The organism is Synechococcus sp. R55.4, from assembly GCF_047461935.1.
Taxonomy (GTDB): domain Bacteria; phylum Cyanobacteriota; class Cyanobacteriia; order Thermostichales; family Thermostichaceae; genus Thermostichus.
The window spans coordinates 1-55,553 of the sequence record NZ_JANSIF010000007.1 but is presented as its reverse complement, the minus strand read 5'-3'; the positions used below and the strand labels follow the sequence as shown (position 1 = coordinate 55,553).

Genomic DNA, 55,553 nt, shown 5'->3' with positions numbered 1-55,553 from the left:
TTGATGCTAAGCTCATCCTAGGCCTTTAAGGTCAATTTTTCTGGGTTTCTGTTGATCTTGGCCGGGAGCCTTCTTCGGAATTGGAGTTGGGAATGACGGAAAACTACGGTGCAGAGCAGATCCAAGTTTTGGAAGGCTTGGAGGCTGTGCGCAAACGCCCTGGCATGTATATTGGCTCCACCGGGCCGAAGGGGTTGCACCATTTGGTGTACGAGGTGGTGGACAACTCCGTTGATGAGGCCCTGGCCGGCTATTGCGACGATATTCAGATCAGCCTGCATCCCGACGGCTCGGTAGCCGTCTTGGACAATGGCCGTGGCATTCCGGTGGACATCCACCCCAAAACCGGTCAGTCGGCCCTGGTTACGGTGCTGACGGTGTTGCATGCGGGGGGCAAGTTTGGCGGTGGCGGCTACAAGGTCTCCGGCGGGCTGCACGGCGTGGGCGTATCGGTGGTGAATGCCCTCTCCGAATGGGTGGAGGTGACGGTTTGGCGAGAGGGCAAGGTTTACTTTCAACGGTTCGAGCGCGGGGCGGTGGTGGGATCCCTGAAATCCGAACCCCAGCCCAAGGGATCCAATCGACGGGGTACAGAGGTGCGCTTCAAGCCGGATGGGCTGATCTTTCCCGAGCGAGAGTTCGACTATGCCCTGCTGGCGGCCCGCTTTCGCGAATTGGCCTACCTCAATGCCGGCTTGAAAATTACCTTTAGCGATCTGCGGCGGGATCCGCCCCACTGCGAAACCTATCAATATGCAGGCGGCATCAGGGAATATGTAGCCTTTATCAACCACGAAAAAACGCCCATCCACTCCGACATCATCTACATCCAAGGGGAGCGGGATGGTGTGGAGGTGGAAGTGGCGCTGCAGTGGTGCTCGGATGTGTACACCGACAATTTGATCGGCTTTGCCAACAACATCCGCACCAACGAAGGGGGTACCCACCTGGAGGGCTTGAAAACCTCTCTTACCCTCACCATCAACAGTCAAGCCCGCAAGCTCAACAAGCTGAAAGACTCCGACAGCAACCTGGCCGGAGAAAATGTGCGCGAGGGGTTGACGGCCATCGTCTCGGTCAAGGTGCCCAACCCCGAGTTTGAGGGGCAAACCAAAACCAAGTTGGGCAACACCGAGGTGCGGGGCATTGTGCAAACCCTCGTCTCCGAGGCGCTCACGGAGTACTTGGAATTCAACCCCAACGTGGCCAGGGGGATCGTCGATAAGGCCATCCAGTCCTTCAATGCTGCCGAGGCAGCCCGGCGGGCCAGGGAATTGGTGCGGCGCAAATCTGCCCTGGAATCTTCCACGCTGCCGGGGAAGTTGGCCGATTGCAGTTGCCGCGACCCGGCGGAATCTGAGGTGTATTTGGTGGAAGGCGACTCTGCAGGCGGCAGCGCCAAACAGGGTCGGGATCGGCAGTTTCAGGCGGTGTTGCCCCTGCGCGGCAAGATCCTCAACATTGAAAAGGCGGATCCCGCCAAGATCTACAAAAACGCCGAAATTCAGGCGATGATTACAGCGCTGGGTTTGGGAGTTAAAGGCGATGAATTTGATCCCAGCCAACTGCGCTACCACCGCATCATCCTCATGACCGATGCTGACGTGGACGGCAGCCACATTCGCACCCTGTTGCTGACCTTTTTCTACCGCTATCAAAAGGCGCTTCTGGAACAGGGCTATGTCTATATCGCCTGTCCGCCGCTCTACAAAATCGAGTGGGGTCGCAACAATGTTCGCTACTGCTACAGCGACGCCGAGAAAGACCAGATCCTGCGGGGGCTGCCTGCCAACACCAAGTACACCATCCAACGGTTCAAGGGTCTGGGGGAAATGATGCCCGAACAACTTTGGGAGACCACCATGAACCCGGCAACGCGCACCCTCAAACAAATCACCATCGAAGATGCGGTGGAGGCGGATCGCATTTTCACCATCTTGATGGGAGATGCCGTTGGTCCCCGACGGGAGTTTATTGAGGCCCACAGTGCCCATTTGGATCTGGCGGCTCTCGATATTTAGCGACTCTCGATATTGGGTGGAGAGAACTCTGTCCCGCCTCTTCGGGGCCCACGGCAGGGGGAAAGTGCTCCGCACCGCTGGCGCGAACGTAACGGTGTTGCAGACGAGGCCGCGAGCAGCCAAAAGCTCCCGGACGGGGCAAGATCCCAGTTGCAGCCCAGACCCTGTGGCAAAGTGAGGGAAGAGCGTTCCAGATCCTGCTATGCCTGCATTGCTTACGGCTCTTCTCGCTGCGCTGGGGGGCTATCTCCTGGGATCCATTCCAACCGGCTACTGGGTAGGTCGTTGGTGGGGAGGCATCGATATTCGCCAACAGGGATCCGGCTCTACCGGAGCAACCAATGTGTTGCGGACGTTGGGCAAGGGGCCCGCCCTGCTGGTGTTGCTGGTGGATGCTGCCAAGGGGGCAGCAGCAGTGGCTCTGGGATCGGCCTTGGGATCCGCGTGGTGGGTGGTTTTGGCGGCATTGTTCGCGGTGATCGGCCATAGCCGTTCCTGCTGGCTGGGCTTCAGGGGGGGCAAATCGGTGGCCACCAGCCTGGGGATCTTGTTGGCTATGGCTTGGCCAGTAGCCCTGACAACTTTCGGCGTCTGGCTGCTGGGGCTCGCCCTCACCCGCATCGTTTCCTTCAGCTCCCTGCTGGCGGCAGTGGCGGCTCCGGTGGTGATGTGGGCAACAGCTCAACCTTTGCCCTATTTGTTGTTTGCGTTGGCGGGCGGGGTGTATGTGATCGGTGCTCATCGGCGCAACATCGAGCGCCTACTGGCCGGGTCGGAGCCGCGCATTGGCCAAAAATGGACGCAATCTCCCTAATTTTCAAGGCACTGTGAAGCAGCTGTATTACTCCGCAACGCTATGCAACCGACCACAGTGGTTTTTGTCTACGGATCCCTGCTGCGGGGCGGCCAATACCACAGCTTGCTGCAGGGGGCAGAATTTTTGGGGACAGACAGCCTCAACCACATTGATCTTTACAGTCTCGGCCCCTACCCGATGGCAGTTCGTGGCCGAAACCGGCTCTACGGCGAGTGCTACCGCATCCCCTTGAGTCTATTGCCCCGATTGGACGAGCTGGAAGACCACCCGCGGGTGTACGAACGGCAGTGGGTGCAACTGGATAGCGGCACCTTTGCTTGGGTTTATCTGGGTCGGCCTGAGCAGGTGCAGGGGTGTTCCCTCATCCCCAGTGGCCGCTGGCTGGCTAGAGATCAAAGTGGAGCTTGACGCCCTCAACATACTGGGGCAGCACCAAAGACTCTATCCCACTGTTGTGCTCCGCACCGCTGTCGCGAACGCGAACGGCTGCCGACGGATCCCATTCTTGGGAATCAGACTCTTTGGCGGAGAGAGCACCGGCATCCACAGGGCTGGAAACGCGCTCCAGGTAGTAGATGCGATCCCCGCGTCGCCAAATGTCTGGCTCAGGCAGGTAGAAGAGCCGACCCGGTCGAGATGAGCCGCTCCTCAGCCGCTGCGGGCGCACCAACAACAAGGGCAGGCATAGATCGGCTTTGATTCGATAGGCAAACTGATCCCGCAGCCGTTCAAGGGTGGGATCCTCCAGTCCCATCTGGGCCAGGAAGGGATTGGGCAGCGCTGGTGCTGAAAAAGCGCTCCGCACCGCTGTCGGGAACGACTCTTGAGCCGTCAAGACATCAGCTCTATTGCTCCGCACTGCCTCCGGCAGGGTTGAGGCCGCATTCGCAGAAGCGTCACGTAGCGATAAAGGGAGAGGCAGGCCCAGGTCTGCCAACGTGGGTAGGGTGATCGAGCGCAGCTCAGCCCGGTTGGCCTCCAGATAGCCGGCCCAGCGCTGCAGTTGGGGGAAGGAAGGCTGCAAGGTGCGGATCCCTTCTGAGATGGGCATATCCGGCAGCAACACCGTCCAGATGGTGGCCGAAACCGAGAGTTTCACCATCAACTCGGCAATGGCCCAGTTCACCTGCGGATCCAGAGTCAGGATCAACAGAGTTTCCGCATGGTCGATATCGGCCTTCAACAAAGCAGACTCGTTCAGTACAGCTTCCTGCAGGGATCCGGGGATGGCTTCTGGCTTGCCGACTTCCTGGCTTGGGGCAGACTTGTGGGTGCCGTTGCCGTCAGAGGAATGAAGTTGTGGGGGCAAGCCATCTGCTGGACGACGCTTCGGCGTTCCTGACAGGGATGTGGAGGACTTACGGGATGGCGGGATGGAGTCCTTACCGTCTGTTGGGTGGGGAGCTTTGTAGCTGCCGTGCCCATTTTTGGAAGACCCAGAAACCAACGGGATCACCTCGACCGTCTGGTTGAGCGAGCGCATCAACTGGGCCAATTGGTTGGTGAGGGGATGATCGCCGATGATTATGGTGGAACTGCCCTGATCCAGACCCAGCCAACGGGCCACCCAAGCCGCGGTCAGCCCCTGTACCGTCACCGTCACCGAGATGGTCAAAAACACCAGCGCCTTGAGGGCATCCCCCCCAGTAATGCCCCGTTCTGTCAGCAGAATGGCAAACAAGGAGGCCACCGAAGCCGCCACAATGCCCCGAGGAGCCAGCCAAGCCACAAACAGCTTCTGCCGCCAATTCAGGTCGCTGCGCCAGGTACACAGCCACACACTCAAGGGACGGATGACCAGCATCAAACACAGCACTGTGGCCAGGGATCCCCAGCCCAGGGCAAACACCGCCTTGAGGGAGAGCGTGGCGGTAAGCAAAATAAAGATCACCGAGATGGCCAACACCACCAACTGGCCGTGAAACTGCCGCACACCCCGCTCGGCAATGGCCGCCTTCTGCCGCACCACCAGGCCCGCCATCACCACTGCCATCAGCCCCGCCTCCGATCGCAGCGACTGGGCCAAGGCAAACACCCCCAGCGCCCCTGCCAGCACCACCGAGTTGCGCAACTCCTCGGTTAAAAACTGCCGCGACCAGAGCAGGAAGGATCCCATCAGCCAGCCCCCCAGCGCTCCCACCGCCGACCCGATGGCCAGACGGCTGGACAACTGTTCCAAGGCCATGAGAAAACTGGGATGGCCGGAGAGCACCACCTGCAGCACCACCACTGCCAGAATGGCCCCGATGGGATCGATCAGCACCCCTTCTCCCTCCAGGAGCGTGCTGACTGCCGGATCGACCCGTACCCGCTTCAAGATGGGGTTGATCACCGTCGGCCCTGTTACCACCACCAGGGATCCAAATAAAAAGGCCAGCCGCCAGGGAAACTCTCCCAGATAGTGAGCTGCTGCCGCTCCCCCCACTAGGGTCAGCAGGGATCCCAACAAAACCAAATTGCGCAGGCTATCGGATACCTGATTGAGACGTTGCAGCCGCAGGTTCAGTCCCCCCTCAAACAAGATCAGAGCCACCGCCAACGACACCAGCGCTTCCAGCCCGGATCCCATGACTTGGGGATGAACCCAGCCCAAACCATCTGGCCCCAGCAACAGGCCAAACAGCAGCAGGAATACAATGCTGGGCACTTTGACAAAATTGGCCAGCACCTGAGCAGCGATCCCAGCCACCAGGGCTAGCGTAAACAGGATCGTCAGCTCAAATGAATCTTGCATATTGAGGCTTAACCGAACGCAATAGCGGGACGGAGCCCTTACCTTTCCAGCTACTGAACGCTAACAATCTCGTCGCTGCCATCGTTAACGTCGTTGTTGCTCCGCAACGCTAACGCCAATACAAACTGCTGAAAAGTCTCCAATCGTCAAGGGGGCTCTACCCATCACGTCAGCAGTTCATGAGCCCAAACACGCAGAGCTAACTCATGTGTGTCGGCCCCATGAAGTTGCAGAAGCTACACTCAGCCTGCTTCTCGCTACAGTACACACGACTTACCTCAACGTATCACAGAGCGGGCTTGACGACCACTCTGGCGTTGGGCAGCTCTGTTGGGAATTGAAAGCAAATCGACATGCTGCCAAAAATCTCCCCTTCTAGGCTTTCTCGCCTTCCGGGTGGCTGAGACCCGTCTCTAAGGGCTTAACGCGACGGATGGGCAGATTGGCAATGAGAGCAGTCGTTCCCCCTTCCGTAGCCAAATGAAACTGCATCCCCTCTGAATCTAGCTCCACATAGCGCGACACCACCCCCAAAATCTCTAGGCGCATCGATTCCAGTGCCGCTGGGGTGAGATCAGCGCGGTCATGGGCCAAGATCAGCTTTAACCGTTGCTTGGCTTGATGGCGGCTGTTGCCGGAGTGCCGAGAAAAAAGCTGATCCAAAAAATCGAGGAGCATAGGTTTTGCCGGCCTTGTTACTCAGTTGTGAAAGTTGTGAACAGGTCAAAATTGCCATTCCAATCTGGATAAAGTGGGGAAAAACGACAAAACAGTTGTCAGAGCACCTTTTGGTTTAAAAACCGTTTGGCCCGCTCCCAAAAAGACTCGCTCAAGCTGGCCAGCTTGGGAAACTCCACCGCTTCCCCTTCTAGCCGTCGGGCAATGCGCTGGATGGCCTGAGCAGCCAGAGTTGGATTGGCGGAGAGAACCAGGGGCTCCCCTTTGTTGGTGGAGACGATCACCTCGCGGTCTTCTGGAATAATACCCACCAACGGGATGGCCAGCACCTCCACCACATCTTCCACCGACATCATCTGGCCGGCTGCCACCATGTCCGGGCGCAGGCGGTTGACAATGAGCTGAGTCGATGAAATCTGGGCGGCTTCCAACAAGCCCACCACGCGATCTGCATCCCGCACCGCTGCCACTTCTGGGGTGGTGATGATGATGGCCTCGTTGGCCCCGGCAATGGCATTGCGAAACCCTTGTTCGATCCCTGCCGGACAATCGATCAGCACGTAGTCATGGCTGCTGGCCAGCTTCTCGATCAACTGGCGCATCTGATCCGGATGCACCGACGTTTTGTTGCGGGTTTGGGCTGCCGGCAACAGCGAGAGATGGGGGGTGCGCTTGTCTTTCACCAAAGCCTGCTCGAGGCGGCACTCCCCGGCAATCACCTCTAGGGCCGTGTACACCACCCGATTCTCCAGCCCCAGCAGCAAGTCCAGGTTGCGCAGGCCAAAGTCTGCATCCACCACCACCACCGAGCGACCCAAGCGCGCCAAGGCAGTGCCCAGGTTGGCCGTCACGGTGGTTTTGCCGACTCCACCTTTACCAGAGGTCATGACGATGACTCGGCTCATACTCCTCTCCGCAGAAAATCTTGAAGGCTGGCGATGCAGATGACATCTTCCTGTAGGTAAACCACTTCAGGGGTGTTGGGCAGGGATCCGCCTTCTGGCGGACGGGCCACCTGATTGGCAATGCGCAACTGAGTGGGCTCCAACTGCAATGCCAAGATTACAGCCCCCTTGTCGCCGTTGGCCCCCGCGTGAACCAAGCCGCGCAAGCGTCCCCAAACCCAAACATCTCCTCCGGCAACGATCTCGCCGCCGGGGTTGAGATCCCCCAACAGGAATACGGATCCTCTGTGACGCACGGACATGCCAGAGCGCACTGTCGAACGTAGGTACAGAGGTGTGGTGTCTGGGGGAGCAGGGTGAACTGCCTCCAAAAGGGAAGATTGCTCCACAGAATACCCCAACGTCGCTGCTGCAATCGCTGTCGAGCGGGATCGAGTTTGAACGCGCCACAGTTGCAGTCCATGCTGAGACAATAGGGCAGCAAGAAGTTGTAGGGTGGGCATGTCCAGCTCTCGCTGCTGGCTCCAGAGGGTGAGGGGAGCGACCCCGGCCCAGTAGGGTTTGCGGCTGCGCAACTGCCAAACCAGGTTTTCCCAAAGCTCTTCCCAAGGTAAGGTGCTGGGCAAGTGCAGATGAATCCCTTGTGCATCCGACCGAAAGTAAACGCTGCCCGTGGCCCAGGAGTCTGGAGATGGGGAGATTTCAGGGTTCCATGTAGGGGATCCCGTCATGACCGCCCTTAAACGTCTGCCTGAATATAGAGCCCTATCCTATTCCATTCCCCCAAGCCAGGGGAAACTCTCTCGGCGGTTGCCCTTGATAGCAAAGCGGTTTCGCTTGGGTGGCAGGACAATCTTGCTTCGGGATCGCTAACTTGAGGGTACTTGATGGAGCCAATTCCTGATGTTGAAACCTCGCCACACCCTCAGGCTGCTCGCGCCAGCAGGACAGGATCCTCTCCTCTCCAAGGGGTGGAGTTCTCGCGCGGTGAGACCGGTCGCCATTGCCCTACTCAGCATTCTTGCGGCATCTGGGATGGGATCCCCTGCCCATGCCCAAGATCTGGGCCGTTTGCTGATTCATGGCCTTCAGTGGCTGCAGGTGAGCCAGTTGAACGATGCCCAAGAGGTGAGCTTAGGCCGCCAGATCGATCGACAACTGAAAGCGCGGGGACAACTTCGCCTCAGTTCGGATCCCTACTGGGTCGAGCGGGTGAACCGCATTGGCCAACGGGTGGCCGCCCACAGCGAACGGCCCCATCTGCCCTACACCTTTCAAGTGGTGGAAGATCCCGACATCAACGCCTTTGCCACACTGGGAGGCTTTGTCTACATCACCACTGGTGCCCTCGCAGCCGCCGACAACGACGACCAGATTGCCGCCGTGCTGGCCCACGAGGTGGCCCACATCGGCGAACGCCACGGCCTGCAACAACTGCAGCAGGCTGCCACTGCCCAGTTTGGGGCTCAATTGTTGGGGCTCAACGACAGTACCCTGGCCGCTCTGGCCCTGGAATTGGGAGTACGGCGCCCGCAGAGCCGTGAAAACGAGTTTATCGCCGATGAAAAAGGTCTGGGGGCAGCCTATCGCGCCGGGTTTGACCCGCAGGGCATGCCGCAATTTTTGGCCAAGTTGCAATCCCGCGGATCTGTGCCAGAGTTCCTGCGCACCCATCCCCCCGTCTCGGAGCGCATTGCCCGCCTCAACCAGCTCATCATTCAGCACGGCATGGTCAGCCCAGCCGGTCAGACCGTTCCACTCCACGGCTCCGGCGGCTCCATTTGGCCCTCCGGATCCCCCGAACAAACCCAACGCACCGAGATTGAGATCCTGCCGCTACTCCCTGTCCTGCCCTAACTCGGCACAGAGGGATCCCTTCTGCCCAAGGCCGGCTGAAATGGCTCTCGCTCCCAATCTTTGGCCTTGATGACTTCCTGTGTTTCTTGGTCGGGGATGGCTACTGGTGGAGCTATGCTTCACAGCAAAGGCAGGCCACGCAGTCTCCGCAACTGGTTGAGGTGGGCCGGGCAATCACAGCCGAATAGGGCAATAGCTGCGTTGCTTTCTTCAAGGGTGAACTCCAGAAAGGGATGCTCTGTCACCTCGACCTCAACCCAGGACTCCGTCCCGCTAACGCGAGTGGCTGGGATGGGATCCTTCTGCTCGGGAACAAGGAGAGGATGTCTCCACGGCAAAGAACGGGAGCGGACGACACCCAAGTCAAATGGGGGCGCATCCGGGGCAGAAGCCCAAGCCGCAGGAGCAGACAAAAGCAGCAACGCCCACAGAGCCGGTGTAGCCCACCTTGCCCAGCGCCAATAGGAATAGGGGATCCCTGCCATAGACCTTGCTAGCTCACTCCAGCTTTAGTGTACCGTCCGTTTTGGGTTTTGCCAGGGAGTGGCTGAAGTGAAGAGTTGGTTTAGAATATCTTTAGATTTGGGCCCATTTGAACTGGGGGAGGCCGACCTTTAGCCTTGCCAACGGTATGCCTCTTCCGCAGCGCTCCACTGGATCTAGCTTGCTGCCCTTTCCCGTCCTGTTTTGTTCATCACCTCTATCAACTCAGGAGATTCTTATGGCCGTTCCAAATGGTCGTTCCAGCACGCTTCCAGAGCAAGAAGCTTCTTCTGTGGGAAAGGACGCTCTTCCGCCAACGCAAACGGGTAATGCTCTAAACCTGGCTCCCCTGCCTGCTGATGGAGCCTCTGGGGCTGCTCAGATGCCGGTACTGCTGGAGGAGAAATCCGGCCCACCGGTGTTTCCCAGCCCTGTCAAGTTCAGCGAAATTGGGATTGATCATCGTCCGGTCGGGGCTTCGACCCTGAAAGTGGTGGATTACTATGCCGACGGACGTCCAGTTACTGCTGCAACTCTCAAAGTCGTGGACACCTGGGGCGAGGGACGCCCAACGGTTGCCTCTGGGGCCAAATTCATCCATGATCCCACGCTCAATCGCCCGATAATGGCTGATGGCCTGAAAATTGCCAAAACCTTTATGGGCAATCGCCCCATTGAGGCCAGCCCCCTCAAGGTGATGCGCTAGCCCGGATCCCCAAGGTGGGCCAGGGATCCCCTTGCTAACCTGGGTTGGGGCACATCCGGTTAGTGATCATGGAGATCCTGGCAGTTCTCTTGGGGCTGTTGGCGGGCTTGGGAGGAGGAGCGGGCTATCTGGCGGATCAGACGGCGCGGCAGCTTCTGTTGGATCAGTTGGATCGGGCAGAGGTTTTGGAGGTGCGCATCCAAAGCCAGCCCAATTACCGGCTGCTGAATGGCCAAGCGGATCGCCTGCTGATCGCCGGTCGCGGGCTCTATCGAGCGCCCTTTCCCCGCATCGAGCTTCTGGAGCTGGAAACCGATCCGGTGGCAATTGACCCCTCTTTTTTCCAGGGGGCTCCCTTGCGCCTGACGCGACCTCTGCAAGCTGCGGTGCGGGTGGTGGTGCGAGAAGAGGACTTGAATGCTGCCCTCAACATGCCAGAGGTGCTCCGCCAGTTTCAGGATCTCCGGGCCGATCTGCCTTTTGGGGGAGCGGGAAGGGAAGCTCGCCGTTTCGATCTGCGTCAGCCCCGCGTCGAGTTTTTGGATCCCAACCGCATTCAGCTCTCTGCCCTTTTGGTGGAGGAAGACGGCGGTACCGAGCAGAAGGACTCCGTCCAGCCAACGCGAGCAGTGGAGGTGGTGTTCAACGCTGGGATCCGCATGGAGGAAGGGCGCAGCCTAAAGCTGGAGAATCCGGAGTTTGTGATCGGTTCTGTACGGGTTCCTGATGAGATCTCAGCAGCGTTTTTGGGCGGGCTCAATGAGGTGTTTGACCTGCAAGAGCTGGAAGAGAGCGGGATTCTGGTGCGGGTGCTCAGCCTGGAGATAGAGCCTGACCAATTGCAGGTGATTGGGTTTGTGCGGGTGGAGACGCTGGAAAGGACTTTGTCCCGCTAACGCGAAGGTCGGGGATCCCTGTTGAGCGTGGATGAGCTTCTTGAGGCTGCGCTCTAGAAAAGGGGCTGCTCTGTCAAACTGGATAAAGAGCAGCCAGGCTGGAGATGGGATTATGGCCTTCGATTGGTTTCGCCGCCGCTATACCGACTCTACCGACTCTTCTGGTGAAGCAGAGCCTTCGCCACCGGCCCCGGAACCGGCGGAGATCTCCCCGGAAGACTATTTGGCCTTCGCCAAAGCCGCCTATGCCAACCTGAAGGCCCGTGCTGCTGCCCAAGCCCCACCGGCAACCCAGGACTCTGTCCCACCTGCGCCAGCGGAAGGGATCCCTGCAGAATCCGTCCAGCCACAGCCACCGGCCTCGACTGAGGAATCCGTCCCGCTTGCGCAAGCAGAACCCCGCGAACCTGCCCAGCCCCCCATTTCAACAGAAGAACCCATTTCTCCAGAATCGCCCTCTGGGCAGTCGGCGGCAGCTCTCTCATTTTTCGATCTGGCTCCCCGCGCTGCTGAGCGTCTCCAAGCCCTGCAAGCCAGCGCTGTGGACGAGCCCAAACCCGAGGCGGCGACTGCAGCGGTTGCTCCTTCTCCAGAGACTGGGCCGGAAGAGCTGGTCTTCGATGAGGGCTTCCGCTGGTCAGCCGAGATCCTGGCGGCCCAAGGGCGCAAACCGGAAGAGATCTCCGTTGAGGAAATCTCCTGGCTGCAAAAGCTGCGGCGAGGCTTGGGCAAAACTCGCCTTAACCTGATCAACCAGTTGAAAGCGCTGGTAGGCCGCGGCCCCCTGGATCAGAAGGCTGTGGAAGAAATTGAGGCCCTGTTGCTGCAGGCCGATGTGGGGATCGACGCCACCGAGCGGATCATCCAAGCCCTACAAAAGCGTATGCGAGAGGAGGTGGTGCCCCCAGAGGAGGCCGTCAAATACCTCAAGCAGCAGATGCGGCAGATGTTGACGGTGGGGGATCCCACCTTTGCGCCGCAACGGGACACGCTCAACATTTGGTTGATTGTCGGGGTGAATGGGGCGGGCAAGACCACCACCATTGGCAAAATTGCCCATGTTGCCCGCGAGTCTGGGTACCGCTGTCTGATTGCTGCTGCTGATACGTTTCGGGCTGCTGCTGTGGAGCAGCTCAAGGTTTGGGCAGAGCGAGCAGGGGTAGAGGTGATCGCCAATCCCTCTCCCAATGCCGATCCGGCAGCAGTGGTCTTTGACGCCATCACAGCCGCCAAGGCCAGGGGCACAGAGCTGCTGTTGGTGGACACGGCAGGCCGTCTGCAAAACAAGAAAAACCTGATGGACGAGCTGGCCAAGATCCGCCGCATCGTCGATAAAAAAGCTCCCGAAGCCAAGGTAGAAAGCCTTCTGGTGCTGGATGCCACCCAAGGGCAAAACGGGTTGCGCCAAGCCGAGGTATTTGCCGAGGCTGCCAAGTTGAGCGGCGTGATCCTGACCAAGCTGGATAGCACCGCCAAGGGGGGGATTGCCCTGGCCATTACGCAGCAGATGAACCTACCCATCCGCTTTATCGGCGCCGGAGAGGGGCTAGAAGATCTGCGGCCTTTTTCCAGCTACGAGTTTGTGGAAGCTCTTCTAAGCGAGTATTGAGGCACCCCCTCTCTGAGAAGGGCCATTGTGAAAGAGAGACACACAGATCCAGGCTTTGTTGGGCGTCGCCCCCGCTTTCTGCCCTGGAGTGCTGCAGTGGTGGGGGCAGGTTTGCTTTGGGCTTGGGGTGGGCACCGCTGGATCCAGAGCGGGTTGAACCTGGTTCGGGCGGGATCCACGCAGGATACAGAAGCTTTGCAGGAATTTGTAACCACCTTGGCTCAGGTGTTGTCGGGGGTGCTGGGCTTTACCCTCTCGGTGGTGGCCATTGTGGTGCAGTTGAGCGCGGATCGCTTCACCCCCAAGGTCACGGAGCTGTTTTTGCGCGAGAAAGTCAATTTCTACCTCTTCTTTTTCCTGATTCTGGCCAATGTGGTCAGTTTGTGGAGTTCGGCAGCCCTGGGCTTTTACGTTCGTGTTGGCGTTGCGGAGCAACACCCTCCAGGGTTGCTCGTCGGGCTGAATCTGCTGCTGGGCACAGCTTCGTTTTTGATGCTGATCCCCTACTTTCGCTTCGTGTTTCACTTTTTGCAGCCGGCTTCGATTATCCATCGCATTGAGCAGCAAGTGCGGCAGGCCATCCTGGGATCCCTTGCTTCCAGGAGATCAGGATCGGACTCCGGATCCAAGAGGGGCTATTTCTCCCGTTGTTCACTGCAACTGCGGCCTCGTCACGACAACGTTGTGCAGCAACAGCGATGCGCAGGAATACAGGGTGCCGTAGGCATAGCAACAGAGCAGCACTCTCCAATGGGCGAATGCTCGCCAGCTCATCAGCGCTGCCTCTCGGCTCTGGATGAAATCAAAAGCATCGCCACCAGTGCTCTCCGTCAGCAGGAGGGGAGCATTCTCCTGGAAGCCTTGGACAGCTTGAAGTCTCTGTGGGTCTTCTATGCTGCTCACAAAGCACAACTGCCCCCTGCCTGGTTTCTCTTTACCCCGGCTCTGCGGCGGGATCCAGACTTTGCTTCGGTGGATAAGGGACTCTTGAGCCAGATTGAGGCAGAGGGATCCTGGCTGGAGCTGAAGATACTGCGGCAGTATCAAGCCTTGTTTGCCGAGGGGCTAAACGGCATGCGCCAGGCAAGCACCCTGGTGGCCATTCACAGCCGGGAACTGGGGATCCGCGCCCTGGAAACCCAACAACTCACGGTAGCGGGGTGGGTGATCAAGTTTTTCAATACCTATCTGCGGGCCGTCATCAACGCGCGAGACATCCGCAGCGGCTACAACCTGCTCAAGCAATACCGTTTGTTGGCCGAGGCAGCCCTGCAACAGCGCCATTCGGCTCTGGTCTTGCAGATTGTTGGCTACTTTCGCTATTACAGCCTGATTGCCTACAGAGCGGGCCTCTTTTTCTTGTCCGAAACCTTTGGCTTCGATTTGGGAATGTTGGCCCAGTCGAGCTGTGCTCTGGGCTCTGAAACAACGGAAGCCATTGTGCAAGCCTTGTTACGCCTGGATCAAGACCCCGTTCGCGTCAGCGGGACGGAGTCCTTAAGCGAGCAACAGGAAACTACCCTGCGTGGGATCCGCAAAACCCAGGTGCGGGTGGCAGCCTATTTCCTCAGGTGTGGGCGGGAGGATTTGGCCAAGCTGATCTATTGGGATATGCAGCACGAGCCCCTGGCGCGCCTACAGAGCATCCGGCAAGAGCTACAGTCCACCACGGCTGTTATCGCTACTCGGACGGAGTCCTCGTTCTGGGAGTTCACCGATCGAGGGGAGAACTTCTACTTTCTCGAACCGGCTCTGCAACCCTATGCCGACCAATTTTTTGGGTGGTTTCAGGGGCTAGCCGCCGTGCAGGAGGAACAGGGATCCGTGGAACTTCCTTGAAGAGAGGAGACCGGATCCCTCACGGCAGAGTTTAAGCTGGGGCAGGGCTGCTGCTTGTTGTCGTTCCCTTGTCCCATGCGTCCTTTGAGTCACCTCTTCGCGTCAGCGTTGCGTAGTCACAACAGCCCAGGCTTTTCTCCCCCCAGGGGATCTCTGGGATCCAGCTCCTTTGTCCGGTTTCGCCGCAATCCTCATCTGCTGCCCTTTTGGGGCCTCAGCCTGCTGATGATGGGCTTGGCGGTGCCCCTGTTTGTGCTCTCGGGGGCGGATCCCAGTTTGGCCGGCTGCGACGAGAGCTTTTACGCCCAGATGGCCCGCGAGCTGCTGCGGAGAGGGGATTGGCTGGGGCCCACTTTTTTGGGAGAGCCCTTTTTCGAGAAACCCCCTCTGCTCACCTGGAGCGTGGCCTTCAGTTTTGCCCTATACGGGGTGAATGAGTGGGCGGCGCGGCTGCCGGGGATCCTCGCTGCTCTGCTCTCCATTCCCCTGGTGGGCTGGATTGGGCGACCTTTTTTGCCAATGCGGGCGGTCCTTTTGGGGATGGCAATTTTGCCCTTGTGCTACCTCTGGGTGCAGCAGGGGCGGCTGGTGGGGCAGGATGTACCTCTCACCTTTCTGGAGCTGCTGGGGATCCTGGGGCTGATTAACGGCATCCACGGCCACAAGGTTTGGTTTTGGCTGACCGGGGTAGCCTTTGGGCTGGGCCTGTTGATGAAAAGCGCCATGATCCTGCTGCCGGGGGCGGCTTTGATCCCCTACCTGGCACAGCACCGGCGACAGTGGCTGGGATCGGCTCAATTCTGGCTGGCGCTTGGGCTGGGCTTGGGGATGTTCGGCCTCTGGCTGGGTCTGGCCATGCAGGTGTATGGCCCACAGGTGCTGACCACCCTGGTGGGGAAGGTGTGGGATCTGGGGCAGGAGCCCTTCCATGCCGATGCCACCGGCTGGTACTACTTTTGGCACATTCCCGTTCATGGCTTCCCGTGGACGGTTTTGGCCCCGGTGGGAGGCTTTCTCCTGGTGCGCCAACAGCCGGGATCCACGCTGCTGATCTGGTCTTTCCCCCTGCTGCTGTTGTTGTTGTTGCAGCTTTATCCCACCAAAACCCCCTACTACACCGTGCAGCTTTACCCCTGGCTGGCTCTCTTGGCCGGGGTAGCCTTGGATCAAGCGTTGGCTATGCGGGGTCGCGTCAGCGGTGCGGAGCACTTAAAGCCCCGTCTGGCTCAGGTGATCTCTTGGGGCCTGGCAGCGGTGGGGCTGCTGCTGTTGGGTTTGGGGGTGGCCGTCCGGCTGGGCGTAGACGGTCTGGAGCTTCTGCAATCCCACGCTTGGCCGCTGGTGGCGATGGGTCTTTTGTACCTCTTGCTGCCGGGGATCTGCAGTTGGTGGCGGGTGTTGCGCTGTGCCGGCAGTCTGTGGGTGGGAACCCTCTTGTTGGCCGGGATCCTCGCTATGATCACCATCGTCTTGCGGCCTGATTTCGGCAACTTCAGCCCTGCTTTTGCCCGCATGGATTGGAGCCAGATGCTGCCCCCGTCCGTTCGCGTTAGCGGGACGGAGTCCTCGACAGAGGCTGGGGAGACGGTGGTGGATATTGGCCGCAGCGGCTTGCCGGATGTCTGTCAGGCCCAGGCCATCGCTTTTTATACCCCTAATCCGGGGAGATGGGTGGATGATCAGGCTCTGCGACGAGGGGAGCATGGAGACTACCTTTGGGTATCTCCGGTGCAGGCAGAACAGGTGGAGATCCGGGATTTGGGGTTACAACCTCTGGCGGAGGTGGAGGGCTGGCAACTGGTGCGCCGTTTGGATCCCCTCTTGGAGCAGGGCAGCGGGGAGCCTCTTTGAGTTTAAAAATCTTAAGTTTAAGAATCCTAGGAAGTGTTAAAGCATGGCGGGAATAGCGGAATCGGGCCGGTCGTGGGTGTCTCTAGAGCGTACCTGGGTAATCCAGGGATTGGCTTGGCTGGCAGCGCTGCTATTTGTGGCGGGGGTGATCCTGCTGGCGGGGGCTTCCCCTCTCCAGGTAGCGGCCAGCATGTGGCAGGGGGCCTTCGGCACTGAAGCTCAGTTTGGCCGGGTTTTGGCAACGCTGGCTCCCCTTGTCCTCTGCTGCTGTGGGCTGGTGTTTACGTTTGTTGCCGGTCTCTACAACTTGGGCATCGAAGGGCAAATGGTGGTCGGGGCAATTGCGGCCACGTTTCTGGTGCGTCTGGAAGCGGGATGGTTGCCGCCGCCACTGGCCATTACCTTGGCGCTTTTGGCCGGGATCCTGGGGGGGGCGGGCTGGGGCCTGTTGGCTGGGATCCTGAATGTGTGGGGGCGGGTCAACGAGATCTTCGCTGGGCTGGGGCTGAATTTTGTTGCCCAAGGTTGGGTGCTCTACCTGATCTTCGGCCCTTGGAAAAGGCCGGGGGTGGCTTCCATGAGCGGGACGGAAGTGTTGGATCCCCGTCTGTGGTTGCCCACCTGGGGGCGGTCAGAGGCCAGTCCGGTGGCGTTGCTGCTGGCCCTGTTGGCTTTGGCCCTGACGGTGCTGGTGGTGGGCAACACTCGCTTCGGCCTGCAGTTGCGGGCGGTGGGGAAAAACCCTGTAGCTGCTTTCCGGTTGGGGATCCCGGCTACCCGCAGGTTGCTCATGGCCTTTGCCTGCTGTGGGGGCTTAGCAGGGCTGGCGGGCGCCTTGCAGGTGTTGGCTCTGTTCCATCGCCTCATCCCCAATATCTCCAGCAATTTGGGCTTTCTGGCCTTGTTGGTGGTGATGCTGGCAGGCTTTAACCCCCTGCTGATTTTGCCGATTGCCTTTTTCTTCAGCAGCCTCAACATCGGCAGCTTGCAACTGCCTCTCTCTTTGCAATTGGAGTCTTCTTTGGCCGGTGTGATTCAGGGATCCCTGGTGTTGTTCGTCTTGCTGGCCCAAGGGATCAGCCGCCGCTATTTCCTTGGGAAAGGTTAATGGCTTCGGCAATTCCTGGGATCCCTTTGCGTTAGCGTTGCGCAACAGCGAGATTCAACTCCTATCGCGGGGGAAAACTTTGGATTTTTCTGCTCAGGACAGTGGTGCGGTTCCTCTGCCGTAGGCATAGCACCATCAACATTGGGAAATGAGGCTATCGTAGAAGGATGAATCGGACATCCCCTTTTTCAAATCGACCGCTCATCGGCGTTACCACTCGCAACCGCAATGACGAAGGAGACTTCGTAGCGCCGGGACGCTATGTGGACGCCATTCGCGCTGCCGGAGGGATCCCCGTTCTTTTTCCCCCAGGCGAAAGTGAGCCTCAGGATTTGCTGTCTTGGGTGGATGGCCTGGTGTTGACCGGTGGCGGCGACCTCTGCCCCAGCACCTACGGAGAAGATCCGCAACATCCCCAGGTGCGCTATGTGAACGCGGAGCGGGATCGATTTGAGGTGGCCCTGGCTCAGGCCGTGCTGGCCCAAGGGATCCCTGTTTTAGGCATTTGCCGGGGGATGCAATTGTTAAATGTGGTCAGTGGCGGCAAGCTGATCCCCCATGTGCCTGATGTGTACGACGAGCTGGATCACTTCAACCCCGCTGATCGCAAGCCCATTCGCCACAATGTCAGCCTGATCCGCTCCACACGGCTACACCAAATCGTCGGCGCAGAAGAAATCTCTGTGGTCTCTTGGCACCATCAGGCCATCCGCGATGTGCCCTCAGGTTGGCGTTTGGCTGCCCGTTCTCGAGATGAGCTGATCGAGGCCATTGAACACGAAACCCACCCCTGGGCTGTTGCCGTGCAGTGGCACCCCGAGTTCACCTTTGAAGAAGCCGAGCACTTCCGTCTGTTTCAAGCCTTTGTGCAGGCAGCACTGCGTTTTTCCCCGCGCCTAGCTGGCCTGCTGCCCAACCCTGAGCCCGTACCCCAAGTCGCCTAAAGGAAGGTTCCCAGCCAGAGGACAGTCCTGCCGTTGGAGAATCATCCAACAGTTATCCCGTCAGTTATCCCGTGCTAACTTCTAGGCGGTGCCCCCTTGTCAAGAAGCGCCGATCGCGGTAGCGGGACGGAGTCCTTTCCCGTCAGGGTGCCGTACGCATATGAACAGGAAGCGACCGCTGGAGAGGGTTGTCTCTCTAGGGCTGGCTTTTGCCAGCTCGGCTCTTTTGGGTGCCTGCGGCGAGTGGAACTCTTCCCGAGCAGACCGGGTCAGTTGCCTAGCGATGCCTTTGTGCGCCTTTACGATGCCATCGGCAATGAACTCTGGAGCCACCAGTTTAGAACCCCTGACCAAGAAAACTGGGTTGCAAGCCCTGCCCTTAAGGGCGGCTTTTACTTCATCGCTACGTGACGCTTTCGCGGACGCCTGCGGCGGCGCAGAGCGCTATAGTCTGTCTTAGTTGGGGCACCGGTGAAAGTAAGTGTATCGCGTCCGCAGGCTCAAGTTAGGAACTTCCCCACAGTTGCACCAGTTGGCTTTGGCAGCAGGCCAGCTGTATTCCCAAACCCTCGTTTCCTTTTGGCGGGTAGTCCGTAAAAAAGGTTTGTGGTTGAAACCCGCAAGCTTAATGCGCTGGTTCCCCAACAGCCCAGAAAATGAGCTCCATGCCCACAGTGCTGACGCCGTAGTGCAGAGCTTCTGTGCTGCCCTGAAATCCTGGCGCAGCCGCCGCAACAGCGACCCCACCGCCAAGCCCCCCAAAAGACGGCGGCGCTACTTCAAGGTCATCTGGAAGTCCTCTGCCATTAGGGTTCGGGGTGGGAAGTTAGTTCTTTCCAACGGCAAGACCAACCCGCCTGTGGTCATTTCTTGGGCGTGGGAGACTCCAGTCCAAGTAGAAATCGGCTGGGACGGCAAGCAGTACGAGCTGCGGGCCTGCTACGACCTCAGCAAACGGCAGGCGGAGAGGAAAGAAGAGGAAACACCAAAGGCCGGGGAAGTGGCAGGGGTGGATTTGGGAGAAGTGCATCTGGCCGTTGCCCACGATGGGAAGGAAACTTTCATAGCCAACGGGCGGTTGCTGCGTTCCCAAAGGCGTTACCAGAACAAGCTGAAGGGCAAGCTCTCCAGGCTAATGGCTCGCAAGAAGAGAGGCTCACGGTGGTGGAAGCGGTTAGTTCGTTCTAAGCAGCGTCAGTTAGCTAGGCTGGCAAAGCAGATGGCGGACATTCTCCACAAGCAGACGACCAGGTTGGTCTCCACGCTCCAAGCAAGAGGCGTGCAGACGGTTGTGATTGGGGACATCCGGGATATCCGGCGGTCGGCCCAGTACAACAAGGTAGCCAACCAGAAAATCCACTAAATGCTGTCGGGACAGGTGCGGCGGATGCTCACCTACAAGGCAGAGCAGTTGGGGATGCGGGTGGTGTTGCAAGAGGAGCGGTACACCTCGCAGAAGTGCCCGCGCTGCAACATGCTCCACAAGCCCAGTGGTAGGGAGTATCATTGCCGAGCCTGTGGCTTTAGGTTTCACCGCGACGGTGTGGGTGCAGTGAATTTGAGACGGAAGTATCTGGGGCAGTTCGATGTCCCAGTAGTTGGGGTGATGGCATCCCCCATTGGGTTGAGGTATTGGCCTCACGCCCAATGTAGCCCGGCAAGTGAAAGTCGTTTCACAAACCGGGAAAGAATCCCTCGCCTTTAGGCGGGAGAGAATGTCAATTTGACTGGATTCGTTCTCTTGCTTCGGACAAAAGGGGAAATCTTTGGGTGGCGGGGGTAACTTGGGGAGCCTTTCCTGACCAACCCCGATCGCGTCAGCGGGACGGAGTCCTTTCGCGTCAGCGGGACGGAGTCCTTTCGCGTCAGCGGGACGGAGTCCTTGCGGGCATGAAAGATGTCTTGGTACTCAAATACGCTCGTTAGGCTGAGGCTTTGCCAGGGCAGGATCCCTCTGCGGCAGTTCATTACCCTAGTAGCCAGCAGAGAGCTGCCCCATGCTAGGCTCTAGGCGGTGCTGCTCTGGTCGGCAAGGGGGGACTTGAAAGATATGAAACAAAGGGTGGGCAAGGTAGTTCTTTTAGGAACTTTAACTTCTTTTGCCAGCTCAATTCTTCTGGGGGCCTACGGTTCCCATTCAATCGAGTGGACTCGCCAGTTCGGAACTCCTGCGGATGAGGTGGCTGATTCTATTGCCATCGATGGACAGGGCAATGCTTGGGTAGCGGGAACCACTACGGGAGCCCTTCCTGACCAGTTGAGCGCTGGGAGCTGGGGTGCTTCTGTGCTTCAAGTACAGTCGCTAAGCCTGAGCTTCCTTCCCTTGGGAGAGCGGCCATGCACCGAATAGCTGCTTTGCCAGGGGGATGGGATCCTTCCCAATCCGGCGTCATTTTCTTGGAGCAGGATCCCGCTCCCATCGTTATCCTTTCGGCAGCCGATACGGATCTCACGGCCTTGAGCGCAGCCCTGCGCCTGTTGCCCGGCGATTTTCCGGCGGTGCGGGCGGCCAATTTGTTGCAGTTGCAACAGCCCCTAAGCCTGGATGACTATGCCGAGAGGGTGCTGCGGCGGGCGCAGGTGGTGCTCCTTCGCCTGTTGGGGGGAAGGGCCTACTGGAGCTATGGCCTGGAGGTAGCCAAGCAGGTGGCAGCCGAGGAGGGATCCACCCTGATCGTCATTCCTGGGGACGATCGCCCGGACTGGGATTTGGTGAGCCATTCCACTGTGCCCCTGGCGGTGGCGGATCGGGTGTGGCGGTACTGGCTGGAGGGGGGAGCGGAGAATGTGGCTGCCTGTCTGCTGTTGCTGGCTGGGGAGTTCCTAGGGGGCCAATATTCGGCGCCGGATCCACAAGGGTTGCCTCGTCTTGGGATCTACCAACCTCCCGTAGCCTCGCCGACGGATCCCCAAGCTCCCAAGGTGGGGATTTTACTCTACCGGGCCCATGTTCTGGCGGGGAATACAGAGCCGGTGGATCAATTGGCAAAAGCCTTGGTGGAGCGGGGGCTGCAGCCTCTGTGCCTTTACACCTACAGCCTTCAAGATCCCGACTTGCCCCAGGCCATTCGGGATCACTTTGGCAGCCAGATTGACCTGTTGCTCAACACCACCAGCTTTTCTCTGGCGCGGTTGGACAGCCACCAGCCCGACGTGAGGCTGTGGCAGGAGTTGGATGTGCCTGTTTTGCAGGTAATCCTCAGCGGTGGATCCCGGCAGAGCTGGGAGAACTCCACGCGGGGATTGGGGGCGCGGGATCTGGCCATGAATGTGGCTTTGCCGGAGGTGGATGGGCGCATCATCAGCCGCGCCATTTCCTTCAAAGCGGTTCAACAGCGGGATCCCCACTTGCAAACGGAGGTGGTGGCCTACGTGGCTGTGCCGGATCGGGTGGAGTTTGTAGCCGATTTGGCGGCCAACTGGGTGAAATTGCGGCGTACCCCCCCTTCCCAGCGGCGACTGGCTTTGATCCTGGCCAACTACCCCAGTCGGGACGGGCGACTGGCCAATGGGGTGGGTCTGGATACCCCTGCCAGTTGTGTGGAAATTCTCAAAGCTTTGGCGGGAGCTGGCTACTCAGTAGATCCCCTGCCCCAGACTGGAGATGAACTCATCCATTGGCTAACCGAAGGCCAGACCTACGACCCCTTGGGATCCCTGCGCCCCGCTCGCCAATGGCTTTCTGCTGCCCTTTATCGAGATTGGTTTGCCCACCTGCCTGAGCCCATCCAAGCCAACCTCATTCAGCAATGGGGGAATCCGCCCGCCCAAAACATCCCCATCGCCGGTCTCCAGTTGGGGCACGTTTTTGTTGGCATCCAGCCCCCGCGGGGCTACGACCGGGATCCGTCCTTGAACTACCATGCCCCGGATCTGGTGCCCCCCCATGAGTACCTGGCTTTTTACCTGTGGCTGCGGCAGGTCTTCGCCGTTCAAGCGGTGGTGCATGTGGGCAAGCACGGCAACTTGGAATGGCTGCCCGGCAAGGGATCCGCTCTTTCCGCCATCTGCTACCCGGAGGTTGCTCTGGGGCCAATGCCCCACTTCTACCCCTTCATCGTCAACGACCCAGGAGAGGGATCCCAGGCCAAGCGGCGAGCCCAGGCAGTGATTATCGACCACCTCACCCCGCCCCTTACCCGCGCCGAGCTGTACGGCCCCCTGGCGGATTTGGAACGGCTGATGGATGAGTACGTGCAGGCCCAACAGTTGGATCCCAGTCGTTGTCCCCTGATTCGCGCCCAGATTCAGGAGCTGGTTCGAGCAGAGCATCTAGACCAACAGTTCAACCTGGAAAAAGAAGAAGATTGGAATCGCCTGGATGGCTATCTTTGCGAGCTAAAAGAATCCCAGATTCGCGATGGGCTGCACATCTTTGGTCGAATCCCTGCCGGTGAGCAGCTTGTTGATCTGGTGGTAGCCCTGGCCCGCTACCCTGGCCACGGGCAACTGGGGATTACTCAGGCCATTGCCCGCGATTGGGGATGGGACTGGGATCCCTTGACCGCCGATCTAACGGATCCCTGGCCAGACAAACCGCCAGCCCAGTAGCTATTCCAGTTTCAAATACGGTTTGCCTTAGCTCCCCTCTCCCTCTGAGAGAGAGGTCGGCGGTGAGAGATTCAAAAGGAGTTGATTGGGATCCCCTCTCAACTCCTCCTGAGCTACCACTTGAACAAAAATTGAAGCAACCTAGAGAGACGGCTGGATCCTGGTGCTGCGCTTCAAAACAAGCTCAACTGGGAATCCCTTGCCTAGCACCGGGAAGCCTCAGCAGGCGTTTCAATAGCGAGATTGAAAACTCCGCCGCCGCTCGCCGCCACTGTTCGCGTTACCAGAGCGGAAACCTGAGGTGGGGCGTTCTTCTCGCGGGCGAGCTTTGTTCACCTTGAGGTCGCGCCCCATCCATTCCGCCCCATCCAGCGCAGCAATGGCGGCTTGCTCCTCTGCTTCAGAGCTCATTTCCACAAACCCGAAGCCCCGAATGCGGCCTGTCTCGCGGTCAGTGGGGATTTGCACCCGCTTGACAGAACCGTACTCAGCAAAAACAGCGGTCAAATCCGCTTCTGTCACCTTAAAGGAAAGGTTGCCAACATAAATCGACATAGACGATCTCCGAAAGAGAGAGTAACAAAGGGTGAGATGTTCGGAGAGCCGTCTGCCAATACAAAACGTGAAAATCCGTCAAGACCAGAAGAAACGAGCACTACAACCGATAACAATCTCAGCTTCTATCCTAACACAGAAGCAGGGGTTCACCACTTCGATTTCGCGAAATTCTGGGGACATTGCCTTCACACCCCAACTGGCCCGGCCCAAACACTCCGCTGCCCTACCTGCGCTGACGCCACCTCAGCCCAGCTTCTCCAGCCTGGATCCCAGTAACCTCATCTGGGCTTCCAGCTCTGCCAGTTGTTCCTGACTGGCTTGCACCACTTCAGGGTTGGCCCGGTTGAGAAAATTGGGGTTCTCCAAGCGGGCGCGGATCCCTTGGGCCTCTTTTTCCAGTTTGGCCAGGTCTTTTTGCAGTTTGGCCCGCAGCGCTTCCACATCCACCAGTCCTGCCAAGGGCATCAGCACCTGCACCGTGCCCACCACTGCAGCCGCCACCTGTTTGGGCTCCGTGGCCAGGGATCCCGTAATCTCCAAAGCCTCGGCCTTAACCAGATCCCGGATATAAGCTTGGGCAGCCGTCAGGATCCGCTGCTCGGCGGGATCGGTAGTGAGCAAAAGGGCCCTGATGGTCTGATGGGGCTTGAGGCCGGTTTCTGCCCGCAGGTTGCGCAGGCTGGTAATGGTTTGGATCACCAAGCCAAACTCCCGCTCCAGTTGAGGGTCGATCCAACTGGGATCTGGGGTGGGATAGGGCTGCACGGAGATAGAGGTGGTTTGGTTGGCCTGGGTGAGCAGCTGCCAGATCTCCTCGGTGATGTGGGGCATCCAGGGGTGCAGCAGCTTGAGAATGGTTTCCAAAACGGTGGCCAGCACCTGCTGCGCTGCGCGTTTGGAAGCCAGGTCTTCTCCCCGCAGCCGGGGCTTGACCAGCTCGATGTACCAGTCGCAAAAGTCATCCCAAATGAGAGAGTAGAGCAGGCGCGCCCCCTCGCCCAGGCCATAGGCTTCCAGCTCGGCGATAACTTGGGTGGCCGTGGAGTGCAGCCGCGACAGGATCCAGCGATCGGCCAGCTCCAGCGCTTCGGGGGCAGGGGATCCCAGTTGGGCAGGGGTTTGCCCCTCCAAGTTCATCAACACAAAGCGGGAGGCGTTCCAGATCTTATTGGCAAAGTTGCGGGCGGCCTCTACGCTGGCGCTCTCGCCGGTCTTGCGGTCATAGGCCAGGCGGATGTCTTGCCCTGCCCCCACCACCTCTTTGACCAGGGCATAGCGCAGGGCGTCGGTGCCGTATTTGTCCAGCAGCTCCAGGGGATCGATACCATTCCCCTTGGTCTTGGACATTTTCGCCCCGTGCTCATCCCGCACCAGGCCATTGATGTACACATCTTTGAAGGGGATCTGGCCGGTAAATTGGGATCCCATCATGGCCATGCGGGCCACCCAGAAGAAAATGATGTCAAAGCCCGTGGACATCAGGGAGTTGGGATAGTAGCGTTTGAAATCCTCGGTCTCTTCCGGCCAGCCTAGGGTTGAAAAGGGCCACAGAGCAGAGCTAAACCAGGTATCCAGCACATCGGGATCCTGTTCCACCCGCTCAACTTCTGGGCCAAACTTTTCCCGTGCCTTGAGCAGCGCTTCCTCGCCGTTGCGGGCCACCACAAAAGCTTGGGGATCCTCGAGAAGCTGGCCATTGAGGACTGGATACCAAGCCGGGATCTGATGGCCCCACCACAACTGCCGAGAAATGCACCAGGGGCGCAGCTTTTCCAGCCAGCCCGTGTAGACTTTGGTCCAGCGCTCAGGGATAAAGCGGGGGCTATTTCGTTGGTATTCCTCTTCCAAACAGCGAGCCCCCATCCCCGAGACATCGCAAAACCACTGAATGGAAAGCAAAGGCTCGATGGGCACGCCGCCGCGGTCGCTGTGGGGAACGGTGTGGGTGTAGTCCTCCACCTTCTCCAGCAGGCCATGTTCGGCAAACCACTGCACCACCTTTTCTCGGGCCACAAAGCGATCTAGGCCGGTGAAAGGATCCCCGTTTTCGTTGAGGGTGCCGTCTTTATTGAGGATGTTGATGAAGGGCAATTGGTGCCGTTTGCCGATTTCAAAGTCGTTGGGGTCGTGGGCCGGGGTAATCTTCACACACCCGGAGCCAAAGGAGGGATCCACATACTCATCCGCAATGATGGGGATGAGGCGATTTTTAATGGGCAGGCGAATGAACTGGCCGATGAGATGGCGATAGCGCTCATCCTGGGGGTTTACCGCCACCGCCGTATCCCCCAGCATGGTCTCGGGGCGAGTGGTGGCCACCACCAGATACTGGCTGGGATCCTCGGCCAAGGGATAACGAAAATGCCACAAATGGCCCTTGACCTCTTTGTCGTCTAGCTCAATGTCTGACACCGCCGACTGGGTGGCCGGGCACCAGTTCACCAAATACTCGCCCCGGTAAATCAACCCCGCCTCGTATAGCCGCACAAACGCCTCGGTTACCGCCCGGCTCAGCCCCTCGTCGAGGGTAAAGCGATCCCGCGTCCAGTCCAGCGAGAGACCCAGCCGCCGCAATTGGCTCTTGATAGCTCCCTGCGACTGCTCCTTCCAAGCCCAAGCTCGCTCCAGAAAAGCCTCGCGGCCCAGATCGAAGCGGGTCTTGCCCTCTTGGCGCAGTTGGTTTTCCAGGATGGTGTGCACGGCGATGCTGGCATGGTCTGTGCCGGGCAGCCAGAGCACGTTGTAGCCGCGCATCCGCTTGTAGCGCGTCACCACATCCGGCAGGGTAAAGGCAAAAGCATGGCCCATGTGCAGGTTGCCCGTCACATTGGGCGGGGGCAGCACCATGCTAAAGGCCTCTCCCGGCGCCTTGGGATCCGCCACGTAAAAGCCCTTCTCCTCCCAAAAGCGCTGCCACTTCGGCTCGGTCTCGAAGGGGTTGTACTGGCTGGGCAGGTTGGCGGAGGAAATTGCAGCAGTCATAGGGAGGATAGGCCAACGGCTGAGAAGGATGAATCACTTTATAGAGTAGCAGTTCAACCCTTTGCCCTTCGGGGTAGAGTGGCCCATCGGTCTTGACCCTAATCACACGGCTAGAGAGGGATTTCGAGCTAGGGTACTACCATCCTCAGCTTTGGGTACGGCGTTATGTCCAGATCATTGACGGCAACGGTCCTGATGGCTCTGATGGCTCTATCCCCTGGGATCCCTGCCTTGGCGCAACAGGACTGGAAGAGATCAGAGAGAGACATCCTACTTTGTCGTGGGGAGCCTTTTGAACCAGGCTCTCTGGCAGGTTATGAAGCTTGCTTCAGTGCTCGCCTTCATCCGGATGAACAATCCTGGCCGCCTCTACTACCCCTGATAGGCCTGTATTTTATCCCGCACTCTGACTACTCTTCTTTTTGCTTTGTAGGTGCAGGAAAGCCCGGTAGCCTGGAGGCAATTCTCGTCGGTCGAAGTGGAGAGCTCATCTTTGGCCTAGATAGCCCCTCAACCCCTTCTGAACTAGAAGTAGAAACCCCCCAGATTATCCAGCGAAAAGCCCGCATTCTCGAGGTATACAAACATCACACTTTCAGTATCAGCCAACTGGTGGTTTACGACGAAACCGAGTTGAACTTGGAGGGGTTCGTGCCTGTGACTGCGCCTCCAGGATACCTCATTTCGCCGGACGAGTTTTTAGAGGCTCCCGAGTGCCAAGCCATTTTGAATTGAGGACTCCTCCACTTGTAACTGGTGTGCGTTCTTGGGTTTTGGCAGGCTTACGAGATGGCTCTAGAGCCCAGAGTAAGCGTTGAGCCATTCCATGAAGTAAAACACCAGTGGCGCGGTGAACACATAGCTGTCTCCCCGATCCAAGATGCCACCGTGGCCCGGGATCAGATCCCCGGAATCTTTCACCCCTGCATCCCGTTTCATCAGAGATTCTGTGAGATCTCCCAGCAGGCTGGTTAACCCAATCAAAAACCCCAGAATGCCCCCACTCAACCAGCTCCACGGCCAGCCCAGGTAATAGGCTCCAACCACCGCAAGGGTCATGCTGGCGGCAATCCCGGCTACCGCCCCTTCCACCGTCTTTTTCGGGCTGAGGATGGAGAGCTTGGTGCGCCCAAAGGCCCGACCACACAGGTAGGCCCCTACATCTGCGGCGATCACGCAGCCAATGGCCAACAGCGTAATCCATAGCCCTTCGCCAATGCCCTTGGATAAAGACAAAGCCCTGACCCGAATCCAAAAACTGGGCAGCAGAGCACAGTAAAACAGTCCCAAAATTGAGGTGGCAATATCGGCAATGGTGGCCACCTTGGGCTTAAAGAGCAAATAAAAACAGATGATCGATCCCGCCACGATAAAGGCAGGGCTGGTCCACTCCGGCCTCACCTGCTGCAAAATCACCAGCACCTGGCTGGAAAACATGGTGGTGCGCATGGCCGGCGCATTGCCTTTGGCTTGCACCAAGCGAAAAAACTCCAACTGGGCCAAAAAAATGATCAGCCCAATGGCTGCAGTAAAATACCAGCCCCCTAGCAGGGTGACCGCCAACGCAAACAACACCGCCGCAAAACCGCTAACCCAACGGGCTCCCATGGGCGCACCCCGTCACGTTGGCTGGCCAAATACCTCTTGCCCCCGGCTCCAGCAGATCGACGTCCAAGCCGAGAGCAGAAGAAACCCCCCCTCTGGTGTTCAAGATTCGCGTTTGCGGGACGGAGTCCTGATGCGGCTGCTGCAATGGAAACGCCTCTTGCCCTAGCCTTTCAGTTTAACTCCCTTGGCCTCGAAACAACCGCTTTCGGCCCTGCAGGATGGGATTTCCAGGTAAGGTGGCAGACAGACTGGAGCATGAGATAATGGGCAAACCGCAAAGCTCACTGCTGACCGCCTAAGATACCTCTGATTCGTTGCACCGCAGCATGGTTCAAGAACTCACTTCGCGCTCCACAACTGCTCGCATTTCTGCCGAAGAGGCTCGTCTTCTTTATGAAGACATGGTGCTGGGCCGCCTGTTTGAAGACAAGTGCGCCGAAATGTACTACAAGGGCAAGATGTTCGGCTTTGTGCATCTGTACAACGGCCAAGAGGCCGTCTCTACGGGGGTGATCAAGGCGCTCAAGCCCACCGACTACGTGTGCAGCACCTACCGCGATCACGTGCATGCCCTCAGCACAGGGATCCCACCACGGGCGGTCATGGCAGAGTTATTCGGCAAGGCCACCGGCTGCAGCAAGGGTCGGGGCGGCTCCATGCATCTCTTCTCGGCGGAGCACAATTTCTTGGGGGGCTATGCCTTCGTGGCCGAAGGGATCCCAGTGGCGACGGGGGCTGCTTTTTCTGCCAAATACCGGGGCACTGACCAGGTAACCGCCTGCTTCTTTGGGGATGGAGCCTGCAACAACGGCCAGTTTTACGAGTGCCTCAACATGGCCGCCCTCTGGAAGTTGCCCATCGTCTATGTGGTGGAAAATAACTTCTGGGCTATTGGCATGGCCCATGAACGCGCCACTTCCGACACCGATATTTACCGCAAAGGCCCGGCTTTTGGCATGCCCGGCTACCAGGTGGATGGGATGGATGTGCTAGCAGTGCGAGAGGCCGCCCAACAGGCCATCGCCCGCGCCCGTGCCGGAGAAGGCCCCACCTTGCTAGAGTGCATCACCTATCGTTTCCGGGGCCATTCTCTGGCCGACCCTGACGAGCTGCGCAGTCCTGAGGAAAAAGAGTTCTGGCGGCAGCGGGATCCCATTAAACAACTGGAACGCTATGCCCTGGAGCACAACCTAATGTCCGAGGCAGACTTCCAAGCCATCCACGCGGAGGTCAGCGCCGTGATTGAGGACGCGGTTCTTTTCGCCCTGGAAAGCCCAGAGCCCACTCTGGACGAGCTACACCGTTTTGTCTTTGCCGAAGACGAGTAGATCCTGGCCACTTCCCCGGTAGCGGGGGAGTCGCTTGCCGGGAGATCCCCACAAGGTTCTCTGGCCAACTCGGGTGGCCCATCCACCTGGCGGAGTGCTGTCCTGCTGGATCCCTCGAGGATCCTCGATGATTGGCATTGGAGAAACCTTCTCGAGATCTGCGCTATTGCGCAGATTTTTTTGTAAATATCGCTTCCCATTTGTTTACACAGCTTCATATCATTGAGGTATCGAGCATGAGTATTTATTCCCGGTCATGAGCAATTCTCTTGAGTTTCCCTGGCTGTCGGTGCTGGTGCTCTTGCCTCTGCTGGCAGCCTTCGGGATCCCCTTGATCCCCCAGAGCCGTTGGGTGCGTTGGTATGCCCTCGCTGTGGGGGCTTTTGATTTGGGCCTGATGGCCTATGTCTTTGCGCGGCACTATGACCTGCAGGACTTTTCTCTGCAACTGGCGGAGCGCTACGCCTGGGTGCCCCAAATTGGGTTCCACTGGTCGCTGGCGGTGGACGGCCTCTCCTTCCCGCTGGTATTGCTGTCCGGTTTGATCACAACCCTGTCGATTGTGGCGGCTTGGAATCTCACCCATAAGCCGCGTTTGTTTTTCTTCTTGCTGCTGCTGATGTACGGTGCCCAGGTGGGCGTATTTCTGGCGCAGGACATGCTTCTATTCTTCCTGATGTGGGAGATTGAGCTGGTGCCGGTCTATCTGCTCATCTCCATCTGGGGTGGGCCGAAGCGCCAGTACGCCGCCACCAAGTTCATCCTCTACACCGCCGCCGCCTCCATTTTTATCTTGGTGGGATCCCTGGCAATGGCCTTCTATGGCGAGGGCTTTAGCCTGGAGATGGCAGAGCTGAGCGCTAAGTCTTACCCGGTGGCCTTGGAGCTGTTGGCCTATGCGGCTTTACTGATCGCCTTTGGGGTGAAGCTGCCGATTTTCCCGCTGCACACCTGGCTGCCGGATGCCCACAGCGAAGCCTCTGCTCCCATTTCCATGATCTTGGCGGGGGTTCTGCTCAAGATGGGGGGCTATGGCCTGATCCGCATGAATGTGGGCATGTTGTCGGAAGCCCACGTGTACTTCGCCCCGGTGCTGGCGGTGTTGGGTGTGGTGAACATCATTTACGGGGCGTTGGCCGCCTTCGGTCAGAACCATCTCAAGCGGCGCTTGGCCTATTCATCCATCGCCCACATGGGCTTTGTGTTGATCGGGATCTCCGCCTTCACGGAGCTGGGCATCAATGGGGCAGTGCTGCAAATGATCTCCCACGGTCTGATTGCTGCAGTTTTGTTCTTCCTGACGGGGATCACCTACGAGCGCACCCACACCCTTGCCCTCGACAAGTTGGGAGGGTTGGCCAAGCAGATGCCGAAGGCTTTTGCCCTGTTTACGGCGGGATCCCTGGCCTCTTTGGCGCTGCCGGGGATGAGCGGATTTGTGGGTGAGCTGACGGTGTTCTTGGGCTTGACCACCAGCGATGCCTATGCGCCGACCTTCAAAGCGGGAATTGCCCTGCTGGCGGCAGTGGGCATCATTTTGACGCCCATTTACTTGCTCTCCATGCTGCGGCAGGTGTTCTACGGGGCTCAGGATCCCGGCCTAGTTTTGGAAGATTACCTGGGGGATATGCGCCCGCGGGAAATGGCGGTGGCCCTCTGTCTGCTGTTGCCGATCCTCGGCATTGGCTTCTACCCACGCCTGGCTACCCAAACCTACGATGTCACAACGGTGGCGGTAGCTGCCCAGTTGCGCAGTGTGTTGGCAACTGAGATTGTGCAGCGGCCTTTCTTCCCCTCGCCAGTGCAATCGGCTCAGGTGGCGGCTTTGCCTCTGGAGGATTAAAGGGGGGTCGAGACTCGGTTCTTCTTTATCTCTATTCCTTACTCTGTCCAGAAGAGCTGGTGTTCGAGGTGCAACCCGACTCAACTTTCAGCTCTTCTTTTGTTTTTTTTAAGTTTTAAGATTGGATTTAGGATCCGGGATGTTCCTGGGCTGGGATTTTCGTGCAGCCGATTGTTCTTGTGCCGTCCATCCTATCGGTGATCGGTATGAATAGAGTTTTGTTCCATCAGGTTTAGCTGCACCACCAACCACCAGAGGGTTACATCGGAGTAGGTCGCCCGACGCTTGAGCCGAGAAATGGAGTGTACTGGGTTTTGGCTGTCGATCATCCACTCAGAAGCGATGATTTGGCCGCGTTGCTGAGCATTCATTGTTTCTCCCTCCGCTCGCCAACTGCTCAATACTTAGAATGGCTAATATTTAGGATGGCGAATTTGCGCGGGAGCGTGTGAAAAAATATATTACGCAGGGATCCCCAAAATCGGCTAACTTTCTTAGCAATGAGGATCTCATAGGCCGTTGAGTTGCCGATTTGCCGTCCGGGGATCGGACAAAACGTTGCAAAAGGGGCAAAATGTTGGGCAAGGGGATGCCCCTATCTTCACAAGTCTTAAAACCTAGAAAGATTCTATTTTCTCTTGACTTGTCTGTGGGTCTGAATTCCACCTCCCTTCGCCGGCCTCTGAGCAGCAACCCTTGAGGAGCCTGAGATCGCGATGAGAGCCAAGGCCATCTCTCCCCAGCCAGCCTCTGCTTTTGGAGAAGTGGTGGAAGCCAACACCACAACCTTTGTGGCCCAGTGCTTCGAGCCGGAACGCCTGACCTTCCCGCCCATGCCTGCTCTCGGCAGTTGGACGCGCTCCCAAGACGAAGAGACCGGCAACCTAATCTACGGGGTGGTTTGCTATGCCGCCATCGCCCCCATCGACACCGTCCACCGCGCCAGGGCTTTGGGCCTCTCCCCTCAGGAGCTGCGGGAGCAACAGCCCCAGATTTTTGCCATGTTGCGCACCGATTTTCGCGCGGCCATTGTCGGCTTTGTCAGCGGGGGACGGGTCTATCAGTACTTGCCGCCACGCCCTCCCCAGATTCACCAGCCGGTTTATCTCTGCTCCGATACGGAAGTGAGGGAGTTCTGCCGCTCTTTCGAGTTTTTGCGCACCCTGCTACGGGTCAACGGGATCCCAACCGATGAGCTGGTGGCTGCCGTGATCCGCCAGACTTACCGAATCCTGAACCGAGATCGCAACTGGCTTTTACAGGCAGGTCGGCAGTTGAGCTCTCTGTTGCGGGATGATTATGAGCATCTCAGCGCAATTTTACGAAAGATTGAAGCCTAAGCGAAGAAATATTGAGAATGGCCTTGGATCCTTCTTGAGTCAGGTCGGGGGGTGATAATCTGAGGCCGTTTCCTAATGAAGTTTATTCCTTTTGTATCCTCTTTCTGCTGTAAAAATGTTTAACAAATTCAATCCTTCTGACAAACCCTCCAAAGGCAATTGGGCAGGTCGCACCTTTTCTGCAGCTGCGGGCGCTTCGGTGGCAGCCGGTGTTTGCATTGCCCACGGTCAACCGGCTCATGTGTCACTGTTGGTGGCTTGTTGTGCGACGGTGTTTACCCTCGTTTTGGATGAAATGGGCTGGATCTAGGCTCGGTTGCAACGTCAGCTCTGGATTTTGCCGCATAAGAAGCCGGTCTAAAGCAGAGGCCAACCAATAGGGATCCCTGGCCCTCTGGGTTTGCTGCTTGGGTGAAAGGATCCCTATCATCTTGCTTCGCGGGCTGCCCGCACCAACAATCCTGCTGTGATCAGCCCTGCCAGAATGGAGCTACCCCCATGGCTGAACAAAGGCAGGGGCACGCCTGTGGTGGGCAAAATCCCAGTGACCACGCCGATGTTCATCAGTGACTGACCCACCAGAAACATCAGGCAGCCGCAGGCTACTAAGCGAATGGTCAACTCCCGACAGCGCCCCATCACCCGCCAGCCCAGCAGAGTGTAGAAGGTCAGCAACCCCAGAAAGAACAGGGATCCGGCCAAGCCAAACTCCTCTGCGTACACCGAGAAGATAAAGTCGGTGTATTGGATGGGCAGGTAGAACAGCTTTTGCTGGGAGAGGCCATATCCCTTGCCCCACAGGCCGCCGGAGCCAATGGCCAACAGGCTTTGCACCAACTGATAGCCATCCCCTTGGGCGTTACCCCAGGGATCCAAAAAGGCCAGGATGCGCCGCCGTTGGTAATCTTTGCTGAGAATGCTCACCACAGCCGCCAGAATCCCCAGCCCCGCTGTGGCCAAAAGGGTGAAAGCTGGGATCCCGGCAGTCCAAGCCATGACCCAGAGGGTGAGGCCGCAGATGGCCGTGGTGCCCAGGTTGGGCTGGGCGAGGATCCCCAAGAGCGCAAAGGCGAAGATAACCACCCAGAGGATGCGGAACCAGGGAGGATGGTGAAACCAGCGGCCAAAGATCCAGGATCCCTGCAAGACCAACAGGGGCTTGAGCAATTCTGAAGGCTGGATAACAGGGATCACCTTCAAATCCAGCCAGCGGCTGGCCTCCAGGCGGGAAACCCCCAATCCCGGCACCTGGGTGGCCCACACCAAGCCAACTCCCAGCAAGCAGAGGATCCCGGCCCAGGGGAACCAGCGCCGCAATGGGATCCGCACCAGAACCCAGAAGCAACCCAGACCCAACCCGGCCCAGAGCAATTGCCGCTTGAAAAAGTAGAGGCCATCGCCAGTGATCCGCTGAGCCACCGGGTAGGAAGCGGAAAACAGCATCATCAGCCCCAGCACCAGCCAGATCAAGGTGAGCCAGCGCAGCCAGCGAGCTTCAGCATTCCAGGGATCCCTGGAGGGCTTGGCAGCAGGCTCGGAAATGGTTGCCACGGTGTTCAAAGCTGGAGTACTGGTCAAAACTGGCACAGGCGGGGGACAGCAAAATGGTGATGGGTTGAGCGGGCTTCCCCAAGCTCTGAGCTTGACGCAAAAGGGAACAAGCCGCTGCAAAGGCTCTTTCCACCGCTACATCTAGGGTTGGCACGAGCTCAACGTCAGTATAGTGGATCCCCTGGAGGGCCTCCGCCAGGGCTGGGGCAGACTCCCCCATCAGCACCACGCGGGCCACCTTGGCCCGAATCAACCGCAACCAGGCGCCGGGATCCCCCTGCTTAGCCCTTCCTCCGGCAATCAGAATAATGGGTGGGGAAAGGGCGTTGAGCGCCACCCAGCCGGCCTCGTAGTTGGTGGCCTTGCTGTCGTTGACAAAGCGGATAGGGGTGGATCCCACCTGGATTTGCGCCACCCGCTCCAGTCGATGGGGCATGCCGGCAAAAGATCGGATGGCTTTTTGAATGGCAGCGTTGGGGATCCCGGCCAGACGCGCTGCTGCCGCCGCCAAGAGCAGGTTTTGCAGATTGTGTTGGCCAGGGCAGCGTTCTGCAAAGTCCTCCAGCTCCGCCACCATCTCCCCCTGGATGTAGAGGCGGTTTTCCCGCAGGTCAAGGGTTGCGGTGGGATCCCGGTCACAACAGCCTTGGGTAGCAACAAGGGAAGTCCAATAGGTATTTTCCCAGTCCTGCCGGCGGCGGCACAGGTAGGGATCCTCGCCGTTGAGCACCCGCCACTGGGCCCGATCCAAAAGGCGAGCCTTGAAGCTGGCATAGCGCTCCAGCGTCCCATGCCGTTCTAGGTGATCGGGAGTGAAGGTGGTCCACACCCCAATGCGCGGCGGCCCTCCAGGAGTACTGCTCATGAGGCGGCTACTGGCCTCCAACTGGTAGCTGCTCAGCTCCGCCACGATCCAATCCGGCTTGAGCTTTCCCTGGAGCGTTGCCAAAGCCACCTGCGACAGGGGCAGGCCGATGTTGCCGCAGGGGATCCCTTGCAGCCCCGCCGCCTTGAACATTTCCGCCACCAGAGCTGTGGTGGTGCTTTTGCCGTTGGTGCCGGTGATCCCCACCCAGGGTAGGTGGTCAAGATAGATCCAGGCCAGCTCCGCCTCCCCCACCACCGGGATTCCCTGTTGACGCACCGCCTGCAGCAGCGGGTGATCCCAAGCAATGCCTGGACTGACCACCACCTGCTTCACCCCTTCGGCCAGTTGAAAAGGCTGCCCCAGCCGAACCGGGATCCCTTCTTGATTGAGCTCAGCCTGCCGCTGTCTGAGAAGAGGGGAATCTTGCTCATCCCAAACCAGCACTTCATAGCCCTGGGCCCGCAACAGTCGCGCTGCCGCCAGCCCCGCAATGCCTAACCCCAAAACTTGATGTTGCACGTTGGTTTCTACTTCGTTTCTTTATTTGGGGATCCCTGCTTGGATCTTACCGGTCACGTCCTTGACCCGCATGTTTTTGTTCGACACTCCCCTTGCTTATGGGGGTAACCAGTTGGTGGAGTGGATGGAGTTTTCCTAGCCGCCTGGATGGCTAACTTGGGAATAGGCTGGAGACCAGTCCGCCGGCCACCCTCTACAACCCGTGCAGATTTGTCTTTGGCGTAGAAAAGATTCCACCTAGCCTGCCAGCCTCACTTTGTGGATGCTGTAGGAAATTTTCTTCCCTATGCATCATCTACTCAATCTTCCAAGGGATCCAACTTGGGATCCAGACTCTTGGCCGTTAGACGCAGAGCCTCCGCCTGATCCATCACCCGTGGAGCTTGCACTGCCGTTTCAAGGCCCTGGCGATAGCTCTCCCACAGGGGCATTTCTGGGTAGGTCTGCTGCAACTCGCTGATCTGATCCAGAAGGGCCTCCAGCCAGCCGGCCGTGCTCCAGGTGAGCAAAAACTGGAAGGGGTTCCAGAGGTTGAGCTGCCGCCCCAATTCATTTAGGCTCTCGTTGCGAATGGGCGGATCGAAGATGTCCGCCACCGTCATTAACTGGCGGGCCAGCAGGGGTCTGAGGATTTTCTCGGCAGCTTCCACCACAGCAGGGATGGCAGCCTGGATCTGGTTGGGTCTGGGAATATTCCGCGCTTGGGGCAAGGCTTGTAGCACCAACTCCAGTCGCCGCTCTGCCTCTGCCGATTCCAAAGCCGATTCCAGGGTGGTGCCCACGCTGAGAAACACTTCTCCCGTCAGCAGCCGCACTGCATCGATGACCAGGTGATACAAGGGGGGGATCACGAGCTTAATCCACTCACTCTGGAAAAACTCCCGCAGCCGCCGTGCCGCATAGTCCCCCACTTGGGTGGTCTGGATCCCCACTTGAGTGAGATTGAGATACCAGTCGGGAGGAGATCCCTTGGGATCCAGCCAACGGCGCAGCGTTTGCCATTCTTCTTCTGTGAGGGCAGTTCGTCCCTGTTTTAAGCCAGTTCGCCGCAGCTTGCCCTCGGCATTCAAGAGCTTGCGCAGCTCCGGTGTGCCCAGCAAGGACAAGGCACCTGCCGAACCCACACTGCCGATCTCGATGGCGATCAAGGCGGCCAACAAGGCGGCTGAGGCTTTCACCTGGATCTGGCCGGCTTTGTCCATGTTGCTCTGCACCGCTGTCGCGACCACGAGAGGCAGGCGGCTGTTGCCATAGGCACGGGCACTCATCGCCTCTAGAGCAGAGCGTTGGTCAGAGGTTAGCGTCTGAGCCCAAGAAGGGATCCCGTGGCTTTCCGCCTCTGGATAGGCCGCTTCCTGCAAGCCGTGATACAGCAAGCTGGCCACCCAGGCGCGATCCGCAGCCTGCCGCAAAGAGCCGATGACCACTTCCCATTGGCAGGGGTTAAGCAGGGGCAAGAGCGCTTGCAGCTCTCGGTGGATGGGCTCTGGGGATCCCGCCGTTCTCGACTGTTCCAGAGCGCTTTGCAGCCGATCCCGCGCCTCTCGGCACAGCCCGCCCCACTCCAGTTGCAGGCGAGCCAGGGTCTGTTGCACCGTCTCTTCGGAGCGACGGGGTAGATCCTGCCAGCCCGCTTCCAGCTGCCGCCACAGCTCCTCCCAGTTCAGGCCCTCAGCAGCGCCATTGACGGCATCTGAGGCAACCTTTGAGCTGGGCGAGGCGTTTTGGGGCTCGGAATGGAAAGGGGGATTCAGGGGTTCAGACATGGACAGAATCCGCTTCAAGGGGATCACGGGCATTATAGCTAGGGGTAAAACGCCAGCCGAGGCAAACCCAACGTTTCCGGCCATCCCATCATCAGGTTGAGACACTGCACTGCCTGCCCGGCTTGCCCTTTCATCAGGTTATCGATCACCGACAGGACGATAACGCGGTTGGTGCGGCTGTCCACCTCCACCCCGATCATGCAGGTGTTGGTGCCGGAGACCCATTTGGTTTGCGGGTAGACCCCCCGCGGCAGCACCTTCACCCAGGGAGATTGGCGATAGAAAGCGTTGTAAATGGTGAGCAAATCTTCCCCCACAAAGCCGGGATCCCGCAGGGTGGCATACAACGTGACGTGGATCCCCCGCACCATGGGCACCAGATGGGGCGTAAATTGCACGGTGATGGGGGTGTGGGTCAGGTCGGTGCAGGCTTGCTCGATCTCGGGCGTATGGCGGTGCTGGGCCACTCCATAGGCTGCCAGAGAGCCGTCCACTTCGGCAAACAGGGATCCCACCTTGGGGGTACGACCTGCCCCCGAAACGCCGGATTTGGCATCGAAAATGAGGCTGTCCAGCTCCACCAACCCCTGCCGCAGCAGAGGGGCAACCGCCAACAACGAGGCAGTGGGATAGCAGCCGGGACAGCCTACCAGTTGGGCTTGGGCAATCGCCTCGCGGTAAAGTTCCGGCAACCCATAGACCGCCTGCTCATTGGCCTGGCGATAGGCAGGGCTGGGCCAGTTGGGATCCGTCTGACCCATGCGGTACCAAGATTGGTAGGTGGCCAGGTTGCGAAAGCGGTAATCTGCCGACAAATCCAAGACTTTGCACCCTTTGGCCAGCAAGGGCGGGGCCAGCTCGGCAGCCAGCCCATTGGGGAGAGACAAAAACACCACATCGCTGTTGGCGGCAATACGATCCACCTCTACCGGCTGAACGGTCAGATCCACGGCCTGGGCCAACTGGGGATAGAGATCCCCGTAGCGCTTGCCGGCACTGTCTTGCCCGGCCAGGTAGGTGATCTGCACGCCGGGATGCTCGCTCAGTAACCGCACCAACTGCACCCCTCCGTAGCCGGAAGCGCCGACAATGCCAATGCGGACAGGCTCTGTGGGGTGGGGTGGGCGGGGCGCCATGTTGGCCATGGGGGGTTGCCTGTGCAAGAGGGTTGCGTGATGGCTTGCCTTAAGTTCTACCGCATTTTTCTGCTGCATTTGACGCTGCATCTTGTCCATTCGCGTTTTCATTCGCGTTAGCGTTGCGTGGCCATCCAGGGGGATTTGTTATGCTGGGTTCACCTGAGCCGCTCGGGCCTTGGCAGCGGCTTCCGTAATATCTGTCTATGTTCTGTGTAGCTTTCTAATCTGCGGTCTATGCACTATGAGCGATTGATCAACATGGTCTTGCGGGCCTATGGCCAAAGCAGCCGCCATGGCCTGGATCAGGAAACTCTGACCCTCTACTCAGAAGGCCCCTACACCCTCTACAAGCTCACTTCCCATTTCGATCGCCGCTCCATTTTTGTGTTGGCCCAGAATCAGCGGGATATGTTTGTTTCTGGCGATGCGTTTAACAACAAGCTGATCCCAGGAGAATGGCAGGCGTGGCTGCACCAGAAAGCGCTGGGCATCGCTCCCGACACGGCACAAGCAGGTTAGCCGAAGACCATATCTGGCGTGGAAGGATCCCAAAGCCTACGCCCGGCCTGTTGAGATCCAGCCCATGCTGACAATGGCCGCCTACTTCCAGCTCAGAGGGTGGTGGGATCCACAGGTCGCTCCACCTGTCCAAAATCTACCCGCCACTGGCCAAAACCCCTGGCTGAACCTGTCGGGGCACCACCGAGAGACGATCCAGATCGGCACAGTAGGCCAGATCCTTATCGTTTTCCGGCCCCAGACCCAATAGCCGTTGCCCGTGGCTAGAGCGTCTCAACAAACCCAGCAGATCGTCCTGCCAAGTTTGGTAGAGGGCCAAGGCCGCCAAGGTCTCGTCGTTGCCCAACTGGTTCAAAGAGCAGCCCAGGCGATGCAGGATAGCCCCGGCACAGGCAGTATCTTCCAGCGAAAAGGCCCCTTCCCACCCGGATCCCACCAGCCACACCTCGGCAAAGGAGCCCCGTCTGAGAAAATCCACCACGGCTCCCAAGTTCACCAGGGCTGCTGTAATCACCACTGGGATCCCTTCCAGGCGCTGTAGGCTGCGCGTGCCGTTGGTGGTGCTCAGGAAGATGCGCTTGTCCCGCACGCGGTCGGGAGTGTAGTCGAGGGGGGAGTTGCCCAGATCAAACCCCGCCACCGCTTTGCCCCCCCGTTCCCCGGCCAAAAGCCGCTGGGAAGCCGGCCAGTTTTGGCTTGCCTCTTGGAGCTGCTGCAGGTGGGCAAACACCTGTACCGCTTCTGCTCCTGCTGCCAGCGCTGTGGCAATGGTGGTGGTGGCCCGCAGCACATCAATGGCCACCGCACACTCCGGGATCCCAGATGAAGGCACCTGTTCGGGCGTATAGAAGTGGAAAAAACGCATGGGGGAAGAGGTAACGTCAGAACTCACGCCGGGCGAACACCAACACTGCCAGAATCAGCAGCAAAAGGGTGTAAACCAAGCCGTACAGTGCATCTCCGAGAAGTTCTGCTGGGGGCGGAACTTGGCCGTAAACCGCAGCATCTCTCAAATTGAGGCGCTCCAAATCCGGCAGGATCAAATAAATCACCTCAAACAGTTTGCCAAATCCGGCATCTTTCACCAGCTTGCTCAGTTGCAGCAGGGCGCGGCTGGCATGGCCCATCAGGAACAGGGCAATGGTGTAGAGGGTGGCCAGAATCGAGGAAGTGAAAACCCCGAACAGCAGGGCTGCGGCAACAATCAGCACCAGCTCTAAGAAAGTGAAGACTGTTGCCCAGAGAATGGCCAAAAGGGGGATCGGGGCCTGCACCAGCAGCAAGCTCAGCAGAAACACAACCGTCATCAGCAGCACCAGCACCGACAGCAGCGCCGATAGGCCTAGATGCTTGCCGACAATGAACTCTGCCCGGCTCATGGGTTTGGCGATCAGCACATAGACTGTGCGTTTTTCGATCTCCTTATTCACCAGCCCTGTGCCCACGAAAATGGCCACGATCAGGCCGAAGAAGTGAATGGCTGCCAACCCCAGGTCGGCAATGATTTTGTTGTGGGCCTGGTTGGCCACCTGCGGGATCAAAACAGCGGCTCCCAGCATGGCCACCGCAAATACCATCACCAGGTAGAGAATCCGATCCCGAATCGTTTCCCGGAAAACGTTGTGGGCAATGGCCACCACGCGCGACGCATCCATGACTGAACCCAAAGCTGTGATGATCCGACTGATACACTGGTAACAGATCCAGCCTTTATTCTATGCAGTTCCAGGCCCAGATTCAGATTCACCTACGCCCCTCTGTTCTCGATCCCGCCGGGGCTGCGGTTCAGTCCAGCTTGCATCAGCTGGGGCATACCCAGGTACAGCAGGTGCGCATTGGCAAGCATATCCAACTGCAGCTAGAGGCCCCCGACGCCGAGACCGCCCACCGCCAGGTGGATGAGCTGTGCCATCAACTGCTGGCCAACCCGGTGATTGAGACTTATCAAATCCAAGTGGCTGCCATCGGTGGTTAATTTGATGGGTTCACGCGATTTGGGGTTGATCTGATGGCCATTCCAAAAATACCCCCAACCCCTCTTCCATCCCTCTAATCTGACCATCTTCTTTCCTCTCACTTAAGGGATCCCAATGGCTGGCGTGAGGTTTGGCGTTGTTGTTTTTCCGGGTTCCAACTGCGACCGAGATGTAGCCTGGGTAACCCGCGGCCTCTTGGGCTGCCCAACGCGGCTGATCTGGCACCGAGAGACGGATTTGTCGGAGCTGGATGTGGTGGTGCTGCCGGGGGGCTTCAGCTATGGGGATTATTTGCGTTGTGGGGCCATCGCTCGTTTTGCTCCGGTGATGGGATCCCTGAAGGAGCACGCGGCGCGAGGGGGCTATGTGCTGGGCATTTGCAATGGCTTTCAGATCTTGACAGAGGCAGGACTGCTGCGGGGGGCACTGGTGCGCAATGCCAACCTGCACTTTATCTGCGACCGAGTGGGGATCCGTGTAGAACGGCAGGATCTCCCCTGGACAAGCGCGTATCCCCAGGGATCCACCTTAACCCTGCCCATCGCCCATGGGGAAGGCCGCTACACCTGTGATCCGGATACCCTCAAGCAGTTGCAGGATCAAGGGCAGATCGTCTTTCGCTATGCTCCGGTTGCGCACAACGGCTCTGTGGACAACATCGCCGGCATTTGCGATCCCAGCGGTCGGATTCTGGGTTTAATGCCCCACCCTGAGCGGGCAGCAGATCCTGATTTGCCAGGGCAGGATGGGATCCCCTTCTGGCAGTCGATTTTGCACAGCTTCGCCGCCTAATTCTTCTTCTCCATTCTTCTCCGGGACAGCTCACTCCTGCCTCGGCCCTTGAGACAACACCTGGCGAACTTGATTCACCATCTCCTCGTGATCCACCACTGGCTTGGCGATATAACCATCCGCCCCGCTCTGGGCCAAAAATGCCTCGCGGTCGCCGCGCATCGCATGGGCCGTCACCAAAATGATGGGGATGGAGCTGCTTTTCGGATCCGCCTTCAACAGTTGGGCAATGCGGATCCCGTCCACCGCCTCGCCGCGAAAGGTGCTCTGGGACAGGGAAACATCCAACAAAATGACATCCACCTCGTGCCCCTGGGCCAGCTTCAAAATCTGCTCCACATCCTGGCTGTGAAAGACCTCAAAACCTCCCCGCCGTCGCAACACCTTCTCAAAAACACGGGCGTTGATCGGATCATCTTCCACCAGCAGCACTGTTGCCATCGTTAACCCAATCTTGAATCTGAACCCAAGCTAAGCTGTCTCTGGGATCCCAAAAGCCATCCTAAGGCATCCTTAGCGAGTTCAATTTGAGCAGTAGGACAAGCGTTCTCCTACAGAGTACTGAAGAGTACCGAAAAGGGTCTCAGTAGCTCTGAGAACTCCCCCCTCCTCTCCCAAAAGGAAGGATCCTCAGGTTGCCGCTACTTGACTATTTATTTTGGAATCTTATTTTGGAATCACTCCATTCCGAGTTGCCGCTACCCAACCGCAAATAGGAAAGCCGGAGAGAGCTCCGGCCCCATCCAGAAGTAAACCTAAACCACAGGCATCAAAGGAGATTGACTTTCCCTCTGCTTTGCTTGAGCCCGACGCGACAGGAACGGCAGCCATTACCCTAGGTTACTTCTTGGTAATTCTCGGAGTTTCCCGAAAGGCAACTGCGAAAAATAAAAGGCCCAACGTCAAAAACAGGATAAAGGTGTAGGTGATGGCTTCCATACGAAACCTCCAAGTCAGAATTGCTAAGGATTGCTAAGGGGGGCTTGATTCCAGATTAACTCAGAGCCGCCAGCACCCCATCTCCAAAGTGAAGCAGAGTGCCGACGGCATCGCCGAAAAGGGCTCTAGGCTTCCTGAACCTTGCGAGTGGTGGGATCCCCTACTTTCTGGAAGACGCCGAACTCCACCATTTCCTCGCTCATATTGGGGTCAATACCGGCGAACACATCGCGGAAGAGAGTGCGAGCGCCGTGCCAGATGTGGCCAAAGAAGAACAGCAGGGCAAAGACCGCGTGAGCAAAGGTAAACCAACCGCGGGGGCTGGTGTGGAAGGTGCCGTCCGCCTTGGGGGTTTCTCGGTCGAACTCAAACAACTGACCCAACTGGGCCTGGCGGGCATATTTCTTGACGGTTGCCGGGTCGGTAAACACCTGACCGTCCAGCTTGCCGCCGTAAAACTCCACCGTCACGCCCACCTGCTCAAAGCTATAGCGAGACTCCGCCCGACGGAAGGGAATGTCTGCCCGCACCACGCCATCGGCATCCCGCAGAATAACCGGGAAGGTTTCGAAGAAATTGGGCATCCGCTGCACCGTCAGCTCGCGCCCTTCGCGGTCACGGAACACTGGGTAGCCCAGCCACTCGATGGCAATGCCATCCCCTTTGTTCATGGGGCCAGCTCGGAACAGTCCCCCCTTGGCCGGGCTGTTGCCCACGTAGTCGTAGAAGAGCAAAGATTTGGGCAGGGAGTTGTAGGCCTGACTGCGGGTCATCCCGGCTTCCATGGCCGCATTTACCCGGCGGTTAATCTCCTGGTTGAAATAGCCAGAATCCCATTGGTAGCGGGTGGGGCCAAATAGCTCCACAGGAGTGGTGGCGCTGCCGTACCACATGGTTCCGGCCACCACAAAACCGGCAAAAAACACCGCCGCAATCGAGCTGGAAAGCACCGTCTCGATGTTCCCCATTCGCAGAGCGCGATAGAGGCGCTGGGGTGGGCGTACCGTGATGTGAAATAGACCTGCAATGATGCCCACGATGCCTGCAGCAATGTGGTGGGCCACCACCCCTCCGGCGTTGTAGGGGTTAAAACCGGCTGGCCCCCATTCCGGTGCTACCGGCTGGACGTGTCCCGTCGTCGCATAGGGATCGCTCACCCACATCCCCGGGCCAAATACCCCCGTCAGGTGAAAGGCGCCAAACCCAAAGCAGAGGATCCCGGCCAACAGCAGGTGGATCCCAAATATTTTCGGCAGATCCAAAGCCGGCTCGCCGGTGCGGGGATCCCGGAACAGCTCCAGATCCCAGTACACCCAGTGCCAGCAGGCCGCCAAGAAGAGCAATCCGGACAAAACGATATGGGCAGTGGCTACCCCTTCAAACGTCCAGAAGCCCGCATTGGCTACGCTCTCGCCGTAGATATTCCAACCGCCCCAGGAGTTGACCACCCCCAGGCGAACCATAAATGGCATGACAAACATGCCCTGACGCCACATCGGATTTAGGACAGGATCCGATGGATCGAAAATGGCCGTCTCATAAAGCGCCATTGATCCGGCCCAACCTGCTACCAGAGCAGTATGCATCAGGTGAACCGCGATTAGGCGACCTGGGTCATTCAGTACAACCGTATGGACCCGATACCACGGTAGTCCCATAAAGCTCGGTCCTCCACGTTCTCCAACACTTGCGCGATATCCAGTCAAAATTAAGCCGACATCTTACCTGGGATCCTGACCTGAGCAGTTTCTTCAGAGTCGAGGGGTGCCGCACCCGCTTGAACCCCTGAGCGCACCCAAGAGGATATCGCTCTCAGAATTTCCATCACGGGCATCAAACAGTATAACGAAACGCTACCGACCTGAGTGGCTTCAGGCAGGATGCCGTCTCACTTTAGGCATCATCATCCCAGATCTCTCGCCAGAGATTAAAAATATGACTTAAAATGTTACAATACTTAGCAACTGTGAGCACTCTCCTGGCTCAGTCTGAAAGGTGTCGTGGTTTCTGGCAGGGGTATGGCAACGATCCGCTTCGTCAACGAGAACCGAGAGATCTTCGTCGCTGAAGGCGCTAACCTGCGCCTGAAGGCTCTGGAAAACCAGATCGATCTCTACAAAATGATGGCCAAGCTGCTCAACTGCGGCGGCAACGGCCAATGTGGCACCTGTGTGGTGGAGATTGTCGAGGGATCCGAGCATCTCTCCCCTCGCACCGAGGCAGAAAACCGCAAGCTCAAGCGCAAGCCCGATAGCTACCGCCTTGCCTGCCAGACCAAAGTGCTGGGGGATGTTTCCGTCAAAACAAAGCCCTAGCCTTGGCCCGCCTGTTTTCCCTTTGGGCAAGTCGCACCTCAGAGTGGTATGCTGACTGCCAGTTGGGCTTGTGGCATTTGTGAGTTATGGAGACGAACTACCTGGGCATCTTGGCCACCCTCTTAGTTGTTCTGGTGCCCGCCATCTTCCTGGTGATTTTGTACGTGCAAACCTCCAGCAGATCTGGCGACTGAGTGGGCAGCTCCTGCCGATTCAAATTGGGCAAGGGGTATTCCTAAAGCTGGTCAAAAAGGGGATCCCCTGTGTACAAGAGGATCCCTTTGCGTTGGACAAACTGAGAGTACTTGGGGGAGCGCCCTCAAGGTGCTAAGTCAAGCTGTGGCTTGGGCTGCCTTGGCTTGGTCGAAGGTTCCCGCAGGCTCATACAAAAACTCAAACAGGTTGCCGTCGGGATCCTTGCCGTAGAAAGAGGCCGTGCCATCCCTGTGGGTGTGAATGGCCCCTACCGGGATCCCTTGGGATTTCAGGCGTTGGTGTTCTTGCTGGAGCTCCTCTATGCTGTCGAAGACAAAGCCAAAGTGAGGCCCTGCCGCGCGGTAGCCTGGCCCCAATAGCGCCAGCCCATCCTCTCCTGCCTTCATGTAGGCCCAGTCGGGATCCTGCCAGACGTTAACCATGCCCAGCTTTTGGTAGAACTCCACCGCCTTGGGGATGTCTTCTACCCGGATGGCGACATGCCCGAGTTGTCTAAGTGCCATGTCATCCTCTGTGCTCAAGTGAGCCAACTGCAATGGTTCTTCTACAGATCAGCTTGACACACTCCCCGCCGCAAAGGGCAGGGATCCCTGCGGTAGGACAGAACTTTAGACCCAACTTTTTGACAGCTTGAGGCTGGGATCCCAATCCAGTCCATAGGCAGGACAGAAGATGGTTTCAACCCATTGGATTGGGGATGAACCAAGACTTATCCTGTTGGCTGCGCGGCCAAGAACCGCTCCAGCTCACTCAAAGCCTCTGCATCCATTTTGGTTTGCATGGGGCAAAACTTTGGCCCACACATGGAGCAGAACTCTGCCGTTTTGTAGATATCTGCTGGCAAGGTCTCGTCGTGATATTCTCGAGCTCGCTCCGGATCCAAAGACAGTTCAAATTGTCGGTTCCAGTCGAAGTTATAGCGAGCTCTGGACATCTCATCATCGCGATCCCTGGCCCCAGGCCGGTGACGGGCAATGTCGGCAGCATGGGCGGCAATTTTATAGGCAATTAAGCCGTTGCGCACGTCCTCTGCATTGGGCAAACCCAGGTGCTCTTTGGGGGTGACATAGCAAAGCATGGCTGCCCCGTACCAACCGGCTAAGGCTGCTCCAATGGCGGAGCTGATGTGGTCATAGCCTGCCGCAATATCGGTTACCAGAGGTCCCAAAACATAGAAGGGAGCCTCATCGCACTCTTCCATTTGCTTGCGCACGTTGAATTCAATTTGATCCATCGGCACGTGGCCGGGCCCTTCCACCATGACCTGCACATCGTGCTCCCAAGCCATGCGGGTCAACTGGCCCAGGGTTTTCAACTCCGCCAGTTGTGCTTCATCAGAAGCATCGTGCAAGCATCCCGGTCGCAAAGAATCTCCCAAACTGAAAGAAACATCGTATTTCTTGAAAATCTCAATAATATCGCGGAAGTGGGTATAGAGAGGATTTTGTTTGTGGTGGGCCAACATCCAGCGGGCTAGGATCCCACCTCCACGGGAAACAATTCCCGTCAGGCGATGGCGCACCAACGGCAGATATTCGATCAGGATCCCGGCATGGATGGTCATGTAGTCCACCCCCTGCTGGGCCTGTTTTTCGATAACATGCAAGATGTCTTCTGCAGAAAGTTTTTCGACGTTGCCGTGCACACTTTCTAGGGCTTGGTAGATGGGCACCGTGCCAATGGGCACTGGAGAAGCTTGGATAATGGCTGTGCGAATTTCATCCAAATCGCCCCCGCCGGTGGACAGATCCATAACGGTATCGGCGCCGTATTTGATGGCCAATTTCAGCTTTTCCAGCTCTTCGGCCAAGCCGGAAGAAGTAGGGGAAGCGCCAATGTTGGCATTGACTTTGCACCGGGAAGCGATCCCAATGCACATCGGCTCCAGGTTGGTGTGATGGATGTTGGCAGGGATGATCATGCGACCCCGGGCCACTTCCGAGCGGATCAGTTCCGCCGGCAGGTTTTCCCGCTGGGCCACATACTCCATCTCTTCGGTAATCACGCCCTGACGGGCAAAGTGCATCTGCGTTACATTTGCTTGCCCACGGCGACGGGCAACCCATTCGCTGCGCATGTTGTCAACTCCAGTGCTCGCTTTCCTACGCTGGTATGAACCAGATCAGGTTCTGAGGATGTAATCTCAGCCTGGGGATAATCCCCAGACACTCCTAGCGTGGTGTGATCATATCACCGAAATAGAGATGAGGCGGGGAGCTTTATAGTCTTTATTAAAAGAGTTTGAGATAGTACTAACCCTCACCCCTGGCCTCTCTCCCCATGAGATCCTGACCCTCACAGGGATCCCAGCCAGCGCCGCCAGCTCCACCAGGGATCCTTTCCCTTGCTGGCCCTGAACAGTTCGGCCACTTCCTCGCCGGTGGGCTGGGCAATAAAAGTCTTCAAGACGCTGTAGAGGCCGGGCTCTTCCTGCTGCCACACGCTCCAGGGATCCGGATAGGCGCGAAACAGGGCTCCCTCCACCAATGAGCGCAGGTAGTAGCTGGTCTCGAAGGTGCTCAGAAACCGCTGGCGCAGACGGCGACCGGCCAGACCCACACCCACGGTGGCGGCATCCTGCAATTGGGGGTTGAGCAGCACGACGGGTTTGGGATCCCGTCCTTTGGAAGCCAGCCCAGAGGGATCCCCGCCACTGACCGCTTGGCAAACCCGCTCCACCTGATCCAAGCTGTAAACCGCGGGCATCACCAGCAGGATGCTCTGTTCTGGGGTAGGTTGAGTGCGGGAAGTCAGGCTCTGCAATTCGATCCCTTCGGGTAGGGATCCCCATTCCCGCTGCGCCAGAGCCGCTCCGCCGGCATCGCTGAATAGCACCAAAGCAGGCGGTTGCAGCAGCTCCAAAAACGGACGGGCCAAGATTTCCGGTTTAATCTCAGGAGCCAGGATCTCAATGAGCAGGCGGCGATATCCTGCTTGCATAGCCAGCCGTGTAGCCTGGATGGCCTGCTCACAGGCCTGGGCCAGGTCGATGGGCAAGTTGGGAAATTGGGTTAGTTGCAGTTGCTCGGCCACAGTCTAGTCCAATTATGATTCAGCCAGTAACCAGGGATGCTCAGCCAGACACTTCTTCCCAAGCCTTGTGGGTGAGCAACTCCTCCAGAACCCGCACCCCCCGCAGTTGGTTGGAAAGGGGCAGGTGGCCCTTGGGGGCGGAGAGATCCCAGATGAACTCGTCAGGGTAGCGAGTCCAGTGGTAGCCCTGTTTCCAGCCGATGAGGGGCCAAAGGCGCTCCCAGTTGCGATTCACCCCCAACCACAATTGTCGCTGCACAGAGTAGCCAAAGCGATCCCCAGAGGCCACTCGCCACAGGTGATCAATCGTTCGCAAATCCTCCACCGGAATCCGGCTCACCTCAGAAAAATACAGCCAGCCCCGCCGCATTGCCCCCTCTCCCGCCGCCCGACATAGCAGTTGTAGGCTCAGCCGATCCGCCTCCAGCCAGGCTCCCGCCGATAACAGCTCCTGCAGAGGACGATAGTCGATATTCAGGGCTGAAGTCAGAGGGACGGTCACCATTGCCAAGTTGCAAAAGGTCTCCCTTGATTTTAGTCCCTGCTGTCCGTCCCCTCAGGTTTCAGGCGGGTACTTGGGCGGATCCCCGAAGATGATGCGATAGCCGATGTACGCCACCCCCAACAGCCCTGCCAGGATCCACAAGAAAGCCGAAAAGGGCATGTAGGAAAAAAAGACAAGATAAACCCGGCGACTGAGCCAAGAAAAAATAAGATAGACTGCCGCCAAAATGCCGATCCCTTGCAAGGTGCGAAAAGCCGGCACCCGCGAGAGAGGCATGCGCTGCCGCGCCACCCAGATGGAGCTAAGAAAAGTCCAGGGAGGCACCAGCAGCAAGAACATATCCGCCTGCTTCACCACCGCCTGCCAGCCGGCGGTGTTGGTGGCATAGGCCAAGTAGCCCGCCCAGAGGACAAGAGTTACCGCTCCCAAGCCGATACTTAAGCTGAGCAAAAAAGGTTCCTCCCATTGGCCTGGGATCCAGTCGCAGAGAACCCAAACCACCCAAGGGGTGGCAAAGAGCAAAAGCGCAATGGCTAAGCCATTGGCGTTGAGCTGGGTAAAAAACGTCTCCAGAGTCATGAACAGCAAAAGGAGCGAACGTCACCCTTGATGGTAATGATTCCTCCTTGAGGAAGCAATTCAATCCGTATACAAATCCACCTATTGTGGGCAATGCCCGCAAGGTTCACGGCCCGCCTGGGCACCCCGGTAAACGTTGCCAAGTAACACCAGCAGGGATAGGAGTAGGAAAAAGAAAAGGGATCCTTGACACTGGCCAGGGATCCCTTCCTAAAAAGCTCAAGACATTTCTCCGGCACGCTGCTGAGGCAACTCATCCAAGCCAATCTCCCCTTTGGCAAGAAGGAAGCCCGGCACCGGATTACCACTCCTCTGGACCAATCTGCCCCAGTCTGTTAACCCAATCTACAGACCTTGCAGCACCGTATCTGGGCGGGCCGACAGGTTCTGGATGCGGGTATCCTGGGCCGGCGGGGTGTCCGGTTCGGTGAACACGCCGATCTGCCGCAAATACCGAGCCAAGGCATCTTGCTCGCTGCCGGGGGTATCGAAGGTGATGCCGGAACTGGGGGCCAAGTTCACCCGGTTGGGGTTGGACAGGCGAGGGAAGGGATAGTCATCCCCACCGTTGGCCAAGAAGTCCAGGGTCACCAGGCGGAAGGTGCGTCTGGGATCCCCTTGCACTTGGCCGTTGCGCACCACCACATCCCGACCTGTGGGCGTATCCACCCGCAAGGAGAGGACGCGGGATCCCGGTGGCCGCGAGGGATCAAAGCTAAAGGCAAAGCCGCCAATTTGGGGGAAGCGGCCCGGCGTAGCTCCCGGCTGGGTTTGCGCCACCCCGTGTTCCACTATCTGCTTCAGTTCCTCAGCGGTAACAGTCAACAGAGAGAGGCCGTTGTTAAAAGCAAGGGCCGTTTCGATGTCCAGCTGAGAGATTTGACCGGACTGCTTGCCGGCTTCAGGGTTAGCCACCGGTGGGATGCGCCGCACCGGCTCACCGCCGCCGCCGCCGGTGGTAGCCCCAATGGGAGCGCGAATGCCACCGCCATTTTTCAGGGAGATAACCGTAGAAGGATCGACCGTTCTGGCGTAGGCCAAGTTGGCATCGGCAGTGAGGTTGCCCAGGTTGGTTTCCTCAGTGCGCACCTCTGCCCGCAGGCCGTTGAGAAATTGTGTGGTGGAGCCGAAGGTGCGGCCATCTTTGGTGCGGATGATGTTGCCAATTTCGTTGGCTATCCGCACTACGTCGGGATTGGGGGTGCCCCTGACAGCTGCTACCCCTTGGTCGTCGGTGGCATAGGCACCGCTCACCGGGTCAATGCGGGCAATAACCCCGTTGGCGTCAAAGCTGACCACCAGGCGGCCCACGTAGCGATAGTTGGAGCCGGTGTTGACCACCGCCACCGGTTGACCACTGGCGGAGGAGCGCAAGATGGGGTAGTCACCCGTGCGGGTATCGGGCAAATCAGTGCGCAGGCGATCGGTGGGCTTGGCGATCACCCGGTGGGATCCGCCGGCAATGATGATGTCCACATTTCGCAATTGGCTGGCCAGGGCTACCTCGTTTTGCAACTGTTGCAGATGGGCTAGGAGGATAATTTTGTTGATGCCCTGAGCGGTGAGTTGATCGACGAAGCCCTGGATTAGAGCGGCACTCACCTGGTCAGTATCGTCCACCCTGCCTTCTACCCTCACCTCGGGGCCGGGGCTAGAGATGGCCGCCAAACGGGTGGTGGTGGCTCCCACCAGACCGATCCGCTGCCCTCCTACCGTGATCACCGCCGTCTTGGCGATCTTGCCGCGGATAGAGCTGGCCTCTTGGCCATCGGCAGCAAAGTCAGAGCTAGCCAATTCGCCGGTACCGCTGAAGCTGAGGTTGGCGCTCAAGTAGGGAAAACGAGCCCCAGCGTAGCCGCGGCCAGTGTCGGGCCGGATGAGGTCGCGAATTTGGCGCGTGCCCTGGTCGAACTCGTGGTTGCCGAAGGCAGCCGCCTCAAAGCCAATGGCGTTGATGATCTCGATATCGGCTTTGCCAGGGGTGAGGTTGTAACGGCCTTGCAGAGACCGATCCGTGCTGGCGTTGTAGAAGGGGCTGGGGATATAGTTGTCCCCACTGGAGAGCACCACCGTATTTGGGAATTGGGGGCGCAGAGCGTTCACCACCGCCGAGAAGCGCGGCGCATCTTGTACGGCAGCGATCGAGGCTTCCAAGTCGCTGGCATGTAGGATTTGCAGGGTAAAAGCGGGCGGCTGAGTCGAGAGAGCCACATTGGGATCCGAGGCGATAAACCCAGCCCCTCCGCCGGTTGGGGGAACCGAGCTGCTGCTACCGCAGGCGCTGGCCAGGCTCAGCACCAAACACCACAACCCGACCCACAGGGACCTGGCCAGAGGGTTCAGCCAATCCGGGAGCCATCTCTTGGCAGGGGCAGACCCTCGAGCACGGCAAGCTGGTTTCATGACAATTCCTTCACTCCATCCACAAGAGAGGACGCATCCGCGTTCACGTTACCAAGGCTGGGATTGGGGTTTCGCTATGACCTGTTTAAGGTTAGGTCAAGCCTAGGTTAAACTTCCCCTGGATCCCAGCCAAATTGTTGCAAGTCCACCTGGCCCTCGGCGTCGAAGTGGATCCCTTCGGCTTGCAGCAGCGCTTTCTGCAGGTCGTCGTAGCCCAGGCGAAAAGGGGAGTAGGAAATGCAGCCCTGGGCGTTGATCACCCGGTGCCAAGGGATGTCGGTGTTTTGGCCTTGCAGGCGAAACAAAGCATAGCCCACCTGGCGAGCATAGCCGGGGTAACCGGCAACCCGCGCCACCTGCCCATAGGTGGCCACTCGGCCCGGCGGGATCCGCCGCACCACTTCGTAAAAGCGCTGGTAGAGGCTAGTAGATGGAGCGCTAGTGGAGCCAGACTGGGTCACAGGGATCCTCGCTCAAACTTGGCAGACAATAAGATGTGGAACGGATTAGATCCCCGGGTCCATGAGCTATTTAATCGCGGTACTGCCGGATCGCATAGCCGCTGAGGCGGCCTACAGCGCCCTGGAACAAGCCGGCTTTTCCCTGGAGCGATTGCATCTGCTGGGGCGAGGCTACAAGAGTGCCGACGAGTTTGGGCTGATTGACCCGGCCCAAGCGGCCCGCCGTCAGATGCGGCGCCTGGCCATTTGGTTGGTGCCCTTTGGCTTTTTGGCCGGGGTGGGGTTCAGCGTTTTGAGTGGTTTGGATACCTTTGCCTGGGCGGGACCTATAGGCAACCACCTGATCGGCGGCCTATTGGGCGCGATGGGCGGGGCCATGGGCAGCTTTTTCGTCGGCGGCGGAGTGGGCTTGTCTGGTGGCTCCGGCGATGCTTTGGCTTACCGCAACCGCCTCGCTGCGGGCAAGTACGTGCTCATTGTGGAAGAAGAGAACGAAACCCGCCTCCGCGAAGCCACGCGGATTTTGCGCCAGTTTGAGCCGGAAAATCTGCAAGGGTACAGAGAGCGCCCCTAGACTGGGAGATCTGGGCAGCTATTGAGAGAACTCAGGGAGGTCCAAAAGCATGTCTTGGCTGTGGCAGCAAGTCCCATCGCCGCTTGGGCGGTGGCGGAAGGAAGGGATCCCCAGCTTTGCCGCTGCTGGGGGTGCACTGGCAGTTACGGGGTTTTTTTCGCCGGCTTTTGCCCACCACGCCCTGGGAGGGAAACTGCCTGCAACGGCCTGGGAGGGATTTCTCTCCGGGCTGGCTCACCCTGTCATTGGCTTGGATCACCTGGCCTTCGTCGTGGCCATCGGTCTTGTGGCGGCGGGGCAGCCCTGGCGCTACGGGATCCCGCTGGGCTTTGTGCTAGCGGGTCTGGTGGGCACTGGGATCCACCTGGCCGGCTGGGATCCCCTGGGACTGACGGAGCTGGCCATTGCCTCTTCCGTGGTTCTCTTCGGCTTGCTGCTGGTGCAACCGCGGCAGATCCCAAGTTGGCTCTTGCTAATAGGGGGATCCCTGGCGGGGCTATTCCATGGCTATGCCTACGCCGAAACCATTATCGGCGCCCAACCCATGCCTTGGGTGGGATATCTACTGGGGTTGAGCACCGTCCAGTATGGGGTAGCTCTCCTGGCCCTTTGGGCAGCAGAACGCTGGGGGTTGCGGATCCCTGGCTTAACTCGCTGGGCCGGCTGGGCGATTACAGTGGTGGGGGCTGCCTTCCTGACCTTGGCAGTGGTGGGCGCGTAAAAAGCGCTAATTTTGCTCCCTTGCGCTCGGGATCCCCGATCCGGTACAAGGATAGCGGTGAAGATCTGTAAAACGAGGGGAGATCCCATGGAGCGCACCTTTATTGCCATCAAGCCAGACGGCGTGCAGCGGGGGCTGGTGGGCACCATCATCCAGCGCCTGGAGAGCCGGGGCTACCAATTGGTGGGCCTGAAGCTGGTGCAAGTGAGCCAAGAGCTGGCGGAAGCCCATTACGCCGAACACAAGGAGCGCCCCTTCTTCCACAGTTTGGTGAAGTTCATTACCTCGGGGCCGGTGGTGGCTATGGTCTGGCAGGGCAAAGGGGTGATTGCTGCCGCCCGTAAGCTCATCGGCAAGACCAACCCCCTGGAGGCAGAACCGGGCACCATTCGCGGCGATTTTGGCATCGACATTGGCCGCAACCTCATTCACGGCTCCGATGGAGTTGAAACCGCGCAGCGGGAGATCGCCCTTTGGTTCGATGAGTCGGAATTGGTGAGCTGGACACCGGTTGCCCAAAGCTGGATTTATGAGTAGGTACTTGCTGCAGGCAAGGGGTAGTCGTGTTCGCAGGTTCCAGACCGGAAGTAGTGCAGAGCGCTAGGGCCGTGTTTCGAACTGGCTTCGGCTGGCCGCAAGCGGCTCTGTTGGAAGTGCCTTGAACCACCCCTTCTCTGCCAAAACTCGAGCGGCAAGCAGGATCTGTTTGCTACTGAATTGTTGTTTTCTATCTCCCCAGGCGTAGAAGCTTTCCACCAACTCTGCCGTCGTAGAAGGGTGCCCACGAGTCACGATCCAGTGGACAGTAGCCAGCAATTCTAGACCATAGGGCGACTCAAAGCCCTCCACGAGGTCGCTGACACGCTCAAAGCGTTCTCTCGTCTCTGGCTGTCCAGCGAGATATCTATGGGCTTCCTCGACAGCACCGGGCACCAGTTCCAGCTTCTTGTCTGGTCGATCACCGCCCGAGCCGTACCCAGAGATGTAATATCCCTCGATTTCTTTGAGAACATACGGCACAGCAGAGCAGTACCAAGCTCTGGATGAAGCCATTCGCACTACGCAGTTTGTGCAAAACAAGTGTCTGCGGTACTGGATGGATAACCGGGGCGCGACCAAAGCGGTTCTGTATTCCCTCTGCAAGGACTTGGCCAAAGAGTTCCCCTTCGCCCGCCAGCTCAATTCTGCCGCCCGTCAAGCTAGTGCCGAAAGAGCTTGGTCTGCCCTCTCCAACTTCTACCGCCGTTGCAAGAACAAAGAGCCAAGGAAAGGCTATCCGCAGTTCAAGAAGAACTGTCGGTCGGTCGAGTACAAGCTGTCCGGCTGGAAGCTGTCTCCTGACGGCATGTCCATCACGTTCACCGACGGCTTCAACGCAGGAACATTTGCCTTGTACTGCAACGGAGAGGCAAGGCGGTTGATTCTTGAATCCAAGATCAGTCGGGTGCGGGTGATACGTCGAGCAGACGGGTATTACGCCCAGTTTTGCTTGGACGTCGAGCGCAAGGAACCTGGCAGGTACACCGGTGGCGTGATTGGCATTGATTTGGGCTTGGCGAGTTTTTACACTGACCAGCACGGCAACAAGCTGGAGTGTCCAAAGTTTCTCAGACGCAGCGAAAGGAGGTTAAAGCAGCACCAGCGCAGATTAAGTCGGAAGTTCAGGAAAGGGGCAAAATCCCAATCCCAGAACCACCACCAACAAAGAAAACGACTAGGCAAAGTACACCTGAAGGTCCAGCGCCAGCGTAGAGACTGGGCAATCAAGCAGGCCCGGTGCGTGGTGGCATCTCACGATGTTGTGGCGTATGAAGACTTGCAGGTGAAGAACCTAGTCAAGAATCACCACCTAGCCAAATCCATTCATGATGCTAGGTCGTGTTGATCTTATGTTAGGATAGAGAGAATAATTTATAGAGGAAAGAGGATGAAGTTGGTTTTCTTAGATGAAAACAAATGGCAGAAGATATTGGCTTTTTTACAGACAGAAGAGAGAGTTAACATTGGGAAAGAAGCAAA

At 58.3% G+C, this 55,553-nt stretch carries 54 protein-coding genes, 1 pseudogene and 1 riboswitch; of the genes and pseudogenes, 29 read left to right on the top strand and 26 right to left on the bottom strand.

The window, feature by feature from the left end:
* The first annotated feature begins 92 nt into the window (after nt 1-92).
* From gyrB to NW842_RS03020, 3 genes are all read left to right on the top strand, one after another.
* Nucleotides 93-2,021 carry a DNA topoisomerase (ATP-hydrolyzing) subunit B gene (gene gyrB / locus NW842_RS03030; RefSeq protein WP_414417437.1) on the top strand — a complete coding sequence of 643 codons (1,929 nt, stop codon included), beginning with the start codon at nt 93-95 and terminating at the stop codon, nt 2,019-2,021.
* A 202-nt stretch (nt 2,022-2,223) separates the two neighbouring features.
* Nucleotides 2,224-2,835: a glycerol-3-phosphate 1-O-acyltransferase PlsY gene (gene plsY / locus NW842_RS03025; protein ID WP_414417436.1), complete on the top strand. Its 612-nt coding sequence runs from the start codon at nt 2,224-2,226 to the stop codon at nt 2,833-2,835.
* Between the two features lie 42 nt (nt 2,836-2,877).
* A complete protein-coding gene (locus NW842_RS03020; RefSeq protein ID WP_414329655.1) occupies nt 2,878-3,246 on the top strand; it encodes a gamma-glutamylcyclotransferase in 369 nt (122 codons plus the stop codon).
* Here the strand turns inward: NW842_RS03020 and NW842_RS03015 are convergent.
* From NW842_RS03015 to minC, 4 genes are all read right to left on the bottom strand, one after another.
* Nucleotides 3,224-5,572, bottom strand: coding sequence for a cation:proton antiporter (locus NW842_RS03015; protein WP_414417435.1), 2,349 nt, complete (start codon nt 5,570-5,572; stop codon nt 3,224-3,226). The genes NW842_RS03020 and NW842_RS03015 overlap by 23 nt on opposite strands.
* 375 nt (nt 5,573-5,947) lie before the next feature.
* On the bottom strand, nt 5,948-6,250 hold the full coding sequence (gene minE / locus NW842_RS03010) for a cell division topological specificity factor MinE (protein WP_414356181.1): 303 nt from the start codon (nt 6,248-6,250) through the stop codon (nt 5,948-5,950).
* Between the two features lie 98 nt (nt 6,251-6,348).
* Nucleotides 6,349-7,155 (bottom strand): septum site-determining protein MinD, encoded by an 807-nt coding sequence (gene minD, locus NW842_RS03005; RefSeq protein ID WP_414375059.1) that lies wholly within the window; start codon nt 7,153-7,155, stop codon nt 6,349-6,351.
* On the bottom strand, nt 7,152-7,886 hold the full coding sequence (gene minC, locus NW842_RS03000) for a septum site-determining protein MinC (protein ID WP_414356177.1): 735 nt from the start codon (nt 7,884-7,886) through the stop codon (nt 7,152-7,154). Before minC ends, minD begins: the two co-directional genes overlap by 4 nt.
* Before the next feature lie 172 nt (nt 7,887-8,058).
* On the opposite strand from minC, the gene NW842_RS02995 reads away from it, so the two are divergent.
* Entirely contained in the window at nt 8,059-9,012 is a 954-nt protein-coding gene (locus NW842_RS02995) for a M48 family metallopeptidase (RefSeq protein WP_011431982.1), read from the top strand.
* Between the two features lie 119 nt (nt 9,013-9,131).
* Here NW842_RS02995 and NW842_RS02990 read toward each other — a convergent pair whose 3' ends face one another.
* Complete coding sequence (locus NW842_RS02990) at nt 9,132-9,497, bottom strand: hypothetical protein (protein ID WP_041436106.1); 366 nt, start codon at nt 9,495-9,497, stop codon at nt 9,132-9,134.
* A gap of 380 nt (nt 9,498-9,877) precedes the next feature.
* Between NW842_RS02990 and NW842_RS02985 the strand changes: the two genes are divergently transcribed.
* The 11 genes from NW842_RS02985 (at nt 9,878) to cobN (ending at nt 22,999) form a co-directional block, all read left to right on the top strand.
* The gene (locus tag NW842_RS02985) at nt 9,878-10,201 is read left to right on the top strand and encodes a hypothetical protein (protein ID WP_414375057.1); all 324 of its coding nucleotides are present in this window, start codon (nt 9,878-9,880) and stop codon (nt 10,199-10,201) included.
* Between the two features lie 68 nt (nt 10,202-10,269).
* Entirely contained in the window at nt 10,270-11,097 is an 828-nt protein-coding gene (locus tag NW842_RS02980) for a DUF2993 domain-containing protein (protein WP_414356175.1), read from the top strand.
* Between the two features lie 112 nt (nt 11,098-11,209).
* Nucleotides 11,210-12,706, top strand: a complete 1,497-nt coding sequence (ftsY, locus tag NW842_RS02975) for a signal recognition particle-docking protein FtsY (RefSeq protein WP_414356173.1) — start codon at nt 11,210-11,212, stop codon at nt 12,704-12,706.
* Nucleotides 12,707-12,733: 27 nt separating this feature from the next.
* Nucleotides 12,734-14,545: a DUF2254 family protein gene (locus NW842_RS02970; protein WP_414356171.1), complete on the top strand. Its 1,812-nt coding sequence runs from the start codon at nt 12,734-12,736 to the stop codon at nt 14,543-14,545.
* A 75-nt stretch (nt 14,546-14,620) separates the two neighbouring features.
* Nucleotides 14,621-16,396: an ArnT family glycosyltransferase gene (locus tag NW842_RS02965; protein ID WP_414356169.1), complete on the top strand. Its 1,776-nt coding sequence runs from the start codon at nt 14,621-14,623 to the stop codon at nt 16,394-16,396.
* Nucleotides 16,397-16,439: 43 nt separating this feature from the next.
* On the top strand, nt 16,440-17,504 hold the full coding sequence (locus NW842_RS02960; protein WP_011431976.1) for an ABC transporter permease: 1,065 nt from the start codon (nt 16,440-16,442) through the stop codon (nt 17,502-17,504).
* Nucleotides 17,505-17,671: 167 nt separating this feature from the next.
* Entirely contained in the window at nt 17,672-18,448 is a 777-nt protein-coding gene (locus NW842_RS02955; protein ID WP_414356167.1) for a gamma-glutamyl-gamma-aminobutyrate hydrolase family protein, read from the top strand.
* A 628-nt stretch (nt 18,449-19,076) separates the two neighbouring features.
* Nucleotides 19,077-19,811: an RNA-guided endonuclease InsQ/TnpB family protein gene (locus NW842_RS02950; protein ID WP_414417434.1), complete on the top strand. Its 735-nt coding sequence runs from the start codon at nt 19,077-19,079 to the stop codon at nt 19,809-19,811.
* Nucleotides 19,812-20,153 (top strand): zinc ribbon domain-containing protein, encoded by a 342-nt coding sequence (locus NW842_RS02945; protein ID WP_414417433.1) that lies wholly within the window; start codon nt 19,812-19,814, stop codon nt 20,151-20,153.
* Nucleotides 20,154-20,498: 345 nt separating this feature from the next.
* Nucleotides 20,499-20,798, top strand: coding sequence for an SBBP repeat-containing protein (locus NW842_RS02940; protein ID WP_414355442.1), 300 nt, complete (start codon nt 20,499-20,501; stop codon nt 20,796-20,798).
* The gene (gene cobN, locus NW842_RS02935) at nt 20,786-22,999 is read left to right on the top strand and encodes a cobaltochelatase subunit CobN (RefSeq protein WP_414417432.1); all 2,214 of its coding nucleotides are present in this window, start codon (nt 20,786-20,788) and stop codon (nt 22,997-22,999) included. Before NW842_RS02940 ends, cobN begins: the two co-directional genes overlap by 13 nt.
* Nucleotides 23,000-23,230: 231 nt before the next feature.
* On the opposite strand, the gene NW842_RS02930 is transcribed toward cobN, so the two are convergent.
* The 3 genes from NW842_RS02930 to NW842_RS02920 all read right to left on the bottom strand — a co-directional run bounded on the left by NW842_RS02930 (nt 23,231) and on the right by NW842_RS02920 (nt 28,147).
* A complete protein-coding gene (locus NW842_RS02930; protein ID WP_011431969.1) occupies nt 23,231-23,554 on the bottom strand; it encodes an RNA recognition motif domain-containing protein in 324 nt (107 codons plus the stop codon).
* Between the two features lie 246 nt (nt 23,555-23,800).
* On the bottom strand, nt 23,801-26,539 hold the full coding sequence (locus NW842_RS02925; RefSeq protein WP_414417431.1) for a valine--tRNA ligase: 2,739 nt from the start codon (nt 26,537-26,539) through the stop codon (nt 23,801-23,803).
* Nucleotides 26,540-27,334: 795 nt separating this feature from the next.
* The gene (locus tag NW842_RS02920) at nt 27,335-28,147 is read right to left on the bottom strand and encodes a phosphatidate cytidylyltransferase (RefSeq protein WP_414409498.1); all 813 of its coding nucleotides are present in this window, start codon (nt 28,145-28,147) and stop codon (nt 27,335-27,337) included.
* A gap of 326 nt (nt 28,148-28,473) precedes the next feature.
* Between NW842_RS02920 and pdhA the strand changes: the two genes are divergently transcribed.
* A complete protein-coding gene (pdhA, locus tag NW842_RS02915) occupies nt 28,474-29,475 on the top strand; it encodes a pyruvate dehydrogenase (acetyl-transferring) E1 component subunit alpha (RefSeq protein ID WP_414350741.1) in 1,002 nt (333 codons plus the stop codon).
* A gap of 256 nt (nt 29,476-29,731) precedes the next feature.
* A complete protein-coding gene (locus tag NW842_RS02910) occupies nt 29,732-31,318 on the top strand; it encodes an NAD(P)H-quinone oxidoreductase subunit 4 (RefSeq protein ID WP_414417430.1) in 1,587 nt (528 codons plus the stop codon).
* A 191-nt stretch (nt 31,319-31,509) separates the two neighbouring features.
* On the opposite strand, the gene NW842_RS02905 is transcribed toward NW842_RS02910, so the two are convergent.
* Nucleotides 31,510-31,689 carry a hypothetical protein gene (locus tag NW842_RS02905; RefSeq protein ID WP_011431964.1) on the bottom strand — a complete coding sequence of 60 codons (180 nt, stop codon included), beginning with the start codon at nt 31,687-31,689 and terminating at the stop codon, nt 31,510-31,512.
* Nucleotides 31,690-32,034: 345 nt separating this feature from the next.
* On the opposite strand from NW842_RS02905, the gene NW842_RS02900 reads away from it, so the two are divergent.
* A complete protein-coding gene (locus NW842_RS02900; protein ID WP_414355331.1) occupies nt 32,035-32,658 on the top strand; it encodes a hypothetical protein in 624 nt (207 codons plus the stop codon).
* 115 nt (nt 32,659-32,773) lie between these two features.
* A complete protein-coding gene (locus tag NW842_RS02895; protein ID WP_414417429.1) occupies nt 32,774-32,968 on the top strand; it encodes a hypothetical protein in 195 nt (64 codons plus the stop codon).
* A 116-nt stretch (nt 32,969-33,084) separates the two neighbouring features.
* On the opposite strand, the gene NW842_RS02890 is transcribed toward NW842_RS02895, so the two are convergent.
* The 4 genes from NW842_RS02890 to argC all read right to left on the bottom strand — a co-directional run bounded on the left by NW842_RS02890 (nt 33,085) and on the right by argC (nt 38,507).
* Complete coding sequence (locus tag NW842_RS02890; protein ID WP_414417428.1) at nt 33,085-34,209, bottom strand: FtsW/RodA/SpoVE family cell cycle protein; 1,125 nt, start codon at nt 34,207-34,209, stop codon at nt 33,085-33,087.
* Nucleotides 34,154-35,596: a UDP-N-acetylmuramoyl-L-alanine--D-glutamate ligase gene (gene murD, locus NW842_RS02885; protein ID WP_414417427.1), complete on the bottom strand. Its 1,443-nt coding sequence runs from the start codon at nt 35,594-35,596 to the stop codon at nt 34,154-34,156. The genes NW842_RS02890 and murD overlap by 56 nt, the downstream gene beginning before the upstream one ends.
* Before the next feature lie 299 nt (nt 35,597-35,895).
* Entirely contained in the window at nt 35,896-37,362 is a 1,467-nt protein-coding gene (locus NW842_RS02880; protein WP_414374417.1) for a hypothetical protein, read from the bottom strand.
* Between the two features lie 38 nt (nt 37,363-37,400).
* Nucleotides 37,401-38,507, bottom strand: a complete 1,107-nt coding sequence (argC, locus tag NW842_RS02875) for an N-acetyl-gamma-glutamyl-phosphate reductase (RefSeq protein ID WP_011431956.1) — start codon at nt 38,505-38,507, stop codon at nt 37,401-37,403.
* Between the two features lie 228 nt (nt 38,508-38,735).
* On the opposite strand from argC, the gene NW842_RS02870 reads away from it, so the two are divergent.
* On the top strand, nt 38,736-39,020 hold the full coding sequence (locus NW842_RS02870) for a hypothetical protein (protein ID WP_011431955.1): 285 nt from the start codon (nt 38,736-38,738) through the stop codon (nt 39,018-39,020).
* Nucleotides 39,021-39,156: 136 nt separating this feature from the next.
* Here the strand turns inward: NW842_RS02870 and NW842_RS02865 are convergent, their stop codons facing one another.
* Both NW842_RS02865 and NW842_RS02860 read right to left on the bottom strand, forming a co-directional pair.
* Nucleotides 39,157-39,885, bottom strand: coding sequence for a 2-phosphosulfolactate phosphatase family protein (locus NW842_RS02865; protein WP_414417451.1), 729 nt, complete (start codon nt 39,883-39,885; stop codon nt 39,157-39,159).
* A 16-nt stretch (nt 39,886-39,901) separates the two neighbouring features.
* Nucleotides 39,902-40,675, bottom strand: a complete 774-nt coding sequence (locus NW842_RS02860; RefSeq protein ID WP_414350495.1) for an ABC transporter permease — start codon at nt 40,673-40,675, stop codon at nt 39,902-39,904.
* A gap of 62 nt (nt 40,676-40,737) precedes the next feature.
* Here NW842_RS02860 and purS point away from each other — a divergent pair, with 62 nt between their 5' ends.
* A complete protein-coding gene (gene purS / locus NW842_RS02855; RefSeq protein WP_011431952.1) occupies nt 40,738-40,995 on the top strand; it encodes a phosphoribosylformylglycinamidine synthase subunit PurS in 258 nt (85 codons plus the stop codon).
* A gap of 115 nt (nt 40,996-41,110) precedes the next feature.
* Complete coding sequence (gene purQ, locus NW842_RS02850) at nt 41,111-41,788, top strand: phosphoribosylformylglycinamidine synthase subunit PurQ (RefSeq protein WP_414417426.1); 678 nt, start codon at nt 41,111-41,113, stop codon at nt 41,786-41,788.
* A 30-nt stretch (nt 41,789-41,818) separates the two neighbouring features.
* On the opposite strand, the gene NW842_RS02845 is transcribed toward purQ, so the two are convergent.
* The 3 genes from NW842_RS02845 to psbB form a co-directional block, all read right to left on the bottom strand.
* Nucleotides 41,819-42,229 carry a response regulator gene (locus tag NW842_RS02845; protein ID WP_414330017.1) on the bottom strand — a complete coding sequence of 137 codons (411 nt, stop codon included), beginning with the start codon at nt 42,227-42,229 and terminating at the stop codon, nt 41,819-41,821.
* Nucleotides 42,230-42,628: 399 nt separating this feature from the next.
* The gene (locus NW842_RS02840) at nt 42,629-42,727 is read right to left on the bottom strand and encodes a photosystem II reaction center protein T (RefSeq protein ID WP_011431949.1); all 99 of its coding nucleotides are present in this window, start codon (nt 42,725-42,727) and stop codon (nt 42,629-42,631) included.
* Between the two features lie 125 nt (nt 42,728-42,852).
* The gene (gene psbB, locus NW842_RS02835) at nt 42,853-44,385 is read right to left on the bottom strand and encodes a photosystem II chlorophyll-binding protein CP47 (protein ID WP_414350489.1); all 1,533 of its coding nucleotides are present in this window, start codon (nt 44,383-44,385) and stop codon (nt 42,853-42,855) included.
* A gap of 360 nt (nt 44,386-44,745) precedes the next feature.
* On the opposite strand from psbB, the gene NW842_RS02830 reads away from it, so the two are divergent.
* Together NW842_RS02830 and psbM are read left to right on the top strand one after the other, a co-directional pair.
* Entirely contained in the window at nt 44,746-45,042 is a 297-nt protein-coding gene (locus NW842_RS02830; protein WP_414350488.1) for a 2Fe-2S iron-sulfur cluster-binding protein, read from the top strand.
* An 86-nt stretch (nt 45,043-45,128) separates the two neighbouring features.
* Entirely contained in the window at nt 45,129-45,236 is a 108-nt protein-coding gene (gene psbM / locus NW842_RS02825; protein ID WP_071818137.1) for a photosystem II reaction center protein PsbM, read from the top strand.
* A 138-nt stretch (nt 45,237-45,374) separates the two neighbouring features.
* Here psbM and NW842_RS02820 read toward each other — a convergent pair whose 3' ends face one another.
* The 7 genes from NW842_RS02820 to NW842_RS02790 all read right to left on the bottom strand — a co-directional run bounded on the left by NW842_RS02820 (nt 45,375) and on the right by NW842_RS02790 (nt 52,239).
* A complete protein-coding gene (locus tag NW842_RS02820; RefSeq protein ID WP_414406412.1) occupies nt 45,375-45,761 on the bottom strand; it encodes a VOC family protein in 387 nt (128 codons plus the stop codon).
* Between the two features lie 206 nt (nt 45,762-45,967).
* Nucleotides 45,968-47,335: a phosphomethylpyrimidine synthase ThiC gene (gene thiC, locus NW842_RS02815; RefSeq protein WP_414417425.1), complete on the bottom strand. Its 1,368-nt coding sequence runs from the start codon at nt 47,333-47,335 to the stop codon at nt 45,968-45,970.
* Between the two features lie 5 nt (nt 47,336-47,340).
* A riboswitch (TPP riboswitch) is annotated at nt 47,341-47,441 on the bottom strand.
* A gap of 112 nt (nt 47,442-47,553) precedes the next feature.
* Complete coding sequence (locus NW842_RS02810) at nt 47,554-48,291, bottom strand: DUF1995 family protein (RefSeq protein WP_414374411.1); 738 nt, start codon at nt 48,289-48,291, stop codon at nt 47,554-47,556.
* 40 nt (nt 48,292-48,331) lie between these two features.
* Nucleotides 48,332-48,796 carry a GUN4 domain-containing protein gene (locus NW842_RS02805; RefSeq protein ID WP_414417424.1) on the bottom strand — a complete coding sequence of 155 codons (465 nt, stop codon included), beginning with the start codon at nt 48,794-48,796 and terminating at the stop codon, nt 48,332-48,334.
* Nucleotides 48,797-48,847: 51 nt separating this feature from the next.
* Nucleotides 48,848-49,375, bottom strand: a complete 528-nt coding sequence (locus tag NW842_RS02800) for a hypothetical protein (protein WP_011431942.1) — start codon at nt 49,373-49,375, stop codon at nt 48,848-48,850.
* Between the two features lie 345 nt (nt 49,376-49,720).
* A complete protein-coding gene (locus NW842_RS02795) occupies nt 49,721-51,673 on the bottom strand; it encodes a bifunctional metallophosphatase/5'-nucleotidase (protein ID WP_414374435.1) in 1,953 nt (650 codons plus the stop codon).
* Between the two features lie 212 nt (nt 51,674-51,885).
* The gene (locus NW842_RS02790; RefSeq protein ID WP_414329999.1) at nt 51,886-52,239 is read right to left on the bottom strand and encodes an MGMT family protein; all 354 of its coding nucleotides are present in this window, start codon (nt 52,237-52,239) and stop codon (nt 51,886-51,888) included.
* A 61-nt stretch (nt 52,240-52,300) separates the two neighbouring features.
* Here NW842_RS02790 and NW842_RS02785 point away from each other — a divergent pair, with 61 nt between their 5' ends.
* From NW842_RS02785 to ndk, 3 genes are all read left to right on the top strand, one after another.
* Nucleotides 52,301-52,813: a hypothetical protein gene (locus tag NW842_RS02785; RefSeq protein WP_011431939.1), complete on the top strand. Its 513-nt coding sequence runs from the start codon at nt 52,301-52,303 to the stop codon at nt 52,811-52,813.
* 49 nt (nt 52,814-52,862) lie between these two features.
* Nucleotides 52,863-53,534, top strand: a complete 672-nt coding sequence (locus NW842_RS02780) for a HupE/UreJ family protein (protein WP_011431938.1) — start codon at nt 52,863-52,865, stop codon at nt 53,532-53,534.
* A gap of 87 nt (nt 53,535-53,621) precedes the next feature.
* Complete coding sequence (gene ndk / locus NW842_RS02775; protein WP_011431937.1) at nt 53,622-54,071, top strand: nucleoside-diphosphate kinase; 450 nt, start codon at nt 53,622-53,624, stop codon at nt 54,069-54,071.
* A 63-nt stretch (nt 54,072-54,134) separates the two neighbouring features.
* Here ndk and NW842_RS02770 read toward each other — a convergent pair whose 3' ends face one another.
* Nucleotides 54,135-54,554, bottom strand: a complete 420-nt coding sequence (locus NW842_RS02770) for a hypothetical protein (RefSeq protein WP_414417423.1) — start codon at nt 54,552-54,554, stop codon at nt 54,135-54,137.
* Between NW842_RS02770 and NW842_RS02765 the strand changes: the two genes are divergently transcribed.
* Together NW842_RS02765 and NW842_RS02760 are read left to right on the top strand one after the other, a co-directional pair.
* On the top strand, nt 54,538-55,419 hold the full coding sequence (locus tag NW842_RS02765) for an RNA-guided endonuclease InsQ/TnpB family protein (protein ID WP_414417422.1): 882 nt from the start codon (nt 54,538-54,540) through the stop codon (nt 55,417-55,419). The genes NW842_RS02770 and NW842_RS02765 overlap by 17 nt on opposite strands.
* 42 nt (nt 55,420-55,461) lie before the next feature.
* A pseudogene (locus tag NW842_RS02760) lies at nt 55,462-55,553 on the top strand (IS5/IS1182 family transposase); the annotation flags it as partial.

What these genes read in the sequence shown, in the direction of transcription:
- gyrB (WP_414417437.1), top strand. Translation starts at nt 93, where the DNA reads ATGACGGAAAACTACGGTGCAGAGCAGATCCAAGTTTTGGAAGGCTTG.
- plsY (WP_414417436.1), top strand. Translation starts at nt 2,224, where the DNA reads ATGCCTGCATTGCTTACGGCTCTTCTCGCTGCGCTGGGGGGCTATCTC.
- NW842_RS03020 (WP_414329655.1), top strand. Translation starts at nt 2,878, where the DNA reads ATGCAACCGACCACAGTGGTTTTTGTCTACGGATCCCTGCTGCGGGGC.
- NW842_RS03015 (WP_414417435.1), bottom strand. Translation starts at nt 5,572, where the DNA reads ATGCAAGATTCATTTGAGCTGACGATCCTGTTTACGCTAGCCCTGGTG.
- minE (WP_414356181.1), bottom strand. Translation starts at nt 6,250, where the DNA reads ATGCTCCTCGATTTTTTGGATCAGCTTTTTTCTCGGCACTCCGGCAAC.
- minD (WP_414375059.1), bottom strand. Translation starts at nt 7,155, where the DNA reads ATGAGCCGAGTCATCGTCATGACCTCTGGTAAAGGTGGAGTCGGCAAA.
- minC (WP_414356177.1), bottom strand. Translation starts at nt 7,886, where the DNA reads ATGACGGGATCCCCTACATGGAACCCTGAAATCTCCCCATCTCCAGAC.
- NW842_RS02995 (WP_011431982.1), top strand. Translation starts at nt 8,059, where the DNA reads ATGTTGAAACCTCGCCACACCCTCAGGCTGCTCGCGCCAGCAGGACAG.
- NW842_RS02990 (WP_041436106.1), bottom strand. Translation starts at nt 9,497, where the DNA reads ATGGCAGGGATCCCCTATTCCTATTGGCGCTGGGCAAGGTGGGCTACA.
- NW842_RS02985 (WP_414375057.1), top strand. Translation starts at nt 9,878, where the DNA reads ATGCCGGTACTGCTGGAGGAGAAATCCGGCCCACCGGTGTTTCCCAGC.
- NW842_RS02980 (WP_414356175.1), top strand. Translation starts at nt 10,270, where the DNA reads ATGGAGATCCTGGCAGTTCTCTTGGGGCTGTTGGCGGGCTTGGGAGGA.
- ftsY (WP_414356173.1), top strand. Translation starts at nt 11,210, where the DNA reads ATGGCCTTCGATTGGTTTCGCCGCCGCTATACCGACTCTACCGACTCT.
- NW842_RS02965 (WP_414356169.1), top strand. Translation starts at nt 14,621, where the DNA reads ATGCGTCCTTTGAGTCACCTCTTCGCGTCAGCGTTGCGTAGTCACAAC.
- NW842_RS02960 (WP_011431976.1), top strand. Translation starts at nt 16,440, where the DNA reads ATGGCGGGAATAGCGGAATCGGGCCGGTCGTGGGTGTCTCTAGAGCGT.
- NW842_RS02955 (WP_414356167.1), top strand. Translation starts at nt 17,672, where the DNA reads ATGAATCGGACATCCCCTTTTTCAAATCGACCGCTCATCGGCGTTACC.
- NW842_RS02950 (WP_414417434.1), top strand. Translation starts at nt 19,077, where the DNA reads ATGCGCTGGTTCCCCAACAGCCCAGAAAATGAGCTCCATGCCCACAGT.
- NW842_RS02945 (WP_414417433.1), top strand. Translation starts at nt 19,812, where the DNA reads ATGCTGTCGGGACAGGTGCGGCGGATGCTCACCTACAAGGCAGAGCAG.
- NW842_RS02940 (WP_414355442.1), top strand. Translation starts at nt 20,499, where the DNA reads ATGAAACAAAGGGTGGGCAAGGTAGTTCTTTTAGGAACTTTAACTTCT.
- cobN (WP_414417432.1), top strand. Translation starts at nt 20,786, where the DNA reads ATGCACCGAATAGCTGCTTTGCCAGGGGGATGGGATCCTTCCCAATCC.
- NW842_RS02930 (WP_011431969.1), bottom strand. Translation starts at nt 23,554, where the DNA reads ATGTCGATTTATGTTGGCAACCTTTCCTTTAAGGTGACAGAAGCGGAT.
- NW842_RS02925 (WP_414417431.1), bottom strand. Translation starts at nt 26,539, where the DNA reads ATGACTGCTGCAATTTCCTCCGCCAACCTGCCCAGCCAGTACAACCCC.
- NW842_RS02920 (WP_414409498.1), bottom strand. Translation starts at nt 28,147, where the DNA reads ATGGGAGCCCGTTGGGTTAGCGGTTTTGCGGCGGTGTTGTTTGCGTTG.
- pdhA (WP_414350741.1), top strand. Translation starts at nt 28,474, where the DNA reads ATGGTTCAAGAACTCACTTCGCGCTCCACAACTGCTCGCATTTCTGCC.
- NW842_RS02910 (WP_414417430.1), top strand. Translation starts at nt 29,732, where the DNA reads ATGAGCAATTCTCTTGAGTTTCCCTGGCTGTCGGTGCTGGTGCTCTTG.
- NW842_RS02905 (WP_011431964.1), bottom strand. Translation starts at nt 31,689, where the DNA reads ATGAATGCTCAGCAACGCGGCCAAATCATCGCTTCTGAGTGGATGATC.
- NW842_RS02900 (WP_414355331.1), top strand. Translation starts at nt 32,035, where the DNA reads ATGAGAGCCAAGGCCATCTCTCCCCAGCCAGCCTCTGCTTTTGGAGAA.
- NW842_RS02895 (WP_414417429.1), top strand. Translation starts at nt 32,774, where the DNA reads ATGTTTAACAAATTCAATCCTTCTGACAAACCCTCCAAAGGCAATTGG.
- NW842_RS02880 (WP_414374417.1), bottom strand. Translation starts at nt 37,362, where the DNA reads ATGTCTGAACCCCTGAATCCCCCTTTCCATTCCGAGCCCCAAAACGCC.
- argC (WP_011431956.1), bottom strand. Translation starts at nt 38,507, where the DNA reads ATGGCCAACATGGCGCCCCGCCCACCCCACCCCACAGAGCCTGTCCGC.
- NW842_RS02870 (WP_011431955.1), top strand. Translation starts at nt 38,736, where the DNA reads ATGCACTATGAGCGATTGATCAACATGGTCTTGCGGGCCTATGGCCAA.
- NW842_RS02865 (WP_414417451.1), bottom strand. Translation starts at nt 39,885, where the DNA reads ATGCGTTTTTTCCACTTCTATACGCCCGAACAGGTGCCTTCATCTGGG.
- NW842_RS02860 (WP_414350495.1), bottom strand. Translation starts at nt 40,675, where the DNA reads ATGGATGCGTCGCGCGTGGTGGCCATTGCCCACAACGTTTTCCGGGAA.
- purS (WP_011431952.1), top strand. Translation starts at nt 40,738, where the DNA reads ATGCAGTTCCAGGCCCAGATTCAGATTCACCTACGCCCCTCTGTTCTC.
- purQ (WP_414417426.1), top strand. Translation starts at nt 41,111, where the DNA reads ATGGCTGGCGTGAGGTTTGGCGTTGTTGTTTTTCCGGGTTCCAACTGC.
- NW842_RS02845 (WP_414330017.1), bottom strand. Translation starts at nt 42,229, where the DNA reads ATGGCAACAGTGCTGCTGGTGGAAGATGATCCGATCAACGCCCGTGTT.
- NW842_RS02840 (WP_011431949.1), bottom strand. Translation starts at nt 42,727, where the DNA reads ATGGAAGCCATCACCTACACCTTTATCCTGTTTTTGACGTTGGGCCTT.
- psbB (WP_414350489.1), bottom strand. Translation starts at nt 44,385, where the DNA reads ATGGGACTACCGTGGTATCGGGTCCATACGGTTGTACTGAATGACCCA.
- NW842_RS02830 (WP_414350488.1), top strand. Translation starts at nt 44,746, where the DNA reads ATGGCAACGATCCGCTTCGTCAACGAGAACCGAGAGATCTTCGTCGCT.
- psbM (WP_071818137.1), top strand. Translation starts at nt 45,129, where the DNA reads ATGGAGACGAACTACCTGGGCATCTTGGCCACCCTCTTAGTTGTTCTG.
- NW842_RS02820 (WP_414406412.1), bottom strand. Translation starts at nt 45,761, where the DNA reads ATGGCACTTAGACAACTCGGGCATGTCGCCATCCGGGTAGAAGACATC.
- thiC (WP_414417425.1), bottom strand. Translation starts at nt 47,335, where the DNA reads ATGCGCAGCGAATGGGTTGCCCGTCGCCGTGGGCAAGCAAATGTAACG.
- NW842_RS02805 (WP_414417424.1), bottom strand. Translation starts at nt 48,796, where the DNA reads ATGGTGACCGTCCCTCTGACTTCAGCCCTGAATATCGACTATCGTCCT.
- NW842_RS02800 (WP_011431942.1), bottom strand. Translation starts at nt 49,375, where the DNA reads ATGACTCTGGAGACGTTTTTTACCCAGCTCAACGCCAATGGCTTAGCC.
- NW842_RS02785 (WP_011431939.1), top strand. Translation starts at nt 52,301, where the DNA reads ATGAGCTATTTAATCGCGGTACTGCCGGATCGCATAGCCGCTGAGGCG.
- NW842_RS02780 (WP_011431938.1), top strand. Translation starts at nt 52,863, where the DNA reads ATGTCTTGGCTGTGGCAGCAAGTCCCATCGCCGCTTGGGCGGTGGCGG.
- ndk (WP_011431937.1), top strand. Translation starts at nt 53,622, where the DNA reads ATGGAGCGCACCTTTATTGCCATCAAGCCAGACGGCGTGCAGCGGGGG.